Genomic DNA, 57,671 nt, shown 5'->3' with positions numbered 1-57,671 from the left:
GCGTCCTGATGGATCGTTCATGGATTTGAACGATTCATCCCATTCAATCGCTTTGGCAGAAGAGCAGGCGACGGAAGGGCCACCCGGTACGCACTCCGCAGCACTCGGCACCGGGAACAATTCTTCAAAAATTTCACGGTAGAGATACGCTTCTTTCGAGCCCGGCGTGTTGTACGGGAAGCGGAAGCTTGCGGTTTCCAGCTGTTGATCAGAAACCTGTTTCGCCGCGACCTCTTTCAGGGTGTCGATCCAGCTATAGCCTACACCATCGGAGAACTGCTCTTTCTGACGCCATGCGACGCTCGCCGGCAGGTAGGATTCAAAACATTCGCGCAGGATATGTTTTTCCATTTTGCCGTTGCCGCACATCTTGTCCTGCGGGTTGATGCGCATTGCCACGTCGAGGAATTTCTTATCCAGGAACGGCACGCGTGCTTCTACGCCCCACGCCGACATTGCTTTGTTGGCACGCGCGCAGTCGAACATGTGCAACGCCTGCAGCTTACGCACGGTCTCTTCATGCAGCTCTTTAGCGTTTGGCGCTTTGTGGAAGTACAGGTAGCCGCCAAACACTTCGTCAGAACCTTCACCGGAGAGCACCATCTTGATGCCCATCGCCTTGATCTTACGCGACATCAGGTACATCGGCGTTGAGGCGCGGATGGTGGTCACGTCATAGGTTTCAATGTGATAGATCACATCGCGGATCGCATCCAGACCTTCCTGCACGGTGAAATGAATTTCGTGGTGCACGGTGCCGAGGTGGTTTGCCACTTCCTGCGCGGCTTTAAGGTCAGGAGCACCTTCCAGGCCCACGGCAAAAGAGTGCAGCTGTGGCCACCAGGCTTCTGAGCGCTCCTGATCCTCCACGCGACGAGCCGCAAATTTCTTGGTGATTGCCGAGATCACGGAGGAGTCCAGGCCGCCTGAGAGCAGCACGCCGTAAGGTACGTCTGACATCAGGTGGCTTTTCACGGAATCTTCCAGGGCCTGACGCAGCTCGGCTTTGTCCGTGACGTTGTCTTTTACCGCGTCGTAGTCGAACCAGTCACGCTGGTAATACTGACGGATCTCGCCGTCTTTGCTCCACAGATAGCTGCCTGCCGGGAACTCTTTAATGGTGCGGCAGACCGGTACCAGGGCTTTCATTTCAGAGGCAACGTAGAAGTTGCCGTGCTCATCGTGACCCATGTACAGCGGGATAATACCGATATGGTCACGGCCAATCAGGTAAGCGTCTTTTTCGCTGTCGTACAGGGCAAAGGCAAACATGCCCTGCAGGTCGTCCAGGAACTCGGGACCTTTCTCCTGATACAGCGCCAGGATCACTTCACAGTCAGAGCCGGTCTGGAATGCGTAGCGGTCGCCGTATTCGGCGCGCAGTGCCTGGTGGTTATAGATCTCACCGTTGACAGCCAGCGCGTGCGTTTTTTTCTCGTTATACAGCGGCTGTGCACCGGCGTTGACGTCAACAATAGACAGACGTTCGTGAGCCAGAATTGCTTTGTCACTGGCGTAAACGCCTGACCAGTCCGGGCCGCGATGGCGCATCAGGCGGGACAGTTCGAGTGCCTTTTTACGCAGTTCGCCCGCGTCAGTTTTAATATCCAGTACGCCAAAAATTGAACACATAACCTTCTCCGTTAACCCTGTTGCTTTGTAATGTTGCTTGCTTATGAAAATGCCGCAAAGGGGCAGGGCGCGCAAGCGTTTTACGGGTGAAAACGGAAATAGTGCAATAGTGATTGCGGAATAGTGAAAAAAGAGTACGCCATGAGTTCTTTTATTGATGATTATGCAATGAAATGTGCTTTTTGTTAGATGGAGTTTTATTTGTGTAGGCCATAAATGAAAAACCACGCCCTGAGGCGTGGTTCGGTATCAGATGATGTCAATTTCATCGACGGAGGGGTAAATCCAGCTCGGCCGGAACGGCATCGAATCAATGTCATCAAGTTGAGAGACGCCGGACAGGACCAGAATCGTCTCCAGACCCGCCTGGAAACCGGCCAGAATATCGGTGCGCAGGTTGTCGCCGACAATAACGGTTTCTTCAGAGTGGGCCTGCATCTTGTTGAGCGCGGCACGAATGATCCACGGGCTCGGTTTACCGACTACGAACGGCTGACGCCCTGAGATTTTCTCGATACCGGCGCAGAGCGCGCCGCAGGCCGGATAAAAACCACGGCCATGCGTATCCGGGTTGGTGGCGATAAAGCGTGCACCGCTGGCGACAAAGTATGCTGCTTTATGCATCATCTCCCAGTTAAAGGAACGCGTCTCGCCGACAATCACAAAGTCCGGGTTCACGTCAGTGATGGTAAAGCCTGCTTTGTAGAGCTCGTGTATCAGCGCACCTTCACCCACCACGTAGGCTTTCTTTCCTTCCTGACGCTTCAGAAAATCCGCCGTGGCCATCGCCGAGGTATAAAACACGCTGTCCGGGACGTCGACGCCTGCGGTGGCAAAGCGGTTTGCCAGATCCTGACCGGTTTGAGAAGGGTAGTTCGTGAGCAGAACCAGTGGCATTCCTTTGTCGATGATACGGTGAAGAAACTCCGCAGCACCCGGCACGGCAACGTTGTCGTGCATCAGCACGCCGTCGATATCACAAATTACGTTCTTAATGGTCATGGATATTCCGACATCAAAAAAAGAAGGCGTTACTATAAGGTTCGATCAGCTTTCCAGCAAATGCTGGAGCAGAATTCCGTTGAGCATGGCGCGTTTGACCAGCGCGAACGCGCCAATCGCCGAGCGATGGTCAAGCTTTGAACGAACCACCGGAAGATTCTGGCGGAATGCTTTCAGCGCCTGGGTGTTAATACAGCCTTCAATCGCAGGGAGCAGAACCTTCTCCGCTTCCACAATTTCACCGGCGATCACCACTTTTTGTGGGTTAAACAGGTTAATGGCGATGGCGATGGTTTTCCCCAGATGACGTCCAACCTGCTCGATCACTTCGCAGGCCAGCGCGTCGCCTTTATTAGCGGCTTTGCAGATGGTGCCTATCTTGCAGTCGTCCAGCGTGACGCGGCTTTGATAACCCTGTTCAAGCAGATGGCGAACGCGCTGCTCGATGGCCGTGTTGGCGGCGATGGTTTCAAGGCAGCCAAAGTTGCCGCAGTGGCAGCGCTCCCCGAGAGGTTCAACCTGAATGTGGCCGATCTCTCCGACGTTACCGTTGCGCCCAATAAAAATCCGGCCGTTAGAGATAATGCCTGCACCCGTACCGCGGTGGACGCGCACCAGAATAGAGTCTTCACAGTCCTGGCTCGCACCAAAGTAGTGCTCTGCCAGCGCCAGAGAGCGGATGTCGTGACCCACAAAGCAGGTCACTTTAAAACGCTTTTCCAGCGCGTCGACCAGCCCCCAGTTTTCAACCTGAATGTGCGGCATATAGCGGATCACGCCGCTTTCCGGGTCGACCAGGCCGGGCAGGATCACGGAGATGGCAATGAGTTCGCGGATCTTGCGCTGACAGCTCTCAATAAACTGCGCGATGGTATTGAGCAACGCATGTTCCAGCGTCTCCTGGGTGCGTTCCGGAAGAGGGTAGTGTTCTTCCGCAATGGCTTTACTGCTCAGATCGTACAGCGTGAGGGTGGTATCATGGCGCCCCAGACGGACGCCAATTGCCTGAAAATTGCGGGTTTCGGTAATAATAGAGATGGCGCGGCGGCCCCCGGTGGAGGCCTGCTGATCGACTTCTTTGATCAGACCGCGCTCAATGAGCTGGCGGGTAATTTTTGTCACGCTGGCGGGAGCAAGCTGGCTTTGTTCGGCTATCTGAATCCGCGAGATGGGGCCGTGCTGGTCAATCAGGCGGTATACCGCCGCACTGTTAAGTTGTTTAACGAGATCGACATTACCGATTTGAGCTTGTCCGCCAGGTGTCATACTTTTACTTACTCAGTGACGACCTCGTTACCATTAACGATGGTCTTAATAATTTTATAATCGTGTGTGAATGCCGTCAGGTTTGCAACCATACCTGGTGCAATTCCGCCGAGCTGTTTATCCACGCCCATTGCGCGAGCCGGATACAGGGTTGCCATGCGCAGGACTTCATCAAGCGCAATCCCGCAATGTTCTACCAGGTTACGCACCCCTTCAATCATGGTCAAAGAGGAACCGCTCAGCGTACCGTTTTCATCCACACACAGTCCATTGCGGTAGTATATTGTTTTACCGGCAAAAATGAACTGCTCAATATTTGCACCTGCCGGTGCGGTGGCATCCGTCACCAGACAAAGCTTGTCACCTTTCAGCCGCTTAGCGTTGCGAATGTTGGTGTAATCGACGTGTAAGCCGTCAGCAATAATGCCGCAGTAGACGTCTGGCTCATCCAGAATCGCCCCGACCAGACCCGGTTCACGGCCTGTGATATACGGCATGGCGTTGTAAAGGTGAGTTGCGAAAGTAATTCCCGCGCGGAAACCGGCTTTCGCTTCTTTCAGCGTTGCGTTTGAGTGGCCTGCTGAAACGATAATCCCGGCGGCGGCCAGCTTGCTGATGACATCCGTACCCGTCATTTCAGGCGCCAGCGTCACTTTGGTGATCACATCGGCGTTGGCACACATGTAGTCAACCAGCTCTGCATCAGGTTTACGCACGTAGTCCGGGTTATGCGTTCCTTTCTTGACCATATTCAGCCATGGCCCTTCAAGGTGCAGACCCAGCGCCTGGTTAGGATGTTTGGCCAGGTATTCTCGCATCACGCGGATACCCTGCTTCATAAGGTCATCACTGCTGGTGATGAGCGTTGGCAGATAGCTGGTGCAGCCCGATTTCTCGTTGGCTTTCTGCATGATCTCCAGCGTTTCTACCGTCACCGCATCCGCGGTGTCATTGAATTGCACACCGCCGCAGCCGTTGAGCTGCACGTCGATGAAACCGGGGGAGATTACTGCTCCATTGAGTGAGCGCTGTTCAATCTCCGGCGGCAGTTCTGCCAGCGGGCAAACACGTTCAATCAGGCCATTAGCGATAACAATCGCATGGTCATCCAGAATTTCATGGCCGGTATAAATCCGACCGTGGGTTAAAGCGTACATAACTACCCCCGGTTAAAAAAAGCGGCCGCCTCTTGATGAAGAGGCGGTTATTCAATTACAGACCTTTGATGTTCTCAGCTTCTAACTCGTTGAAGTACTTCAGCGTTTTAACCTTCAGCTCCATCGTGGACGGCTCGTCGCAGACGATGACTGATTTCGGATGCAGCTGCAGGCAGCTTATGGTCCACATATGGTTTACGTTGCCTTCAACGGCAGCCTGGAGCGCCTGGGCTTTCACGCTGCCCAGCACCAGAATCATCACTTCTTCAGCATCCAGCAGGGTGCCTACGCCTACGGTCAGGGCGTATTTTGGAACCTGGTTAACATCGCCGTCAAAGAAGCGGGAGTTTGCCACGCGCGTGTCATGGGTCAGCGTTTTAATACGGGTGCGGGAAGCCAGAGATGACGCCGGTTCGTTAAACGCGATGTGACCATCATTACCTACACCACCCATAAACAGGTGGATCTTACCGTAAGAACGGATTTTTTCTTCATACTGACGGCATTCTGCGTCAATATCAGGCGCGTTTCCATTCAGCAGGTTAATATTTTCAGCTGGAATATCAACGTGATCAAAGAAATTACGGTGCATAAAGCTATGGTAGCTTTCCGGGTGATCTTTCGGTAAGCCAACGTATTCATCCATGTTGAATGTCACAACATGCTTGAAGCTAACCTGGCCTGCTTTATGCATCTCAACCAGCGCCTTGTAGGCAGTCAGCGGTGTGCCGCCTGTCGGAAGTCCAAGAACGAAAGGACGATCGGCAGTTGGTTTAAAGGCGTTGATACGGTTAACGATATGGCGAGCGGCCCATTTACCAACTTGTTCAGCAGTTGCCAGGGGAATCAGTCTCATTGTTCACCTCAAGAGTTAAAGTAGAAGAGTGGGCGGATAGCTATCGGAACCTGATACTTAAGCGTAACCTGGAAACTTTCAGGCCGGATCAATCCGTCTTGATTTTTTGAATGATAAAATAAGTTTTCACTGTTAGCCAGTGTAAGGGAGGGTTAATAACGATATTTGGTGACAAAAATCACAAAAAGTACGCGTTTAATTTGCGATACGAATTAATTTTTCACACACTCACAATGCCAGTGAAGCATCAACTGTATCTATAGTTCGTGACACAATAAAAAACAGAGCTGAGAACATGCCTTAAACGGGGTCTCATAGGGGGAAGAAAGTGAGTATTCTAGGTTATTTACAAAAGGTTGGCCGCGCACTTATGGTGCCGGTCGCCACGCTGCCTGCCGCAGCCATCCTGATGGGTGTCGGCTACTGGATCGACCCCAACGGCTGGGGTAATACCAGCGCGCTGGCGGCGTTCTTTATCAAGTCAGGTTCCGCCATTATCGACAATATGTCCGTGTTGTTCGCGATTGGTGTGGCTTACGGTATGTCCAAAGACAAAGACGGTGCCGCTGCGCTGACCGGTTTTGTCGGTTTCCTCGTCTTAACCACTCTCTGCTCACCTGCAGCAGTGGCCATGATCCAAAAAATTCCGGCGGACCAGGTTCCGGCGGCATTCGGTAAGATCAGCAACCAGTTTGTCGGTATCCTTGTGGGTATCATCTCTGCCGAACTGTATAACCGCTTCAGCAGCGTAGAGCTGCCAAAAGCGCTCTCCTTCTTTAGCGGCCGCCGTCTGGTCCCTATCCTGACCTCGTTTGTGATGATCGTTGTCGCGTTCATCATGATGTACGTCTGGCCGATGATTTTCGACGGTCTGGTGAACTTCGGTGAGCACATCCAGAAACTGGGTTCTGTCGGTGCGGGCGTGTACGCGTTCTTCAACCGTCTGCTGATCCCGGTTGGTCTGCACCACGCGCTGAACTCCGTGTTCTGGTTCGACGTTGCCGGTATTAACGATATCCCTAACTTCCTGGGTGGTGCACAGTCCATCGAAGCAGGTAAAGCGGTTGTCGGTATCACCGGTCGTTACCAGGCGGGCTTCTTCCCGATCATGATGTTTGGTCTGCCGGGTGCTGCGCTGGCTATCTACCACTGCGCGCGTCCAGAGAATAAAGCGAAAGTGCTGGGTATCATGATGGCGGGCGCGTTCGCGGCCTTCTTCACCGGTATCACCGAGCCGCTGGAGTTCTCCTTCATGTTCGTGGCGCCGGTTCTGTATGTGATCCACGCCGTGCTGACCGGTATCTCCGTGTTCATCGCTGCCAGCATGCAGTGGATTGCCGGTTTCGGCTTCAGCGCCGGTCTGGTGGATATGGTGCTTTCGTCCCGTAACCCGCTGGCGACCCACTGGTGGATGCTGATCCCGCAAGGTCTGGTGTTCTTCGCGATCTACTACGTAGTGTTCCGTTTCACTATCACCAAATTTAACCTCATGACACCGGGTCGTGAACTGGCCGTGGCCGGTAGCGAAGCGGATGGTCAGGATGTGAACGTGAGCGGTGCTCAGGACCAGGACGTTTCAGGTCTGGCGCGTCAGTACATCGCCGCAGTAGGCGGTTCTGACAACCTGACCGGTATCGATGCCTGTATCACTCGCCTGCGTCTGAACGTCAAAGACTCTTCCCTGGTGAACGAAGCGCTGGCCAAACGTCTGGGCGCGTCCGGTGTTATCCGCCTGAACAAAACCAGCGTGCAGATTATCGTTGGCTTTGTGGCAGAGAAAATTGCTAATGCCATGAAAACTACCGGCCCGGTAGCCGCAGCAGAAGCTTCTGTCGCACCTGCCGCCGCGCCAGCGGCTGCAAAACCGCAGGCGGTACCCAACGCCAAAACGATAGCCGCGCTGGTTTCACCGGTAACCGGTGAAGTCGTTGCGATTGAGCAGGTGCCTGACGAAGCCTTCGCCAGCAAAGCGGTCGGTGACGGTGTGGCGGTGAAACCAACGGACAAAACCGTTGTGTCTCCGGCTGCCGGTACCATCGTGAAAATCTTCAACACCAACCATGCGTTCTGCCTCGAAACCGAAAATGGCGCGGAGATCGTTGTCCATATGGGTATCGATACCGTTGCGCTGAACGGCCAGGGCTTTACTCGTCTGGTGGAAGAGGGCGCTGAAGTGGTGGCTGGGCAGCCGATTCTGGAAATGGATCTGGACTTCCTGAACGCCAACGCGCGCTCCATGATAAGTCCGGTCGTTTGCAGCAACATCGACGACTTCAGCGGCCTGGTCATTCAGGCGAAAGGTCAGGTTGTTGCGGGTCAAACACCGCTGTACGAGATTAAAGGCAAGTAATCGCTCCTGAGTAGAGTCATGCCTTAAGCGGCGGGGGAGATCCTCCGCCGCTTTTTTTTGCAGCAAATGCCCCCATTATTTTCTTCAGAGACGTTTTAAGGGTTGTCACTACGTCCGGCTTATAAGATCATATGCCGTTATACGTTGTTTACGCTTTGAGGAATCCACGATGAGTGAGGCTGAAGCCCGCCCGAGTAACTTTATTCGTCAGATCATCGATGAAGATCTGGCCAGTGGTAAGCACACCACAATTCATACCCGCTTTCCGCCGGAGCCGAACGGCTACCTGCATATCGGGCATGCGAAGTCCATCTGCCTGAACTTTGGCATTGCGCAAGACTACCAGGGACAGTGCAACCTGCGTTTCGATGACACCAACCCAGTAAAAGAAGACATCGAATACGTTGAGTCCATTAAGAACGACGTGCAATGGCTGGGCTTCAACTGGTCTGGCGATATCTGCTACTCCTCTGACTATTTTGATCAGCTGTACGCCTATGCGGTAGAGCTTATCAACAAGGGTCTGGCGTATGTCGACGAGCTGTCTGCTGACGAGATCCGTGAGTATCGCGGTACGCTGACCGCACCGGGCAAAAACAGCCCGTTCCGCGACCGCAGCGTGGAAGAGAACCTGGCGCTGTTTGAAAAAATGCGTGCCGGTGGCTTCGAAGAAGGCAAAGCGTGCCTGCGTGCCAAAATCGACATGGCGTCTCCGTTCATCGTGATGCGCGATCCGGTGCTGTACCGCATTAAGTTTGCGGAACACCACCAGACCGGCAACAAGTGGTGCATCTACCCGATGTACGACTTTACCCACTGCATCAGCGATGCGCTGGAAGGCATTACGCACTCCCTGTGTACGCTGGAGTTCCAGGACAACCGTCGTCTGTACGACTGGGTTCTGGATAACATCACCATTCCTGTGCATCCGCGCCAGTACGAGTTCTCTCGCCTGAACCTGGAATACACCGTGATGTCCAAGCGTAAGCTGAACCTGCTGGTGACCGACAAGCACGTTGAGGGCTGGGATGATCCACGTATGCCTACCATTTCTGGTCTGCGTCGTCGTGGTTACACTGCCGCCTCTATTCGTGAGTTCTGCAAACGTATCGGCGTGACCAAGCAGGACAACACCATCGAGATGGCGTCCCTTGAATCATGCATTCGCGAAGATCTCAACGAAAACGCTCCGCGCGCGATGGCGGTTATCGATCCGGTGAAACTGGTTATCGAAAATTATCCGCAGGGTGAAAGCGAGCTGGTCGCCATGCCTAACCATCCGAACAAACCGGAAATGGGAAGCCGTGACGTGCCGTTCAGCGGCGAGATCTGGATTGACCGCGCTGACTTCCGCGAAGAAGCCAACAAACAGTACAAGCGTCTGGTGCTGGGTAAAGAAGTGCGTCTGCGTAATGCCTACGTCATCAAAGCCGAGCGCGTAGAGAAAGATGCAGAAGGGAATATCACCACCATCTTCTGTTCTTATGATGCTGAAACGCTGAGCAAAGATCCTGCGGATGGCCGCAAGGTGAAAGGCGTTATCCACTGGGTGAGCGCATCCCACGCGCTGCCGGTAGAAATTCGTCTGTACGATCGTCTGTTCAGCGTGCCTAACCCTGGTGCTGCGGAAGACTTCCTGGCGACCATCAACCCGGAATCTCTGGTGATCAAGCAGGGTTATGCGGAGCCTTCTCTGAAAAACGCTGAAGCAGGCAAAGCGTTCCAGTTCGAACGTGAAGGTTACTTCTGCCTGGACAGCCGTCACAGCACGGCAGAAAAACCGGTATTTAACCGTACCGTAGGTCTGCGTGATACCTGGACGAAGATCGGCGAATAATATTGCTGGTCTGGTCAATGAGAGACAAACGCCGCACTATGCGGCGTTTTTTTATTTAACGATCAGGGTATTAAGCCAGGGCCTAAAAAGGTGTGATAAAAATATCAGGTCAATGAGGCGCTACTTATTTTTCAAAAAAAAGTTTGTGTCATTAGGAAAAACAAAAAGGTTATAAGAAAGGGAAGATGTTTCTCGTCTAGCCACTGAAATACTTGAAAATTCCCCGCCATTCCTCGCCTCCCTGCAAATGTTACAAAGCACTACTAATTATGTGCACTTCGTCATAATCCTGACTTTTGTCCGCTAAAAAGCATTGATAATTCGCGTCGCGAAAAATAACCTAACGACGGTAGTTAATTCGAGGGTATTTAAAACTACCCCTGACCATTTGGTCTTTTTTATTTACGCCGTTTCAGGCGTTTTAATTCGTCAAAGAGGAATAATCTATGCGTACGTTCAGTGGCAAACGTAGTGCGCTGGCGCTGGCTATTGCCGGTGTGACAGCAATGTCGGGCCTGGTGGTGACACCAGAGGCGAAAGCGGCGGGCTTCATCGACGATTCTACCCTCACGGGCGGTATCTATTACTGGCAGCGTGAACGTGACCGTAAAGACGTCACCGAAGACAAATACAAAACCAACCTTTCTCATTCCACCTGGAACGCCAACCTGGACTTCCAGTCAGGCTATGCCGCGGATATGTTCGGTCTGGATATTGCTGCGTTTACCGCGATTGAAATGGCGGAAAACGGCGACAGCGCCCACCCGAACGAAATTGCCTTCTCCTCCAGCAATAAAGCGTATAAAGAAGACTGGTCCGGGGATAAGAGCGGCATCAGCCTTTACAAAGCCGCTGCAAAATTTAAATACGGTCCGGTATGGGCGCGCGGTGGTTATATTCAGCCAACTGGCCAGACCCTGTTAGCACCGCACTGGAGTTTTATGCCGGGTACCTATCAGGGTGCGGAAGCCGGGGCGAACTTTGACTACGGTGATGCGGGTGCGTTGAGCTTCTCCTATATGTGGACCAACGAGTACAAAGCACCCTGGCACATCGAGATGGACAAGTTCTACCAGAACGATAAGAAAACCAAAGTCGATTATCTCCACTCGCTGGGGGCGAAATACGACTTCAAAAACGATCTGGTTCTCGAAGCAGCATTTGGCCAGGCGCAAGGGTATATCGATCAGTACTTTGCCAAGGCCAGCTATAAGTTTGATGTCGCGGGTAGCCCGCTGAGTACCAGCTATCAGTTCTACGGTACGCGCGACAAAGTCAGCAACGGTGGCGTCAATGACATTTATGATGGCACCGCGTGGCTGCAGGCGCTAACCTTCGGCTATAAGGTCGGTCAGGTTGATTTACGTCTGGAAGGAACATGGGTGAAGGCGGAAGGGCAGCAGGGCTACTTCCTGCAGCGTATGACCCCGACCTATGCCTCATCCAACGGTCGTCTTGATATCTGGTGGGATAACCGCTCAGACTTCAACGCCGACGGCGAGAAAGCGGTCTTCTTCGGCGCAATGTACGACCTGAAAAACTGGAACCTGCCTGGCTGGGCGGTGGGCGCTTCTTACGCTTACGCCTGGGATGCAAAACCAGCCGATATGGCAACTCCGGACGCATACTACGATCCCAACTATCGCCTGAAAGAGTCTTCCTACAGCCTCGATGCTATCTATACCCTGCAGGATGGCCGCGCGAAAGGCACAATGTTCAAACTGCACTTCACTCAGTATGACAACCACTCCGATATCCCGAGCTACGCGGGCGGTTACGGCAACATCTTCCAGGATGAACGTGACGTGAAATTCATGGTTATCGCACCGTTCACTATCTTCTGATGAATCTTCCGGCGGGTTAGATCCCGCCGGACCGGAGACTGCATATGATGAAAAAAATCGTAATCGTCGCGTTGCTGGCATCAGGGCTGGTGGCGTGTGCTCAGAGTGAGGCACCGAAAGAAGATTCCCGGCTGAAGGAGGCCTATAGCGCCTGTATTAATACAGCAGAAGGATCGCCGGAGAAAATTGAAGCCTGTCAGAGCGTTTTGAACGTGCTGAAGAAAGAGAAAGCGCATGAGCAGTTTGCGACGCGGGAGAATGTCCGCGTGATGGATTACCAGGCCTGTATCCAGGCGCGTAAAACCGGTAACGATCAGGAAGTGACCAAGCGTTGCGATAAGATCTGGAACGAGATACGCAACAATAATAAATAAGTTGCTTTACGCCCGGTGGCGCTGCGCTTACCGGGCTTTTTTCTGGCAAAAAAAAGCCAACCTTTCGGCTGGCTCAGAGTATGAACACTTGATTATTTTGCGTCGTGCGCGTGGTCATCTTCGCGGCAGTCGCCTTCAGCACAGTGACCGTAAAGATACAGGCTGTGGTTGGTCAGGCGGATACCGTGACGCGCGGCGATTTCACGCTGGCGCGCTTCGATGGAATCATCGCTGAATTCAATGACCTTGCCGCAGTCGAGGCAGATCAGATGATCGTGGTGCTGCTGCTGGGTCAGTTCGAAAACAGATTTACCGCCTTCGAAATTATGACGGGTGACAATGCCCGCGTCATCAAACTGGTTCAGCACGCGATAGACGGTAGCCAGCCCAATCTCTTCACCCATGTCGATAAGACGTTTATAAAGGTCTTCCGCACTGACATGGTGATTGTCTGGACCCTGAAGCACTTCGAGGATTTTTAACCGAGGAAGCGTAACTTTCAGGCCAGCCTTCTTTAATGCGGTATTGTTGTCAGTCATGCGGAATCTGTCCTGTTGCTAAACGATTCACTTCTGTAGGAAGTGACAGAAAATGCACCTGGGATAATGCGTCTCATTATAGAACTGCCATGGCTAAATGAAAACTGCAAGTCTCAGGCAAAATATGCTTATAAAAATGGGGTATCACCAACAAACTTGCTCTATGGAAAACCACATTTTATCAGGGAGACATTGTACAGGTCTGGGCGAAAAAGTTAAAAGATTGTAGCGATTAATTTAATCGGTTTGACCTGGGGCATGGGCGCAACCGCAGTTGCGCCGCGATAAAATCAGGCGTTCAGAATATCATCAAGGTGCAGTTCTTCACGGATCTGCTTCACCCACTTCTCAACGCGCTCGGCGGTCAGTTCTGGCTGACGGTCTTCGTCGATGGCCAGACCCACGAAATGATCGTCATCGGCCAGGCCTTTAGACGCTTCGAAGTGGTAACCAGCGGTCGGCCAGTGGCCTACGATAACCGCGCCATTCGGCTCAATGATGTCGCGGATGGTACCCAGCGCGTCACAGAAATACTCAGCGTAGTCTTCCTGGTCACCGCAGCCAAACAGGGCAACCAGCTTACCGTTGAAGTCCACTTCTTCCAGCGTCGGGAAGAAATCATCCCAGTCGCATTGGGCTTCACCGTAGTACCAGGTTGGGATACCCAGCAGCAGAATGTCATAGCCTTCCAGATCTTCTTTGCTGCTCTTGGCAATGTCATGCACATCAGCAACGTCTTTACCGAGCTGTTTTTGAATGTTTTTTGCGATATTTTCGGTATTGCCGGTATCACTGCCAAAGAAAATGCCGATGATTGCCATGAGTAAAATAACCTCTTGAAACTTAATAGTATGGTGGCGCAATTCGGCCACGGATAAGGGCAATAATAGCAGAACTGGCAACCCTGCGGAAACAGCTATCGCGCAGGACTGCACTCTGTGCTACATGAAAAGGGTAATAAAGGGGATTTTCAGACTTATGCCTGGCTGCGTAACGCCTCAAGCTGGGCGATTAACATCTCTTCAATGAGCTCGCTTCGGCTGATATTTCGCGCGTCAGCCAGCTCGTTCAGCGCATCGACGGCGTCGGCGTTAAGCTTCAGTTCGACACGCTTAAGCCCGCGATTTTTATCGCGTTTAAGCTGATTGCGTTTATTGATACGCAGCTGTTCATCGCGCGAAAGCGGATTCGTCTTCGGTCGTCCCGGGCGACGCTCATTCGCGAACAGATCTAGTGTCGTACGGTCCGTTTGTTCTTTGGCCATGATTCTGAGACTTCGGGGGAAACACGCCGCCCTGCTAATGCCCGGGCGATAAGCGCGCCATCATACATCACCAAAAACGGCACGCCAACGACTGGAAGCCCGCAGCCTTCCAGTCGCTTTCTTTTTAATCAATTTGTCGTATCAGCGAGATAGCGGCGAATGGCGCGCAGCACGGCATCGGGTTTTTCTGCGTGCACCCAGTGTCCGGCACCGGCAATCACGTGGGCGCGAGCCTGCGGGAATTGGGCCAGCAGCGTGTCGCGGTACGCGTCGGTAACGTAAGGAGAGTTACCGCCGCGAATAAAGAGGGTAGGGTGCGGCCAGGCGGGGACGGTTTCCCAGCCCACGATGTTGTTGTACTGGTTCCATAGCACCGGCACGTTAAAACGCCATTGGCCGTCAACAAACGACTTCAGCAGGAACTGGACTACGCCTTCTTCATCAAGATGCTCACGCATGACGGCAGCCGCCTGTTGGCGAGTCGCGACGCCCGCTTCGGTGACCGCATTGATGGCGGCAAAAATTTCGTCGTGGCGGCGGACGTCGTAATCCACGGGCGCAACATCAATTACAACCAGGCCGTTAATACGCTCCGGGGCCAGTGCCGTCAGGGCCATCACCGCTTTGCCACCCATTGAATGCCCGATGAGGGTCACCTTTTGCAGGTCGTTGGCATCCAGCGTATCCAGCAGATCCTGCGCCATTGCCGCGTAGGTCATCTCGTCGGAACGGCCGGAAAGACCGTGATTGCGCATATCGACCTGTAAAACATCTTGGTCGGTAACCAGATCGCGCGCCAGCACGCCCAGGTTATCCAGGCTGCCAAAAAGCCCGTGAACCAGTACGATGGGAGAATTATTGTTCGGCGATTGTGCAGTTTGCGCTCGGGTATTCAATTTCATGGCAAAGTTCTTTTTTTACGTATGTCAGGTTAGGGTATCATGTTGACCATTCTGCCGCCCGGCTGCAAGGTTCCAGTTTAATCTGACTTTTGCCGCCAACCTGGTTTGACGCTATCCGCTGTTGGGATTTGACCTTATAATCCCAATGACTTGTATTCAGATAAGATATCGCACTGGATTAAGATGAAAACAATCGAAGTTGATGACGAACTCTATCAGTATATTGCCAGCCAGACGCGGCATATCGGGGAGAGCGCGTCCGACATTTTACGGCGCATGCTTAAAATTTCCGCCGCTTCACAGCCTGCTACCCCAGTCACCAAAGATGTCGTGTCTCAGCCAAGCGTTGTTGCACAAGCAAAACCTGCCGTGACGCCGGCAAAAGATAAAGTGCGTGCGATGCGCGAGCTGCTGCTCTCCGATGAATACGCGGAGCAGAAAAAGGCGGTTAACCGCTTTATGCTGGTGCTGTCTACACTTTACTCACTGGATAACAAAGCGTTTGCTGAAGCGACCGAGTCGCTGCACGGTCGTACTCGCGTCTATTTCGCGGGCGACGAGCAAACGCTGCTGCAAAATGGCAATCAAACCAAACCCAAACATGTTCCTGGCACCCCATACTGGGTGATCACCAATACCAATACGGGCCGTAAGTGCAGCATGATTGAACACATCATGCAGTCCATGCAGTTCCCGGCGGAATTGATTGAAAAGGTTTGCGGTACAATTTAACCCTTGCATCAGAAGGACCCGGTAATGGCAAATCACAGCCGTGCAGGCCAACCTGCACAACAAAGCGATTTGATTAACGTCGCTCAGCTGACCGCGCAGTATTACGTGCTGAAGCCGGTCGTGGGCAACGCAGAACACGCAGTGAAGTTTGGTACATCTGGTCACCGCGGCAGCGCGGCGCGCCACAGCTTTAACGAACCGCACATTCTGGCCATTGCTCAGGCCATTGCGGAAGAGCGCGCTAAAAACGGCGTTACCGGTCCGTGCTACGTGGGGAAAGATACCCATGCCCTGTCTGAACCGGCGTTCATCTCTGTTGTGGAAGTGCTGGCGGCAAACGGCGTTGATGTGATTGTTCAGGAGAACAACGGCTTCACCCCAACGCCTGCGGTCTCTAACGCCATCCTGGTGCACAACAAAAAAGGTGGTGCGCTGGCTGACGGTATCGTCATCACGCCATCCCACAACCCGCCGGAAGACGGTGGTATCAAATATAACCCGCCTAACGGTGGCCCGGCAGATACCAACGTCACCAAAGTGGTGGAGGATCGCGCGAACGCGCTGCTGGCTGATGACCTGAAAGGCGTGAAGCGTATCTCTCTGGATGCGGCCATGGCGTCCGGTCACGTGAAAGAGCTGGATCTGGTTCAGCCGTTCGTGGAAGGCCTGGCGGATATCGTCGATATGGCGGCCATCCAGAAAGCCGGCCTCAAGCTGGGCGTGGATCCGCTGGGCGGCTCCGGTATCGAATACTGGAAACGTATCGCCGAGCACTACAAGCTGGATCTGACCATCGTGAACGATCACGTCGATCAGACCTTCCGCTTTATGCACCTGGACAAAGACGGCGCGATCCGCATGGACTGCTCCTCCGAGTGCGCGATGGCGGGCCTGCTGGCGCTGCGTGATAAATTTGATCTGGCGTTTGCTAACGACCCGGATTACGACCGCCACGGTATCGTCACCCCTGCCGGGCTGATGAACCCGAACCACTATCTGGCAGTCGCGATTAACTACCTGTTCCAGCACCGTCCGCAGTGGGGCAAAGAGGTGGCCGTCGGTAAAACGCTGGTTTCCTCCGCGATGATCGACCGCGTGGTTGAGGCGCTGGGCCGCAAGCTGGTGGAAGTGCCGGTGGGCTTCAAATGGTTTGTTGACGGTCTGCACGACGGCAGCTTCGGCTTCGGCGGTGAAGAGAGTGCGGGCGCATCTTTCCTGCGTTTCGACGGCACGCCATGGTCAACCGATAAAGACGGCATCATCATGTGCCTGCTGGCGGCGGAAATCACCGCGGTCACCGGTAAGAACCCGCAGGAACATTACAACGAGCTGGCGGCACGCTTTGGTGCACCAAGCTATAACCGTATTCAGGCCAGCGCGACGTCAGCCCAGAAAGCGGCCCTCTCCAAACTCTCACCGGAGATGGTCAGCGCAAGCACCCTGGCGGGCGACCCGATCACCGCACGTCTGACGGCGGCACCGGGTAACGGCGCCTCCATTGGTGGACTGAAAGTGATGACTGAAAACGGCTGGTTCGCCGCTCGCCCATCCGGCACGGAAGATGCGTATAAAATCTATTGCGAAAGCTTCCTCGGCGCTGAGCATCGTCAGCAGATTGAGAAAGAAGCGGTAGAGATTGTCAGCGAAGTGCTGAAAAACGCGTAAGTGCGGTTTGGGTGCGGACTGATGCCCTCATCCTGACCCTCTCCCTTCGGGAGAGGGAGAAAACAATAAAACGGCAACCCTTGGGTTGCCGTTTTGCTTTGACCTAACTGTGCTTGTTCTTCAATTCAAACCGTGGTGATACCAGACCGTACAGCGTCCAGCCCATAAAGGTTACCATTGCCCCGTAGAGCATCGCTTCCTGGCCGGATGAGTAAAGCGCATAGAAGCTGTAAATCGCGCCAATCAGCGCCACGATATTGGCCGCGCGCGCTTTGCGCGGATCCACCTTCGCCACCTTCTGAATGATCACCAGCGCCGCCATCGACAGAATATACGGAATGATGTTCGTCACGACCGCCAGGTTGACCAGCACGTTGAACTGGCTGTTCAGCGACGGGCTAATGGTCATCAGCGACAATCCGCTCTGGAAGATGACAATCGCCAGCATGCCCTGCACCGGCGCATCCGCTTTGGTCACGCGAGAGAAGATTTTTGGGAAATAACCTTCATCAGCCGAAGATTTAAACACCTGTGCGATGGTGAACTGCCAGCCAAGGAGTGAACCGCAGCACGACATGACCATCAAACCCATAATCACTTTCCCGACTTCCGGCGTGAACATCTGCGCGAAGGCCAGTCCGAACGGCGCCGTAGAGTTAGCAAGATCCATGTTTGGCACAATCCCGGCAATCACGTTAGTCGAGACGATATAGATCACCGCCGCGCCCAGCGTACCGCCGAGGACCGCAATCGGCACGTTCTTTTCAGGGTTATCAACCACTTCTGCGTTGGCGCAGGCGGATTCCAGACCGAGGAAGGCCCAGAGCGTCATGGCGATAGAAGAGCCGACTGCGCTGAAGAACGGCACATGGTGCGGGTTCCAGGAGTTGGCGTACAGGGTCGGGCTGAACCAGAACCAGCCGATGATGCACAGGCCGACAACGGGAATAATTACCCCCCAGACGGTGATGCTGGAGAGCTGTCCGGTGATACGCGCCCCGCCAAAGTTAGCCACGGTGCAGATCCACAGCACGCCGATGGTGGCCAGGCCAATCTGTACCGGGCTGAGCGTCGCGCCAAACAGCTCCGTACCGTAGCCCACGGCGGAGATGGCAATCGCCACGTTGGCGATCAGCAGCGACACCCCGTAGGTATAGTTGGCCATAAAGTTGCCAGACTTACCAAAGGCATACTCGGCGTAGCCCCCCATGCCGCCTGACTTGCGGCTGAACATCCCGCACTTGGCAAACGCCCACGCCAGCGCCATTGAGCCTACGGCGGTCACCAGCCAGGAGATAATTGAAATGGTTCCTACTTCGGCAAGCTTGGTGGGCAGCATAATGATCCCGGAGCCCATCATGTTCACCATGGTGAGGATAGTTAGCTGCACCACGCCCATCTTATTGGACTTACTCATAATTTCTCTCCTTTCAGCAGCGCGGGCTGAGCGGCGGGTTGTTTGATGACGTTACAGCGAACCTGTTTGCGGCCCTCGCACTCTTCGACGTACACACCCTGCAGCTCCGGCGCGAAGCCCGGCAGCAGGTTGATGCCTTCTTCCAGCGCGGCGAAGTAGCGCAGCACGGAGCCGCCCCAGACCTCCCCTGGAACCACGCACAATACCCCCGGTGGATAAGGTAGGGCGCCTTCCGCGGCGATGCGGCCTTCCGCGTCGCGCAGGGAGACCAGTTCTACTTCTCCGCGCAGATAGGCGTAGTTCGCGTCCTGCGGGTTCATCATCACGCGCGGGAAGTGAGACTTGCGGAACATCTCTTTCTGCAGCTGCTTCACGTTGTGACGGGCGTACAGGTCATGCATTTCCTGGCAGATCTGGCGCAGGGTGTAATCCGCGTAACGTTCCGGATGCTGTTTGTAGAGAGAAGGCAGGACGTCTTTCAGCGGAACATCGCTCTCGAGCAGTTTTTCGAAACGCACCAGCTGCGCCACCAGCTGCTGCAGTTTGCCCATATCTTCCGCAGGCGTGAGCAGGAACAGGATCGAGTTGAGATCGCATTTTTCCGGCACGATGCCGTTTTCACGCAGGAAGTTAGCGAGGATAGTGGCGGGCACGCCGAAGTCGTCATACTCCCCGGTGCGGGCGTTAATGCCCGGCGTGGTTAGCAGGAGCTTGCACGGGTCGATAAAATACTGATGCTCGGCGTAGCCTTCAAAGGCGTGCCAGTTTTCACCCGGTACGAAGTGGAAGAAGCGCAGATCGGTCGCAATTTCCGCCGTGTCCCAGCTTTCCCACGGACGGCCATCCACCGTCTCCGGCACGAAGGGGCGCAGATACCGGCAGTTCTCCAGGATTAGCTTACGCGCTTCAATACCGTTCACCACGCAGTCCATCCACATGTTGCGGCCGCTCTGGCCTTCATGCATACGGGCGTTGATGTCCAGCGCGGCAAACAGCGGATAAAACGGGCTGGTGGAGGCGTGCATCATAAAGGCATTATTCAGCCGCTTGTGCGGGACATAGCGCTGCTGTCCTTTGATGTGGCTGTCTTTTTTATGGATTTGCGAGGTCTGGGAGAAGCCTGCCTGCTGTTTATGCACGGACTGGGTAACCAAAATCCCCGGGTCGTTTTCGTTCAGCTCCAGCAGCAGCGGAGAGCAGTCGGCCATCATCGGGATAAACTGCTCGTAACCCACCCAGGCGGAGTCAAACAGGATGTAATCACACAGATGCCCAATCTTATCCACCACCTGACGGGCGTTGTAGATGGTGCCATCGTAAGTACCGAGCTGGATCACCGCCAGACGGAACGGACGCGCATCGCGCGCACGGCCCGGTGCAACTTCGGCCACCAGCTCGCGCAGGTACTGTTCTTCAAAACAGTGGGCGTCAATGCCGCCGATAAAGCCGTACGGGTTGCGCGCGGTTTCCAGATAGACTGGCGTTGCGCCTGCCTGGAGTAGGGCACCGTGATGGTTGGATTTGTGGTTGTTGCGGTCGAACAGCACCAGGTCGCCCGGCGTGAGCAGGGCGTTAAGTACCACTTTGTTGGATGACGAGGTGCCGTTCAGCACGAAGTAGGTCTTATCGGCATTAAAGACCTTCGCCGCATGTTGCTGCGCAATGCACGGCGCGCCTTCGTGAATCAGCAGATCGCCCATCGCCACGTCGGCGTTACACAGGTCGGAGCGGAAAAGCGTCTCGCCAAAGAAATCCACAAACTGATTGCCGGCAGGATGGCGGCGGAAGAACTGGCCGCCCTGATGGCCCGGGCAGTCGAACGCACTGTTGCCCTGCTTCACGTAGTCGACCAGGGCGCGGAAAAACGGCGGGCGCAGCTGGGTTTCATACTTTTGGGCTGCCGCTTCCAGCTGGCGTCCATAAAAGTCGTTGCTGGTGTCTGAATACTCAAATACGCCATGAATGCGCGATAAATAGTCTGCCGGAATGAACTCTTCTTTCTGCGTCGCGACAAATACGGGAATGCCAAAACCGGTGGCTTCTATTTCGTCCAGTATCCCGCCGGTAATATCACTGACCGCCAGAACAATAGCGGCGACATCGATATAATCAGAGGCTCTGACATCCACCAGTTCACGCTGGGTGGTAAAGCAATCAGGACAAGCGCGGCTGGCTGCGATTTTTAAACTTTTCATCTTTCTCTCTTTATTTTAGGTAATAAGCGTCCCTCGATTTCTTGCAAGAAAGAAATCGATAATTTTCCGGAAAAAAAGCAAAGGGTGGCCGCTGATTAAAATCAGTACATTGCTTTTTTGAAGATTGAAATTCAGTCCGCCCGGTGCGGATGAGTCTGAATCAAGATGAATGAGCGCACGAGTTCACAGGCAAAGACCTGTAAAATAAGATGTTTCAGGATAACCTGTAAGCGAGTGCGCCAGAAGTCGAAGGACTACCGGGCATTAAAGAGATGAAAGTCAAAGCAGTTTCGGTGGGCAAACATCATGATATGCGTTGTCCGCCTTATATGGGGCATTAAGCGATTGTTGTTTTCCATGTTTCATTTTCCTTTCAGTAATTGAAAGCATGGTCATTTTATCCAGGAAAAAGCGATTAACTGTGAACAAGATCACCGTTAACCGATCAAATCAGAAATAAATATTCGTTTTGGATGAATATCGCAGATCAAAATTCTGATTTGTTGGTGTTGCGTTAACAGGTTGTATTATCAATGTTTTAAATGAGCAAAAATAGCCCGTAAAAATAACGTATGGGTTATTTATGAAATATTGCCTGAGGTATTTCGGTTTTATTTAAAAATAAAATGAATAGTTATTCAAAGCATAAACCGATAACCGATACCGGTTTCAGTTAATAAATGGCGAGGGCGAGCGGGGTCGACTTCGAGTTTCTGACGAAGATGTCCCATATATATGCGTAAATAGTGACTATGCTCCACGGCGTTGGGTCCCCACACCTGACTTAACAGCTGGCGCTGGGTGAGAACCTTGCCGTGGTTGTTGAGCAGCACGGCGAGCAGGCGAAACTCAATGGGCGTAAGATGAATTTCCTCTTCGCCGCGCAAAATGCGCCGCGCGGCCAGGTCAACCCGGATATCCCCAAACGCGTAGGTTGGATCGGCAGGCGTGGTGGCGCTGTGGCGACGCAGCGCCACGCGAAGGCGAGCCTGAAGCTCGCCGATACCAAACGGTTTAATCAGATAGTCATCCGCCCCGGCATCCAGCGCGGCGATTTTATCCGTCTCTTCAGTACGGGCGGAGAGCACGAGGATCGGCATCTGGCTCCACTGGCGGACTTCACGAATAAAATCGATGCCGTCGCCGTCCGGGAGTCCAAGATCGAGGATCACCAGGTCCGGCTTGCGGGTGGCGGCCTCAATTAAACCCCGCTGAAGCGTACCCGCATCATGAACGCGCAGACCGTCTCCTTCCAGCGCAGCGCGCAGAAAACGGTTAATGGCGATCTCATCTTCAACAATCAGAACGTTAATCACAAATCCTCTGGTAATTCATTAAGTTCTGGCGGGGTTTCCAGAGGAAGTGTAACACAAAAACGCGCACCGCCTTCCGGACGATTCTCCGCGGAAATGGAGCCGCCATGCACGTCAATGATCGCCTGGCAAATCGCCAGCCCCAGCCCCACGCCCGGAATGGCCGACTCCTTATTGCCGCGTGCAAATTTCTCGAAAATAGCCAACTCCTGCCCGGCTGGAATGCCGGGGCCGGTATCCCAGACGTTAAGGCGAAGGGTGTTATCTTCCACTGTCGCATCCACCCCAATCTGAGCACTGGCGCCCGCATATTTGGCGGCATTTTCCAGCAGGTTGATCAGCACCCGCTCGAACAAGGGCCCATCAACGTGAATTAACGTCAGGGGCTCGGGCATGTTCAGCGCGATATGTCGCCCGCCCAGACCGGGTTCGAGCATTTTCAGCGCGCTGCCCACCACCTCTTCAAGCGTGAGCCACTCTTTTTTGAGGTTAAAACCGCCCGACTGGATACGCGCCATGTCGAGCAGGTTATTCACCAGACGCGTGGTATTCAGCACGTGCTGGCGGATCTCGCTGGCCTGAAGGGCATGTTTAGAGCCTTCCGCCGCCAGGTCCAGCGTCAGAATTTCTGACTGACCGAACAGGACGGTGAGCGGGGTACGCAGATCGTGAGACAGCGCTGCCAGCAGCGAGTTACGAATGCTTTCACGCTCGCTCGCCAGACGGGCCTGTTCCTCGCTGGCGGTGAGGGCCAGTCGTTCCAGCGCGCTGGCAACCAGCAGCGTAAACGTCTCCAGTAAACGCTGCTGTTCGGGGATCATCAGCTGGCGCAGGTTGGAAGGCTCCACGATGACCAGCCCCTGATTTTTATCGGCACTGCGCAGGGGCAGAATTTGATATGGCACGCCGGGCAGGGTATCTGTCCCTGCGCCCGCCGGTAAGCCTTTGTCAAAGCTCCAGCGCGCGATGGCTTCGTCCCAGGGCGTCATGCCTGAGGCCGACGTCAGCGGGCGCAGCTTGCCGTGTTCGTCCGGAAGTAAAATCAGGTTGCTGGCATGAAACGTCGAGCGGATAAACTGCTCGCTGGTCTGTACGATATCCAGCGGCGTGCGGCCCACCGCCAGCGATTTCGACATCTCATAGAGATGGCGCGTGCGCTGTTCGCGATAGCGGGCGATACGCGCCTGATAGCGCACGCCCGCCGTCAGATTGCCGATCACCAGCCCGACGGTGAGCATCACGGCAAAGGTGAGGATGTACTGCACGTCCGAGACGGCGAGCGTCCCGCGGGGAGCAATAAAGAACAGATCGAAGCTGATGACGTTAATTACCGTCGCCAGGACCGACGGCCAGCGCCCGTAAAAGAGCGCCACCACCACCACGCCGAGAAGGTAGATCATCACCAGGTTGGCGGCATCAAACGCAATCAGCCACTGGCTGGCAATCACGGTAATCAGGGCACAGAGCACGACGGCGACAAGACAGCCGCGAAGCTGAATGCGCCATTTATCGCTGAAGGTGCGGCTGTCTGGCGCACGATTGGGTAAGGGGGTAGGTTTGTCGTCCAGCGCCACGATCACCAGATCCAGATCCGGCGCGCGACGGGCCAGCTTGTCGGCAAAGGATTCGCGGCTAAACCAGCGGCGATGCTGACGACGGCCAATGACGATTTTCCCCAGGTTGTGCTCGCGCGCGTAGCGCAGAATGGCTTTATCTTCCTGAGGATCGGAAAGGGTGGCGGTTTCCGCACCCAGTTCCTGCGCCAGGCGCAGCGAACTCAGGATCGCGCGGCGCTGGTTTTCGGGCAGCGCGTGCAGCTGCGGCGTTTCGACATACACCGCATGCCAGACGCTGCCAAATTTGGCCGCCAGGCGCGCGGCGGTGCGGACAAGCTTTTCATTGCCGCTGCCGTGACCCACGCACAGCAGGATGGCGTCCCGCGTGTGCCAGACGCGTTCCTGGCCCTGCAGGTCGCGCCAGGCGCGCATCTGATCGTCCACCCGGTCGGCGGTTCGGCGCAGGGCCAGCTCGCGCAGGGCTATCAGGTTGCCTTTACGGAAGAAATGTTCGATGGCGCGCTCGGCCTGGCCGGCGATATAGACTTTGCCTTCGTGCAGGCGCTGGCGCAAATCATCGGGCGGCAGGTCGACCAGCACCACCTCATCTGCGGAATCGAAGAAGGGATCGGGCACCGTTTCGCGCACCTGAATGCCGGTCACGCCGCTGACCACGTCGTTCAGGCTTTCGAGATGCTGAACGTTAACCGTCGTGAACACATCGATACCGGCTTCAAGTAACTCTTCAACATCCTGCCAGCGTTTGGGGTGGCGCGAGCCTGGCGCATTGCTGTGCGCCAGCTCGTCCATCAGGATAAGCGCGGGGCGGCGGGCGAGGGCGGCATCGAGATCGAATTCGGTGACTAACCGACCGCGATGGCTGATGCGGCGGGGCGGCTGAGTTGCCAGCCCCTTCAGCAGTGATGCCGTCTCTTTACGTCCGTGGGTTTCAACCACTCCGATCAGAATATCGAGCCCCTGCGCCCGAAGCCGCTGGGCTTCCGTCAGCATGGCGAAGGTTTTCCCGACGCCCGCGCAGGCGCCGAAGAAAATTTTCAGTTTGCCGCGATGGGCTTCAGCTGTTTGTTCGAGCAGCCTGTCCGGATCCGGGCGCATGGGCTCGTCGGTCATTTAGTTTTTCCTTAGCGCGTCCAGCGCCAGATTCAGCTCAACAATATTTACCACGGGCATGCCGATGAAGCTGACCAGCGGCTTTTGCGTGTGCTCGGCAACCAGCTGGCTCACCTGTTCGACGGTCAGCTGACGGGCGGCGGCGACGCGCGGGATCTGCCATGCCACGGCTGCCGGCGTCAGGCTGTAGTCCAGCCCGCTGGCCGAGGCGGTCACCAGCTCCACGGGAACGTCACGGCTGGCCTGTGGATTCGCGGCACGCAGGGCAGCCACGCGCTCAGTAACGGCTTTATCCAGCTCGGGGTTGCTGCCCGCCAGGTTACTGCCGCCGGATGCCATCGGATTATACGGGCTTTCGGCAGTGGCGGAAGGGCGTCCCTGGAAGTAGCGGGCATCCGTAAAGTTCTGACCAATCAGGCGAGACCCGCGGTTTTCACCGTTTTGCATAATCAGCGAGCCGTTAGCCTGATCCTTAAACCACCACTGGCCCAGCGCGGTGGTCACCAGCGGGTACAGCCCGCCGGTAATGAGAGACAGCAGAATAAACAGAAGTATAGCGGGGCGTAACATCGTCATTTGATTCACCTTTTAAACCAGGCCGAACAGCGTCAACAGCAGGTCGATAACCTTGATACCGACGAAGGGCACCACCAGCCCGCCCAGGCCGTAAATCCACAGGTTGCGGCGCAGCATGGCCGCCGCCGTGAGCGGCTTATAGCTCACGCCCTTCAGCGCCAGCGGGATCAGGAAGACAATAATCAGGGCGTTAAAGATCACTGCGCTCAGAATGGCCGAGGCCGGAGAATGCAGGTGCATTACGTTCAGGGCGTTTAATTGCGGATAGGTCGCAGCAAACGCGGCCGGAATGATGGCGAAATACTTCGCCACGTCGTTAGCGATACTGAACGTGGTCAGCGAGCCGCGCGTCATCAGCATCTGCTTGCCGATGTGCACCACTTCAATCAGCTTGGTCGGGTTAGAGTCGAGGTCGACCATGTTGCCCGCCTCTTTGGCTGCCTGCGTACCGGAGTTCATCGCCACCGCCACGTCGGCCTGCGCGAGGGCAGGGGCATCGTTGGTTCCGTCGCCCGTCATCGCCACCAGACGGCCTTCCGCCTGATACTGACGAATCAGTGCCAGCTTGGCTTCCGGTGTGGCTTCGGAAAGGAAATCATCCACGCCCGCTTCGGCGGCAATCGCCGCGGCGGTAAGACGGTTATCCCCGGTGATCATCACCGTTTTGATCCCCATCTTACGCAGCTGGGCAAAGCGCTCCTTGATGCCGCCTTTGACGATATCCTTCAGCGCAATCACCCCGAGTACGCGCGCGCCTTCGGCCACCACCAGCGGCGTTGCCCCCTGACGGGCCACGCTTTCAACCAGGTTGTCCACTTCCGGTGGGAAGTGACCGTTGTTGGCCTCGATGTGGCGGCGGATCGCGTCAACCGAGCCTTTACGGATCATGCGATCCTGGATGTTGATGCCGCTCATGCGGGTTTGCGCCGTGAAGGGTACGAACGTGGCGTGCAGGCTCTGAACGTCGCGCTGGCGCAGGTTAAAGCGCTGCTTGGCGAGGATCACAATGCTGCGGCCTTCCGGGGTTTCATCAGCAAGCGAGGAGAGCTGCGCGGCATCCGCCAGCGTTTTTTCACCCACGCCCGGGGCGGGTAGGAAATCTGACGCCTGACGGTTACCAAGGGTAATGGTGCCGGTTTTATCCAGCAGCAACACATCCACGTCACCGGCGGCTTCTACAGCACGCCCGCTGGTGGCGATGACGTTGGCACCGAGCATACGGCTCATGCCGGCCACGCCGATGGCCGACAGCAGGCCGCCGATGGTGGTGGGGATCAGACAAACCAGCAGCGCCACCAGTACCGTGACGGTGACCGCGGTACCGCCATACGCAGAGAACGGCCACAGCGTCGCGGTTGCCAGCAGGAAGACAATGGTCAAGGCCACCAGCAGGATGGTCAGGGCAATCTCGTTTGGCGTTTTACGGCGCTGTGCGCCTTCCACCATGGCGATCATCCGGTCGAGAAAGGTTTCACCCGGGTTAACGCTGCACTGGATCACCAGCCAGTCGGAGAGAATGCGCGTCCCGCCCGTCACGGAGGCGAAATCGCCGCCGGACTCACGGATCACCGGCGCGGATTCCCCGGTGATGGCGCTTTCATCCACCGATGCGCCCCCTTCAATGACTTCGCCGTCGCAAGGGATGATGTCACCGGCTTCAACCAGCACCACATCGCCTTTACGCAGTTCATCTGCCGGAACGTGGTCCATCTGAGCGCCGTATTTCGGTTCCCGTAGCTTGCGCGCGAAGGCGGTTTTTTTCACCCCTTTCAGGCTGTTGGCCTGGGCTTTACTCCGGCCTTCCGCCAGCGCTTCCGCAAAGTTGGCGAACAGCACGGTAAACCACAGCCACAGGCTGATGGCGCCGGTAAACATCGCATTTCCCGGCATATGGCCCGTTCCCATGGCAATCGCCAGGGCGGTGGTCAGGACGCTTCCCGCCCAGACGATAAACATCACCGGGTTGTGCCACTGCACGCGCGGGCTCAGCTTTTTCACCGCATCCATGAGCGCCTGGCGAACTAATGACGGTTCGAACAGGGCCAGTTGTTTACGACTCATGACAATTTCTCCGCAAAATCAGCGTAAAGAGAGGTATTCCGCGACCGGGCCTAACGCGAGGGCGGGGATAAAGGTCAGGGCGCCGACCAGCAACACGGTGCCCGTCAGCAGGCCGATAAACAGCGCGCCGTGGGTCGGTAACGTTCCGGTGGTGGTCGGTTGGATTTTTTTATTCACCAGCGATCCGGCAATCGCCATGACCGGCACAATGATCCCGAAGCGGCCCACAAACATGCAGAACGCCAGCAGGCAGTTCCAGAACGGTGAGTTGGCGCTTAGGCCCGCAAAGGCGCTGCCGTTGTTGTTGGCGGCCGAGGAGACGGCATACAGCACTTCACTAAAACCGTGAATGCCGGGGTTAAAGATGCCGCTGCGTCCGGCCTCGGTCATCAGCGCCAGCGCGGTGCCGAGCAGCACGAGAGCCGGGGTGACCAGAATCGCCAGCGCGGTTAATTTCATCTCGCGAACGTCGATTTTTTTACCCAGATATTCCGGCGTGCGGCCAATCATCAGACCGGCAATAAACACCGCCAGCAGCACGAACAGCAGCATGCCGTAAAGACCGGAGCCCACGCCGCCAAACACCACCTCGCCAATCTGCATCAGCCACATCGGGATCATGCCGCCCAGCGCCGTAAAGGAATCATGCATGGCATTGACGGCCCCGCACGAAGCTGCCGTGGTGACCACCGCATACAGGCTGCTGGCGAGAATGCCAAAGCGGCTCTCTTTACCTTCCATGTTGATCGCGCTATCGGCACCGAGTGAGAGGAAGTGCGGGTTACCCTGCCATTCGGCCCAGATCACCAGCGCAACACAGACCACAAAGATCAGCGACATGGTCCAGAGCAGGGTGCGGCCCTGACGGCGATCGTTAACCACGTCACCAAAAGCAAAGCAGAGCGCGGCGGGGATCAGGAAAATCGCCAGCATCTGCACAAAATTAGTCAGGGCGGTCGGGTTTTCAAACGGGTGCGAGGAGTTGGCGTTGAAGAAGCCCCCGCCGTTCGTCCCGAGCATTTTGATGGCTTCCTGCGACGCCACTGGCCCCATAGGCAGGAGCTGTTTTGCGCCTTCCAGCGAGGTATATGGCGCGTAAGGCAGCAGGTTTTGCAGGCTGCCCTGCTGAATGAAGAACAGCGCGATCAGCAGCGCAATCGGCAGCAGGATCCACAGCGTAATGCGCGTCAGGTCTACCCACGCGTTACCCAGCGTACTCACTTTCTGACGCGCAAACGCACGCGTCAGCGCGAAGATCACCGCAATTCCGCTGGCGGCAGAGAGGAAGTTCTGCACGGTTAGCCCGACCATCTGGCTGAAGTAGCTGAGCGTGGTTTCACCAGCATAGGACTGCCAGTTGGTGTTAGTGACAAAACTGACTGCCGTGTTAAGCGCGAGATGCCAGGACAGGCCCGGTAACTGTTGCGGATTCAAAGGCAGGATACCCTGCAGCATCAGCATGGCAAAAAGCGCAATGAGCCCGACGATGTTCAGCAGCAGAATGGCGATCAGATAGTCACGCCAGTTCATCTCCCGATCGTCTATACCCAGTACGCGCCAGATCCCTTTTTCAACGCCTCCCGTACCGGGCAGGGGAACGTTATTGATTAGCTGTGCCAGCCCCGAGCCCAGTGGCCTTGCCAGAACGAACAACACCACTAAGAAACTGGCAATAAGCAAAAACGCCTGAGCAGCCATCAGAATGCCTCCGCATTAATCAGGGCATAAACCAGATAACCCAATAACAGGAACACCAGCACGATGCCGGCAATAAGACCTGCACTCACAATCCACCTCCGGGTGACTTTTGTTGTTGTGCTAACGGTAGGATTTATGGCGCAAAGATTTCGCAAAAATGAGAAGGGCGGGTGTAAAAAAAGTATAAAAATGGCAAATCCCACAATTTAACTATTGATAAGTAAATCGTTAACTTTTTTGTAACTTAATTACGGCGTGAATGTAAATTTTCGCTAAACGGACGAAAATAAGTGGTCGGATGAGTAGTAAAATTACAAACAAAGCGATATTATTTTAGCCAGATCACAGATTTTGAATTTTCCGGATGACGTTTCCGGCCAACTATAGGGGAGAAAAATATGGATCTTTATAAAGAGTTTCCGGCTCATATCGTGTTCATGCGCCGCGCTTTCGCCGTAGTGGCTGGCGTGCTGGCTCTGCCGGTGATGCTGTTCTGGAAAGATCGTGCACGTTTTTATAGCTATCTGCACCGCGTCTGGGCGAAAACCAGCGAGAAGCCGGTGTGGATGGATCAGGCCGAGAAAGCGACCTGCGACTTTTACTAAGACTACACACAGCAATAAAAAAACCGCCAACAGCAATGTGGCGGTTTTTTTGTCCCTCCGGATTCGCGGTCCGTTGGGTGGTTTTCAAGCCCTCGTCAGAGACTTAAAAGAATATCTCGGGTCCTTAAGTAATCAAACTGCAACTCCCTAAATATATTCTTAAAAACCTTTTCAGTGGATTACGTTTTACGCCAGGGCCAACTACTATGCAGCGTCCCTTTCCGCCATCTCGCACATGGGCACCGGTCCCGGGAAAGGTGTGACCACAACCGTAAGTCAGGCTCTCGTCAGAGCTTGTGTCCACCGACTTATCACCGGTGGTGAACGGTGGAGCGGTTAGCAGCAGGGACCGCATAATGAAACGCTATTTTTGCATCGCGTTCATTGTCGCCAGCGTACTCGTTGTTAAAAGTGATGAACCGATCGGGTTTGTTGCATTTACCACGATAGCGCAGGACAAGTAGCGTTAAGGCCGCCTTGGGCGGCCTTTTTTATTTCATCCGGTCTACACTTCATGGCAAAGTACAGTAAAAGCGCGCCGCTTTTTCCTTTGGTGGCGTGCCCTTACGGACATAATGGATATTTGCCTGGAGTTTTATGCCCACCCATCTGGTTTGGTTTCGCGCGGACCTGCGCGTACATGACAACTTCGCACTCGCGGCAGCCTGCCGTTCCGATGACGCCAGCGTGCTGGCGCTATTTATCGCTACGCCTGAACAGTGGCAGCAGCATGATATGGCCCCGCGTCAGGCCGCTTACCTCAGATCGCATCTGAACGATCTGCAACACTCACTTGCTGAAAAAGGTATCCCCCTGATCTACAAAGAGGTCAGTGACTTTGCCGCGCAGCTTAAGATGTTGCGGGAGGTATGTCAGCAGAACGGCGTCACGCATCTTTTTTATAACTACCAGTACGAGCTGAACGAACGGCTGCGGGATCGCCAACTGGAGAACATTCTGGGCGAGGTGGTTTGTGAAGGATTTGATGACAGCGTAATGCTGGCACCGGGTAGCGTCATGACCGGCGGCCATGAAATGTATAAAGTGTTCACGCCGTTTAAAAATGCTTTTGTTAAACGTCTGAAAGAGGCGCTGCCGGAGTGCGTACCCGCACCCGCAGCCAGAGAGGAAGCCATAACCACGCTGCCTGAATTAACGTTTAACTATCCCCAACAGACATTCGATGAGCTTCTGTTCCCCGCAAACGAGAAGGCAGCAATTGCGAAGCTGCGCCAGTTTTGCAAACAGGGCGCGGGAGAGTACGAGGCGCGCAGGGATTTCCCGGCGATTGAAGGGACAAGCCGCTTATCGGCAAGCCTGGCGCTGGGCGTGCTCTCTCCTCGTCAGTGTCTACACCGTCTTCTGGCCGAGCAGCCGCAGGCGATGGACGGTGGGGCGGGTTCGGTGTGGCTGAACGAACTCATCTGGCGTGAATTTTATCGGCATCTGATGACGTATCATCCCGCTCTCTGTAAGCATCGTCCGTTCATTCCCTGGACCGACAACGTAAAATGGCAGCACGATGAGGCACTTTTACAGGCCTGGCAAAAAGGGGAGACGGGCTATCCGATTGTTGATGCTGCAATGCGCCAACTGAATGAAACCGGGTGGATGCACAACCGCCTGCGAATGATTACCGCCAGCTTTCTGGTGAAGGATCTGCTTATCGACTGGCGCAGCGGAGAGCGCTATTTTATCTCTCAGCTGATCGACGGCGATCTCGCTGCGAATAACGGCGGCTGGCAGTGGGCGGCCTCTACCGGCACCGATGCGGCTCCCTATTTCAGGATTTTTAATCCGACCACTCAGGGGCAAAAATTTGATGCCAACGGCGACTTTATCCGCCGCTGGTTGCCCGCGCTCAGGAACGTTCCTGCGAAAGCGATCCACGACCCGTGGGCATGGGCGGATAAACAGGGCGTAAAGCTCGATTATCCCCGCCCGATTGTTGACCATAAACAGGCGCGTGTCGCCACGCTGGCAGCGTACGAAGCCGCCAGAAAAGTTTGAGAGCATAAAGATGAAAAACAGCGAACTGGAACGCCTGATTAACGAAAAACTCAATACCGCCTCCTTTAGCGACTACGGTCCTAATGGCCTGCAGGTAGAAGGGCGCGAAACGGTGCAGAAAATTATCACCGGCGTCACGGCAAGCCAGGCGCTGCTGGACGAGGCCGTCCGTCAGGAGGCTGATGCGGTGATTGTCCATCACGGTTACTTCTGGAAAAACGAATCACCGATTATTCGCGGCATGAAGCGCAACCGCCTGAAAACGTTGCTGGCAAATGACATCAACCTGTACGGTTACCACCTGCCGCTGGACGCACATCCGGAGCTTGGTAACAACGTTCAGCTTGCCCGACTGTTGGGGATTACCGTAATGGGCGAAATCGAGCCGCTGGTGCCGTGGGGCGAGCTGGCGATGCCGGTTCCGGGGCTGGAACTGGCTTCATGGATTGAAGCGCGCCTGGGGCGTCGTCCGCTGTGGAGCGGCGATACCGGTCCGGATACGGTGAAGCGTGTTGCCTGGTGCACCGGAGGCGGGCAGGGCTTTATCGACAGCGCCGCGCGCTTCGGTGTCGATGCCTTTATCACCGGCGAGGTTTCCGAGCAGACCATTCACTCGGCGCGTGAACAGGGGCTGCATTTTTACGCGGCAGGCCATCATGCCACCGAGCGCGGCGGCATTCGCGCCCTCAGCGAGTGGCTGACGGAAAATACCGATCTGGATGTGACCTTTATTGATATTCCTAACCCGGCCTGATGAGAGGTGCCTGAGTGCAGCGAGCGCGTTGTTATCTTCTGGGAGAAACGGCAGTGGTTCTGGAGCTCGAGCCGCCGGTGACCCTTGCCACGCAAAAGCGTATCTGGCGGCTAACCCAGCGTCTGGTCGATCTGCCGGATGTGGTTGAAGCCATTCCGGGGATGAATAACATCACGGTGGTGCTGCGTAGTCCGCATACGCTGGCGCTGGATGCCATCGAACGTTTGCAGCGCTGGTGGGAAGAGAGCGAGGCGCTGGAGCCGGAATCGCGTGCCATTGAGATCCCGGTCGTTTATGGCGGTACGGGGGGACCGGATCTTGGTGTGGTCGCAGACCACTGCGGACTCACAGAAAAGCAGGTTGTTGAGTTGCACTGTTCGGTTGACTACGTCGTCTGGTTCCTGGGATTCCAGCCCGGATTCCCGTATCTGGGGGGATTATCTCCCCGTTTGCATACGCCGCGCCGCGCTGAGCCGCGCCTGAGCGTACCGGCGGGGACGGTGGCTATCGGTGGTGAGCAGACCGGCGTTTATCCGCTGACATCGCCCGGTGGATGGCAGCTTATCGGGCATACCGCCACCCCGTTATTTGAACCCGGGCTGGAGACGCCGATACTCCTGCGGCCCGGCGATACCCTTCGCTTTATCCCGCAGAAGGAGGGGGTATGTTAACGCTTATTCGCGCCGGGCTTTATACCTCCGTACAGGATGCCGGCCGCTTTGGTATGCGCCAGTCCGGCGTGAGCTATTGTGGCGCGCTGGACCGTCCAGCGCTGGAAATCGCTAACGTGCTGGTGGGCAACCCCGGCAGCACGGCGGCGCTCGAAATTACGCTCGGCCAGTGTGTCATTGAGTTTGGTCAGGAGACCTGGTTCGCGCTCACCGGCGCAGGCTGTGATGCCACGCTGGACGGCAAAGCGGTGTGGACCGGCTGGCGTCTGCGGGCTAAAGCCGGACAGCGTCTGACCTTAAAGCGCCCTTTACACGGCGTGCGTAGCTATCTTGCGGTGGCTGGCGGCATTGATGTGCCTGACGTGCTGGGCTCATCCAGTACCGATCAGAAAGCCGGGATTGGCGGTCACGAAGGACGGTTATTGCGCGACGGCGATCGCCTGGCGATTAAGCCCTCTTCGCGTCACTTCTCGACGGCTCAGGGGGTAAAACAACTCCTCTGGGGAAACCAGATCCGCGCCTTACCGGGGCCGGAATATCATGAGTTCGACGAGGCCTCAAAAGAGTCCTTCTGGCGCTCGCCGTGGAAGCTCAGTCCGCAGAGTAACCGTATGGGTTATCGTCTGCAGGGGCAGCCGCTGATCCGGACGACCGACAGAGAACTGCTCTCCCACGGTTTACTGCCAGGGGTTATTCAGGTTCCGGGCAACGGGCAACCGATCGTGTTAATGAACGACGCGCAGACGACGGGGGGCTATCCGCGAATTGCCTGCATCATTGAAGCCGATCGCTACCATCTGGCGCAAATTCCCCTCGGACAGCCGATTCACTTCGTTCAATGTTCGCTGGAGGAGGCGCTAAAGGCGCGGCAGGATCAGCAGCGCTATCTCGAACAGCTGGCGTGGAGGCTCGATGGTAAAGATTGATTTGAATGCCGATCTGGGCGAGGGCGGCAGCGCCGATGCGGCGCTGATGACGCTGGTCTCCTCGGTCAATATCGCCTGCGGCTTTCACGCGGGCGATGCGCAAACCATGCTGGAGAGCGTGCGTAACGCCATCAAAAACGGCGTCGCGATAGGCGCACATCCGAGCTTCCCTGACCGGGAAAACTTTGGCCGCACCGCGATGGACCTGCCGCCTGAAACGGTCTACGCACAGGTGCTCTACCAGATCGGCGCGCTGGAGGCGATGGTGCGCGCTGAGAACGGTGTGCTGCGCCACGTGAAGCCGCACGGCATGCTCTATAACCAGGCGGCAAAAGATCCGGCGCTGGCGGACGCTATAGCCCGTGCGGTGCGGGACTCTAATCCGCAGCTGATTCTGATCGGCCTGGCGGGCAGCGAGCTTATTCGTGCCGGAGAACGGCTGGGGCTGGCCACGCGGCAGGAGGTGTTTGCCGATCGGGGATACATGCCGGACGGCAGTCTGGTTCCGCGCACGCAAGCCGGTGCGCTGATTATCGATGAAGCGAAAGCGCTGGCCCAGACGCTGGAGATGGTGCGCTACGGGCGAGTGACCGCCGTGGATGGCACAACGGCGCACGTTCAGGCTGATACGGTATGTTTACACGGCGACGGCGAGCATGCGCTCCAGTTCGCGCGCCGCCTGCGGGCCGCGTTCGCTGAAGAGGGCATTCTTGTCAGCGCAGATTAATCATAAAAGGACAGAAAAATGCCAGAAGGCCCGGAGATCCGCCGCGCGGCGGATAGCCTCGAGGCGGCGATAAAGGGCAAACCGCTGACGGAGGCCTGGTTTGCTTTTCCTCAACTGAAACCGTTTGAATCACAGCTGGTGGGGCAGTCGGTAACGCATATTGAAACGCGCGGCAAAGCATTGCTCACGCATTTTTCCCATAACCTGACGTTATACAGCCATAACCAGCTTTACGGCGTCTGGCGCGTGGTGGAGGCGGGTGAACAGCCGCAAACGACCCGCGTGCTGCGCGTCAGGCTGCAAACGGCCGATAAGGCGATACTGCTCTTTAGCGCCTCTGATATCGAAATGTTAACGCCGGAGCAGTTGCTCACGCACCCGTTCTTACAGCGGGTTGGGCCGGACGTGCTGGATATGCGCCTGACGGCGAGCGATGTGAAGGCCCGGCTGTTATCGCCTGCATTCCGCAACCGGCAGTTTTCCGGCCTGTTTCTTGACCAGGCCTTTCTGGCCGGGCTTGGCAACTACCTGCGGGTGGAAATCCTCTGGGAAGTCGGGCTGGCGCCGCAGCATAAAGCCTCTCAGCTGAGCGATGAACAGCTGGAGGCGCTGTCCCACGCGCTGCTGGACATCCCGCGGCTGTCGTACAACACGCGTGGCGTAGTGGATGAAAACAAGCATCACGGGGCGCTGTTCCGCTTTAAGGTGTTTCATCGGGCGGGGAAAAAGTGCGAGCGGTGCGGAGGGATTATCGACAGGATGATGCTCTCTTCAAGACCCTTTTACTGGTGCCCGCACTGCCAAAAATAAAAGTAAAACGGTAACCCTTGGGTTACCGTTTTTAATGTTTTCACTCTCTCCCTGTGGGAGAGGGCCGGGGTGAGGGCATCAGGCCGCACCCAACGTCTTTTAGCGCTTCAGGTCAGACTTAAAATCACGCTGCTCGTAGCCGGTATACAACTGACGAGGACGCGCGATCTTCATGCCTTCGCTGTGCATTTCGTTCCAGTGCGCAATCCAGCCTACGGTACGCGCCATAGCGAAGATCACGGTGAACATGGAAGACGGAATGCCCATCGCTTTCAGAATAATGCCAGAGTAGAAATCAACGTTCGGGTAGAGTTTCTTCTCGATGAAGTACGGGTCGTTCAGCGCGATGTGTTCCAGCTCCATCGCCACTTCCAGCAGATCATCTTTGGTACCCAGCTCTTTCAGCACTTCGTGGCAGGTCTCACGCATCACAGTGGCGCGCGGGTCGTAGTTTTTGTAAACACGGTGACCGAAGCCCATCAGGCGGAAGGAATCATTCTTGTCTTTCGCGCGACGCACGAACTCAGGAATGTGCTCAACAGTGCTGATCTCTTCCAGCATCTTCAGTGCCGCTTCGTTCGCGCCGCCGTGCGCCGGTCCCCACAGGGAGGCGATGCCCGCAGCGATACAGGCGAACGGGTTCGCGCCTGAAGAGCCCGCGGTACGGACGGTAGAGGTAGAGGCGTTCTGTTCGTGGTCAGCGTGCAGGATCAGAATACGGTCCATCGCGCGTTCCAGAACCGGGTTCACTTCGTACTCTTCGCACGGCGTGGAGAACATCATGCGCAGGAAGTTACCCGCGTAGGAGAGGTCGTTGCGCGGATACACAAACGGCTGGCCGATGGAGTATTTGTAGCACATCGCCGCCATGGTAGGCATTTTGGACAGCAGACGGTAAGCGGCGATTTCACGGTGACGCGGGTTATTCACGTCAAGGGAGTCGTGGTAGAACGCTGCCAGCGCACCGGTAATACCGCACATCACCGCCATTGGGTGAGAGTCACGACGGAACGCATGGAACAGACGGGTAATCTGCTCATGGATCATGGTGTGACGGGTCACGGTGGTTTTAAATTCATCGAACTGGGCCTGCGTCGGTTTTTCGCCGTTCAGCAGGATATAGCACACTTCCAGGTAGTTGGATTCGGTGGCTAACTGATCGATAGGGAAGCCGCGATGGAGCAGGATACCTTCGTCACCGTCGATAAAGGTGATTTTGGATTCGCAAGATGCGGTAGAGGTAAATCCAGGGTCAAAGGTGAACATCCCTTTGGAACCCAGCGTACGGATATCAATAACATCCTGACCGAGCGTGCCTTTTAGCACATCCAGTTCAATAGCAGTGTCACCATTTAGGGTGAGCGTTGCCTTTGTATCAGCCATTTACGGTCTCCTTAGCGCCTTATGCTTAAGACTGCGCTTTACCGGATTTGCTTTCAGCTGTTAATCACCGTTACCAGATTGTTATTTGGCTTACCGCTCAGCTCACGAGGACAAACCAGGGTACAGAGCTATGGCGCCTTGCAGGTAAACGAATGAAATATCAGTGAAACAACAGCAAATCAGCGTTTTTGCAGTCCGAATTATTCAAACCTGTATATCACTAATAACTGTCCTGATAACTTCGGTCAATACCATCACACTGTTACATAACTATTTGTCAGGTGAAAGAGAGACCTCATAACTTTTGCGCATTATATGCCTTTTCTGATGACGTTTGTAACAATATTGTTTAACATTTGTCAAATCAGATGATTAAAAATTAAAAAGATGTTGTTATCGTGACCCTGATCACTGTTCCAGAGAAAACCCGACAAACTGTATGTAGGTTAATTGTAATGATTTTGTGAACGGCCTATACTGCCGCCAGGTCTCCGGAACACCCTGCAATCCCGAGCCACCCAGCGTTGTAACGTGTCGTTTAAGCATCTGGAAGCAGTGTTTTGCATGACGCGCAGTTATAGAAAAGGAACGCTGCTTGACCCGCATCGCAGTCCGGAGGAAGGAAACAATAAGAACAGCATGTGGGCGTTATTCATGATAAGAAATGTGAAAAAACAAAGACCTGTCAATCTGGATCTCAAAACGATCCGGTTCCCCGTAACAGCAATAGCGTCCATTCTGCACCGTGTTTCTGGTGTGATTACGTTTGTGGCGGTCGGTATTCTGCTGTGGTTACTGGGCACCAGCCTCTCTTCACCTGAAGGATTCCTCCAGGCCTCTGCCATCATGAACAGCTTCTTCGTGAAATTCATCATGTGGGGCATTCTGACCGCGCTGGCGTACCACGTCGTCGTGGGTGTTCGCCATATGCTGATGGACTTTGGCTACCTGGAAGAGACTTTCGAAGCCGGGAAACGCTCCGCTAACATTTCATTTGTGATTACTGTCGTGCTTTCACTTCTCGCAGGAGTTCTCGTATGGTAAGCAACGCCTCCGCATTAGGACGCAACGGCGTACATGACTTCATTCTGGTCCGTGCTACCGCCATCGTTCTCACTCTTTACATCATCTATATGATCGGTTTCTTCGCGACCAGCGGCACGCTGACGTGGGAAATCTGGAGTGGGTTCTTCGGATCCGCCTTCACCAAAGTGTTCACCCTGCTGGCCCTGTTCTCTATCCTTATTCATGCATGGATTGGCATGTGGCAGGTGTTGACCGATTACGTTAAACCGCTGGCGATTCGCCTCCCACTGCAGCTGGCCATTGTGGTTGCACTGGTGGTTTACGTTATTTATGGATTCGTTGTGGTGTGGGGTGTGTAATGAAACTGCCAGTCAGAGAATTTGATGCTGTTGTAATTGGTGCCGGTGGCGCAGGTATGCGTGCCGCACTGCAAATTTCCCAGAGCGGCCAAACCTGTGCGCTGCTCTCTAAAGTTTTCCCGACCCGTTCCCATACTGTGTCCGCGCAGGGCGGTATTACCGTTGCGCTGGGTAACTCCCATGAAGATAACTGGGAATGGCACATGTATGACACGGTAAAAGGTTCCGATTACATCGGCGACCAGGATGCCATCGAATATATGTGTAAAACCGGCCCGGAAGCGATTCTGGAGCTGGACCACATGGGTCTGCCGTTCTCCCGTCTGGAAAATGGCACTATCTATCAGCGTCCGTTTGGCGGCCAGTCGAAAAACTTCGGCGGCGAGCAGGCGGCACGCACCGCGGCGGCGGCTGACCGTACCGGTCACGCGCTGCTGCACACCCTGTATCAGCAGAACCTGAAAAACCACACCACCATCTTCTCCGAATGGTATGCGCTGGATCTGGTGAAAAACGCCGATGGCGCAATTGTTGGCTGTACCGCGCTGTGCATCGAAACTGGTGAAGTGGTTTACTTCAAAGCGCGCGCTACCGTGCTGGCGACCGGCGGTGCAGGCCGTATCTATCAGTCCACCACCAACGCCCACATCAACACCGGTGACGGTGTCGGTATGGCTATCCGCGCGGGCGTGCCGGTGCAGGATATGGAGATGTGGCAGTTCCACCCAACCGGTATCGCCGGTGCAGGCGTTCTGGTAACAGAAGGCTGCCGCGGTGAAGGTGGCTACCTGCTGAACAAACACGGTGAGCGCTTCATGGAGCGTTATGCCCCGAATGCGAAAGACCTGGCGGGTCGTGACGTGGTGGCGCGTTCCATCATGATCGAAATCCGTGAAGGCCGCGGCTGCGACGGCCCATGGGGTCCGCACGCGAAGCTGAAACTCGACCATCTGGGTAAAGAAGTTCTGGAGTCCCGTCTGCCGGGCATCCTGGAACTATCCCGCACCTTCGCACACGTCGACCCGGTGAAAGAGCCGATTCCGGTTATCCCAACCTGCCACTACATGATGGGCGGTATTCCGACCAAAGTGACCGGTCAGGCGCTGACCGTGAACGAGCAGGGCGAAGACGTGGTCATTCCTGGCCTGTTCGCGGTGGGCGAAATCGCCTGCGTATCCGTACACGGTGCAAACCGTCTGGGCGGCAACTCCCTGCTGGATCTGGTGGTGTTTGGTCGCGCAGTGGGTCTGCATCTGCAGGAATCCATTGCCGAGCAGGGTGCGCTGCGTGACGCAACCGACGACGAAATTGATGCCTCTCTTGAGCGCCTCAACCGCTGGAACGGCAACCGTAACGGCGAAGATCCGGTGGAAATCCGTAAAGCGCTGCAGGAATGTATGCAGCACAACTTCTCGGTATTCCGTGAAGGCGACGCGATGGCCAAAGGTCTTGAGCAGCTGAAAGCGATCCGCGAGCGTCTGAAAAATGCCCGTCTGGACGACACTTCCAGCGAGTTTAACACCCAGCGCGTTGAGTGCCTGGAGCTGGATAACCTGATGGAAACCGCGTTCGCGACCGCGATGTCGGCAAACTTCCGTACCGAAAGCCGTGGCGCCCATAGCCGCTTCGACTTCCCGGAGCGTGATGACGAAAACTGGCTGTGTCATTCCCTGTATCTGCCAGAGTCGGAAACCATGACGCGTCGTAGCGTCAACATGGAACCGAAACTGCGTCCGGCGTTCCCGCCGAAGATTCGTACTTACTAATGCGGAGACAGGATAATGAAACTCGAATTCTCAGTTTATCGTTATAACCCGGATGTTGATGACGCTCCGCGAATGCAGGACTACACCCTGGAAGCGGAAGAAGGTCGCGACATGATGCTGCTGGATGCCTTAATCCAGCTGAAAGAAAAAGATCCAACCCTGTCGTTCCGCCGCTCCTGCCGTGAAGGGGTTTGTGGCTCTGACGGTGTGAACATGAACGGCAAAAATGGCCTGGCCTGCATCACGCCAATATCAGCGTTGCAGCGTCCCGGTCAGAAAATTGTTATCCGTCCTCTGCCAGGCCTGCCGGTCGTGCGTGATTTGGTGGTAGACATGGGGCAATTCTATGCACAATATGAGAAGATTAAGCCTTACTTATTGAATAATGGGCAAAATCCACCGGCTCGTGAGCACTTACAGTCTCCTGAGCAGCGTGAAAAACTCGATGGTCTGTACGAGTGTATTCTCTGCGCATGCTGTTCTACGTCCTGCCCGTCGTTCTGGTGGAACCCGGACAAGTTTATCGGTCCGGCCGGTCTGCTGGCTGCCTATCGCTTCCTGATCGACAGCCGCGACACCGAAACCGACAGCCGTCTGGAAGGACTGAGTGACGCTTTCAGCGTATTCCGCTGCCATAGCATCATGAACTGCGTCAGTGTGTGTCCGAAGGGGCTGAACCCGACGCGCGCCATCGGCCATATTAAGTCGATGCTGCTGCAGCGCAGTGCGTAAGTAGTGAGAGGGGAGCGCTGTTCCCCTCACCTTAACCCTCTCCGACAGGGAGAGGGCATAGATTGCAGAAACCTTTAAAAACTGCCCTGAAGTCTAGACAGTTTCTAAAGGTTCCTTCGCGGGCCACAAAGAGCTCGCAGGTGAACCCCGGCACGTACACGTGGTGTGCGTGGTAGTTTCTACGGCGAAAGTAAGCATAAAAATGCTTAAGGGATCACGATGCAGAACGGCGCAATGAAAGCCTGGCTGGACTCTTCTTACCTCTCTGGTGCCAACCAGAGCTGGATAGAACAGCTCTATGAAGACTTCTTAACCGATCCTGACTCAGTGGACGCAAACTGGCGTTCCATGTTCCAGCAGTTGCCTGGTACAGGGGTCAAACCGGATCAATTCCATTCCAAAACACGTGATTATTTCCGTCGTCTGGCGAAGGATGCCTCACGTTACTCTTCTGCGATTTCCGACCCTGACACCAATGCGAAGCAGGTTAAAGTCCTGCAGCTTATCAACGCTTATCGCTTCCGTGGTCACCAGCATGCGAATCTCGATCCGCTGGGACTGTGGAAACAAGACCGTGTGGCCGATCTCGATCCGGCATATCACGATCTGACCGAGGCCGATTTCCAGGAAAGCTTTAACGTAGGTTCCTTTGCCATCGGCAAAGACACGATGAAGCTGGGCGATCTGATTGACGCGCTCAAGCAAACCTACTGCGGCTCCATCGGCGCGGAATACATGCACATTACCTCTACCGAAGAGAAGCGCTGGATCCAGCAGCGCATCGAATCCGTAGCGGGCCACGCGACCTTCTCGGCTGACGAGAAAAAACGCTTCCTCAGCGAACTGACCGCAGCGGAAGGCCTTGAGCGCTATCTGGGCGCGAAGTTCCCGGGCGCAAAACGCTTCTCGCTGGAAGGCGGTGACGCCCTGGTGCCGATGCTGAAAGAGCTGATTCGTCATGCAGGCAAGAGCGGCACCCGTGAAGTGGTGCTGGGCATGGCGCACCGTGGTCGTCTGAACGTGCTGGTCAACGTGCTGGGTAAAAAACCGCAGGACCTGTTCGACGAATTCGCGGGCAAACATAAAGAACACCTCGGCACCGGCGACGTGAAGTACCACATGGGCTTCTCGTCTGATATCGAAACCGAAGGCGGTCTGGTTCACCTGGCGCTGGCGTTTAACCCGTCACACCTGGAAATCGTCAGCCCGGTGGTTATCGGTTCCGTGCGCGCGCGTCTGGATCGTCTGGACGAGCCGAGCAGCAACAAAGTACTGCCAATCACCATCCACGGCGATGCGGCGGTAACAGGGCAGGGCGTGGTTCAGGAAACCCTGAACATGTCGAAAGCGCGTGGTTATGAAGTGGGCGGTACCGTTCGCATCGTGATCAACAACCAGGTGGGCTTCACCACCTCTAACCCGCTGGACGCGCGTTCTACCCCGTACTGCACCGACATCGGTAAGATGGTGCAGGCGCCGATCTTCCACGTTAACGCGGATGACCCGGAAGCCGTTGCTTTCGTTACCCGTCTGGCGCTGGACTTCCGTAATACCTTCAAACGCGATGTGTTCATTGACCTCTTCTGCTACCGCCGTCACGGCCACAACGAAGCGGATGAGCCAAGTGCAACCCAGCCGCTGATGTATCAGAAAATCAAAAAACACCCGACTCCGCGCAAAATCTATGCTGACAAGCTGGAAGGCGACAAAGTGGCGACGCTGGAAGATGCGACCGAAATGGTCAACCTCTACCGCGACGCGCTGGATGCGGGCGAATGCGTAGTGAAAGAACTGCGTCCGATGAACATGCACTCCTTTACCTGGTCGCCGTACCTCAACCACGAGTGGGATGAGAGCTACCCGAATAAGGTTGAGATGAAGCGCCTGCAGGAGCTGGCTAAACGCATCAGCACCGTGCCGGACGCTATCGAGATGCAGTCGCGCGTGGCGAAAATTTATGCTGACCGTCAGTCCATGGCGGCAGGCGAGAAGCTCTTCGACTGGGGCGGTGCGGAAACGCTGGCCTACGCAACGCTGGTTGACGAAGGCATTCCTGTTCGTCTGTCCGGTGAAGATGCGGGCCGTGGAACCTTCTTCCACCGTCACGCGGTTGTTCACAACCAGTCCAACGGTTCAACCTACACCCCGCTGCAGCACGTGCACAACGGTCAGGGCCAGTTCAAGGTCTGGGACTCCGTGCTGTCTGAAGAAGCGGTTCTGGCCTTCGAATACGGTTATGCCACCGCTGAACCACGCACCCTGACCATCTGGGAAGCGCAGTTCGGTGACTTCGCTAACGGTGCGCAGGTGGTTATCGACCAGTTCATCTCCTCCGGCGAGCAGAAGTGGGGCCGTATGTGTGGCTTGGTAATGCTGCTGCCGCACGGTTATGAAGGTCAGGGTCCGGAGCACTCTTCCGCGCGTCTGGAACGTTATCTGCAGCTCTGCGCCGAGCAGAACATGCAGGTCTGCGTGCCGTCCACCCCGGCGCAGGTCTACCACATGCTGCGTCGTCAGGCGCTGCGCGGTATGCGTCGTCCGCTGGTGGTGATGTCGCCGAAGTCCCTGCTGCGTCACCCGCTGGCGGTGTCGAGCCTGGATGAACTGGCAAATGGCACCTTCCTGCCGGCCATCGGTGAAATTGACGAGCTGGATCCGCAGGCCGTGAAGCGTGTGGTGATGTGTTCTGGTAAGGTTTATTACGACCTGCTGGAACAGCGCCGTAAGAACGATCAGAAAGATGTCGCCATCGTGCGTATCGAACAGCTTTATCCGTTCCCGCACCAGGCGGTGCAGGAAGCGCTGAAACCGTACGCTCACGTTCATGATTTTGTCTGGTGCCAGGAAGAGCCGCTTAACCAGGGCGCATGGTACTGCAGCCAGCATCATTTCCGTGAAGTGATTCCATTTGGGTCAGCCCTGCGCTATGCAGGTCGCCCGGCCTCCGCCTCTCCGGCGGTAGGGTATATGTCCGTTCACCAGAAGCAGCAACAAGATCTGGTCAATGACGCGCTGAACGTCGATTAATTAAAGGATACATAATGAGTAGCGTAGATATTCTTGTTCCCGACCTGCCTGAATCCGTAGCAGATGCGACCGTCGCTACCTGGCACAAAAAACCAGGCGATGCCGTTAAGCGCGATGAAGTGCTGGTAGAAATCGAAACTGACAAAGTGGTACTGGAAGTACCGGCTTCGGCGGATGGCGTTCTGGACGCGGTGCTGGAAGATGAAGGTACTACCGTCACCTCTCGTCAGATCCTGGGTCGCCTGCGTGAAGGCAACAGCGCGGGCAAAGAGTCCAGCGCTAAATCTGAAGAGAAAGCCTCTACGCCGGCGCAGCGCCAGCAGGCTTCTCTGGAAGAACAGTCTAACGATGCCCTCAGCCCGGCGATCCGTCGCCTGCTGGCGGAACACAGCCTTGACCCGGCAGCCATTAAAGGCACCGGTGTGGGCGGTCGTCTGACCCGTGAAGACATCGACAAGCATCTGGCGAAAGCGCCTGCTCAGGCCGAAGCGAAAGCTCCTGCGGCGGCGCCAGCAGCTCAGCCTGCGCTGGGTGCCCGCAGCGAAAAACGCGTGCCGATGACCCGCCTGCGTAAGCGCGTTGCCGAGCGTCTGCTGGAAGCGAAAAACTCTACCGCGATGCTGACCACCTTCAACGAAGTGAACATGAAGCCAATCATGGACCTGCGCAAGCAGTACGGTGACGCGTTTGAAAAACGTCACGGTATCCGTCTGGGCTTTATGTCCTTCTACGTGAAGGCGGTGGTTGAAGCGCTGAAACGCTATCCGGAAGTGAACGCGTCCATCGATGGCGATGACGTGGTTTACCACAACTATTTCGACGTCAGCATGGCGGTTTCTACTCCACGCGGCCTGGTAACGCCGGTTCTGCGTGATGTGGATACCCTGGGTATGGCTGACATCGAGAAGAACATTAAAGAGCTGGCCGTGAAAGGCCGCGACGGCAAGCTGACCGTAGACGACCTGACCGGCGGTAACTTCACCATTACCAACGGCGGCGTATTCGGCTCGCTGATGTCTACCCCGATCATTAACCCGCCGCAGAGCGCGATCCTGGGTATGCATGCCATCAAAGATCGCCCTATGGCGGTAGACGGTAAAGTTGAGATCCTGCCAATGATGTACCTGGCGCTCTCTTACGATCACCGCCTGATCGACGGCCGCGAGTCCGTGGGCTTCCTGGTCGCGATTAAAGAGCTACTGGAAGATCCAACCCGTCTGCTGCTGGACGTCTAGTTTTGCAGTCTTGCCCGGCGGCGTATGGCTGCCGGGCCAATAAAAGCACGACCTAACGATTACCTGAAGGATGGATAGAACACATGAACTTACATGAATATCAGGCCAAACAGCTGTTTGCCCGGTATGGCTTACCGGCTCCGGTGGGTTATGCCTGTACTACCCCGCGTGAAGCAGAAGAAGCCGCATCTAAAATCGGTTCCGGCCCTTGGGTAGTTAAGTGTCAGGTTCACGCTGGTGGCCGTGGTAAAGCGGGCGGTGTGAAGGTTGTTAAGAGCAAAGAAGAGATTCGTGCGTTTGCTGAACATTGGCTCGGCAAGCGTCTGGTAACGTACCAGACAGATGCGAACGGCCAGCCGGTTAACCAGATCCTGGTGGAAGCGGCGACCGACATCGCGAAAGAACTTTATCTGGGCGCGGTTGTTGACCGTAGCTCCCGTCGCGTGGTGTTCATGGCGTCTACCGAAGGCGGCGTGGAAATCGAAAAAGTGGCGGAAGAGACCCCGCACCTGATCCACAAAGTGGCTATCGATCCGCTGGCAGGCCCAATGCCTTACCAGGGTCGCGAGCTGGCGTTCAAGCTGGGCCTGGAAGGTAAACTGGTTCAGCAGTTCACCAAGATCTTCATGGGTCTGGCAACTATCTTCCTGGAGCGCGATCTGGCGCTGATCGAGATCAACCCACTGGTGATCACCACCCAAGGCGATCTGATCTGCCTCGACGGCAAGCTGGGCGCTGACGGCAACGCGCTGTTCCGCCAGCCGGATCTGCGCGAAATGCGCGACCAGTCTCAGGAAGACCCGCGTGAAGCACAGGCTGCGCAGTGGGAACTGAACTACGTGGCGCTGGACGGCAACATTGGCTGCATGGTTAACGGTGCGGGCCTGGCAATGGGCACCATGGACATCGTTAAGCTGCACGGCGGTGAGCCAGCAAACTTCCTCGACGTGGGCGGTGGCGCAACCAAAGAGCGCGTAACCGAAGCGTTCAAAATCATTCTCTCTGACGACAACGTGAAGGCCGTTCTGGTTAACATCTTCGGCGGTATCGTCCGTTGCGACCTGATCGCCGACGGTATCATCGGCGCGGTAGAAGAAGTAGGTGTTAACGTTCCCGTGGTTGTGCGTCTGGAAGGTAACAACGCTGAACTCGGCGCGAAAAAACTGGCTGACAGCGGCCTGAATATTATTGCAGCGAAAAGTCTGACGGATGCAGCTCAGCAGGTTGTTGCCGCAGTGGAGGGGAAATAATGTCAGTTTTAATTAATAAAGATACCAAGGTTATCTGCCAGGGCTTCACCGGTAGCCAGGGGACTTTCCACTCCGAACAGGCAATTGCCTACGGTACGCAGATGGTTGGCGGTGTTACGCCAGGTAAAGGCGGCACCACCCACCTGGGCCTGCCTGTGTTTAACACCGTGCGTGAAGCCGTAGAAGCGACGGGCGCCACCGCGACCGTGATCTACGTTCCGGCACCGTTCTGCAAAGACTCTATTCTGGAAGCGATCGACGCAGGCATCAAACTGATCATCACCATCACCGAAGGCATCCCGACGCTGGATATGCTGACCGTGAAGGTGAAGCTGGATGAAGCTGGCGTGCGTATGATTGGCCCGAACTGCCCAGGCGTTATCACCCCGGGCGAATGCAAAATCGGCATCATGCCGGGCCACATTCACAAACCGGGTAAAGTGGGCATCGTGTCCCGTTCCGGTACCCTGACCTATGAAGCGGTTAAGCAGACCACCGACTACGGTTTCGGCCAGTCCACCTGCGTGGGCATCGGCGGTGACCCGATCCCGGGCTCTAACTTCATCGACATCCTGAAGCTGTTCCAGGAAGATCCACAGACCGAAGCGATCGTGATGATCGGTGAGATCGGTGGTAGCGCGGAAGAAGAAGCGGCTGCTTACATCAAAGAACACGTGACCAAGCCAGTTGTGGGCTACATCGCGGGTGTGACTGCGCCGAAAGGCAAGCGTATGGGTCACGCAGGCGCGATCATCGCCGGTGGTAAGGGTACGGCTGATGAGAAATTCGCAGCGCTGGAAGCCGCAGGCGTGAAAACCGTTCGCAGCCTGGCGGATATCGGCGAAGCACTGAAATCCATCATTAAGTAAGTCCTCTCTGCTCCCCGAAAGGGGGGCGTTGCAGTATAAAAATGTCCGTTTCGACATGGTTGGCCGCTGTAAAGCGGCCTTTTTTATTGCCTGCCGGGCGTCATGCAATAGTCACAATTGGGTGTTAATTAGAGAGGATGTAAAAGTAAAATAATTGTTATTTATTTGCCTTTAAGAGAGCAGATGGAAAAAAATAAAAAACGCACTAAAATTTATGTCCTGAATAAATCAGTCATTAAGCGTAACTGAGTTAATAAAAATCACTTCTGTTTATATTCATCCGTCGATTCGATAACCTTAATTGTATTTCATATACATATCTTTAACATGGTTTTTACCATGTTCACCACATCAAAACACAATTAACATTAAGAATTGTTTTTGATTTAAATCAATGTTTAATCCTTGGAAAAAGGCGCTGAAAAGCGCTAAATTGTTCCCGATCAAAATGGCCGAAAAGTGGTAATTTTGCTATAAATTGATCGCCGTCGAAAAACGTAAATGTGATTCAATAAAAACCTGTTTATTGTAAGGGTTTTGCAGCGTATTATATTTGCGGGATCAATTTGAGTTTTTTATTAACGTATTTGTAACCTCACGTCATCGTTTTTATCCTCCCTCAGGGTAATAACGACGACAAGGATGCGAATAATTTGTATTGGGGCATGCGTGTGGATCTCTTTCTGACGGGGTCCACTCTCGGAGTCTTCATGCGATGAGCAAGGAGTCATGATGTTAGATATAGTCGAACTGTCGCGCTTACAGTTTGCCTTGACCGCGATGTACCACTTCCTGTTTGTGCCACTGACGCTCGGTATGGCGTTCCTGCTGGCCATTATGGAAACGGTATACGTTCTCTCCGGCAAACAGATTTATAAAGATATGACCAAGTTCTGGGGCAAGTTGTTTGGTATCAACTTCGCACTGGGCGTGGCAACCGGTTTGACCATGGAGTTCCAGTTCGGGACTAACTGGTCTTACTATTCCCACTATGTAGGGGATATCTTCGGTGCGCCGCTGGCCATTGAAGGTCTGATGGCATTCTTCCTCGAATCCACCTTTGTAGGTCTGTTCTTCTTCGGTTGGGACCGTCTGGGTAAAGTCCAGCATATGGCGGTGACCTGGCTTGTGGCATTAGGTTCGAACCTGTCCGCGCTGTGGATCCTGGTTGCGAACGGCTGGATGCAGAACCCTATCGCGTCTGATTTCAACTTCGAAACCATGCGTATGGAGATGGTCAGCTTTGCCGAGCTGGTCCTGAACCCGGTTGCTCAGGTTAAATTCGTTCACACCGTCGCTTCTGGCTACGTGTGCGGCGCGATGTTTGTGCTGGGCATCAGTTCTTACTATATGCTGCGTGGTCGTGACTTCGCGTTTGCTAAGCGCTCCTTTGCTATCGCTGCAAGCTTCGGTATGGCTGCCATCCTCTCTGTTATCGTTCTGGGTGATGAATCCGGTTACGAAATGGGTGACGTGCAAAAAACCAAACTGGCCGCCATCGAAGCCGAATGGGAAACCCAGCCGGCGCCTGCTGCCTTTACGCTGTTCGGTATTCCCGATCAGGACGCGCAGGAAAACCGCTTTGCCATTCAGATTCCTTACGCGCTGGGTATCATTGCCACTCGTTCTGTTGATAAGCAGGTGACGGGTCTGAAAGAGCTGATGGTTCAGCACGAAGAGCGTATTCGTAACGGTATGAAAGCCTACTCGCTGCTGGAACAGCTGCGTGCTGGCTCTACAGACCAGACCGTCCGCGACCAGTTTAACGACGTGAAGAAAGATCTGGGTTATGGCCTGCTGCTGAAGCGTTATACCCCGAACGTTTCTGATGCGACGGAAGCGCAGATCCAGATGGCAACCAAAGACTCGATTCCACGCGTTGCGCCTCTGTACTTCGCATTCCGTATCATGGTGGGCTGCGGCATCATCATGCTGCTGATCATTGCGGCGTCCTTCTGGTCTGTGATTCGCAACCGCATCGGCGAGAAAAAATGGCTGCTGCGCACCGCGCTTTACGGTATTCCACTGCCGTGGATCGCAATTGAATCCGGCTGGTTTGTTGCGGAGTATGGCCGTCAGCCATGGGCGATCGGTGAGGTCCTGCCAACGGCGGTGGCGAACTCGTCCCTGACCGCAGGCGACCTGATCTTCTCCATGCTGCTGATTTGTGGTCTGTACACCCTGTTCCTGGTGGCTGAACTGTTCCTGATGTTCAAGTTCGCGCGCCTTGGCCCAAGCAGCCTGAAAACCGGTCGCTATCACTACGAGCAGTCCACTGCGACTACTCAGCCGGCACGCTAAGACAGGAGTCATCAAATGATCGATTATGAAGTATTGCGTTTTATCTGGTGGCTGCTGGTCGGCGTTCTGCTGATCGGTTTCGCCGTCACGGATGGTTTCGACATGGGGGTGGGGATGCTCACCCGTTTCCTCGGTCGTAATGACACCGAGCGTCGAATCATGATCAACTCCATCGCTCCGCACTGGGACGGTAACCAGGTGTGGCTGATCACCGCAGGCGGCGCGCTGTTCGCTGCCTGGCCGATGGTCTACGCGGCTGCGTTCTCCGGTTTCTATGTGGCGATGATTCTGGTGCTGGCCTCTTTATTCTTCCGTCCGGTCGGTTTCGACTACCGTTCGAAGATTGAAGATACCCGCTGGCGCAACATGTGGGACTGGGGCATCTTCATCGGTAGCTTCGTTCCACCGCTGGTGATCGGCGTGGCGTTTGGTAACCTGCTGCAGGGCGTACCGTTCCACCTGGACGAATACATGCGTCTTTACTACACCGGTAACTTCTTCCAACTGCTGAATCCGTTTGGTCTGCTGGCCGGTGTCGTCAGCGTGGCGATGATCATCACTCAGGGCGCAACCTACCTGCAGATGCGTACTGTAGGCGAGCTGCATCTGCGCTCCCGCGCGACGGCTCAGGTTGCTGCGCTGGTTACGCTGGTTTGCTTCGCGCTGGCCGGCGTTTGGGTGGTGTACGGCATTGATGGCTACGTGGTGACGTCTGCCATTAACCACACCGCACCGTCTAACCCGCTGACCAAAGAAGTGGCGCGTCAGGCTGGCGCTTGGCTTGTGAACTTCAACAATACCCCTGTGCTGTGGGCGATCCCGGCGCTGGGCGTGCTGCTGCCGCTGCTGACCATGTTGACGTCTCGTCTGGAAAAAGGTGCGCTGGCGTTCGTGTTCTCTTCACTGACTCTGGCATGCATCATCCTGACGGCGGGTATTGCGATGTTCCCGTTCGTCATGCCATCCAGCACCATGCTGAATGCTAGCCTGACCATGTGGGATGCTACGTCCAGCCACATGACGCTGAACCTGATGACGTATGTTGCTTGCGTGTTCGTTCCGATCGTTCTGGCCTACACCATCTGGTGCTACTGGAAAATGTTCGGTCGCATCACGAAAGAACATATCGAAAGCAACACCCACTCTATGTACTAAGTAAGGAGCTGAATATGTGGTATTTCGCATGGATTTTAGGGACGCTTCTTGCCTGTGCATTTGGTGTCATCACTGCCCTGGCGCTTGAGCACGTTGAAGCGACCAAAGCGGGTGAAGAAAAACACTGATGAATATTATCGCGAAACTTTACGCGGTAATGGATAAGCGCCCGTTACGGGCGCTTTCTTTAGTGATGGCATTACTGCTGGCAGGCTGTATCTTCTGGGACCCTTCGCGCTTTGCAGCGAAAACCAGCGAGCTTGAAATCTGGCACGGCTTCCTTATTATGTGGGCGGTGTGCGCAGGTGTGATCCACGGCGTGGGCTTTCGTCCGAAAGCCGTTCACTGGCAGGGAATTTTCTGCCCGCTGATTGCCGATCTGGTGCTTCTCGCCGGTTTGATTTTCTTCTTCTTCTGAATAAGAAATGTCCGTTAACGTTATGGGCTTACCCGAGCCCATAAAAATTTACTCTCCGTTTACTTTCCCCCATTCCCAACCCTCTTTCCCGCGCGTATAGTAGCGAAGTTTAAAAGCTCTAACTTTTGTTGCATTACCGGGATGTAAAGTGAATACAACGCTGTTTCGATGGCCGGTTCGTGTCTATTACGAAGATACCGATGCCGGTGGTGTGGTTTACCACGCCAGCTACGTTGCTTTTTATGAACGGGCACGCACAGAGATGCTGCGCCATCATCACTTTAGTCAACAGGTTCTGTTGGCTGAGCGAGTTGCCTTCGTGGTACGCAAGATGACGCTTGAGTATTTTGCGCCTGCCAGACTCGACGATATGCTCGAAGTCCAAACTGAAATTACATCAATGCGTGGGACCTCACTGGTTTTCACGCAGCGGATAGTCAACGCAGAGAATACCGTACTGAACTCAGCTGAAGTACTGATTGTTTGTGTTGATCCAACCATAATGAAGCCTCGTGCGCTTCCTAAGTCTATTGTCGCGGAGTTTAAGCAGTGACTGACATGAATATCCTTGATTTGTTCCTGAAGGCAAGCCTTCTGGTTAAACTTATCATGTTGATTTTGATTGGTTTTTCAATCGCATCCTGGGCCATCATCATCCAGAGAACGCGTATCCTCAATGCCGCCGGCCGTGAAGCTGAAGCGTTTGAAGATAAGTTCTGGTCGGGTATTGAGCTTTCTCGTCTGTACCAGGAGAGCCAGGGACGCCGTGAAAACCTGACCGGCTCCGAGCAAATTTTCTACAGCGGTTTCAAAGAGTTTGCTCGTCTGCATCGTGCAAACAATCATGCGCCGGAAGCGGTGGTGGAAGGTGCCTCGCGTGCGATGCGTATCTCTATGAACCGTGAACTGGAAAACCTTGAAACGCACATTCCTTTCCTCGGCACTGTCGGCTCCATCAGCCCGTATATCGGTCTGTTTGGTACCGTGTGGGGGATCATGCACGCCTTTATCGCGCTGGGCGCGGTGAAGCAGGCGACGTTGCAGATGGTTGCACCGGGTATCGCTGAAGCACTGATTGCGACCGCTATCGGTCTGTTTGCGGCAATTCCTGCGGTTATGGCTTACAACCGTCTGAACCAGCGCGTGAACAAACTGGAACTGAACTACGACAACTTTATGGAAGAGTTCACTGCGATTCTGCACCGTCAGGCGTTTACCAGCACCGAGAGCAACAAGGGGTAAACCATGGCCAGATCGCGTGGACGAGGTCGTCGCGAGCTCAAGTCCGAAATCAATATCGTTCCACTGCTGGATGTCCTGCTGGTACTGCTGCTGATCTTCATGGCAACAGCGCCAATCATTACCCAGAGCGTGGAAGTGGATCTGCCGGATGCGACAGAATCACAGGCGGTGAGCACCAATGACGATCCTCCGGTTATCATTGAGGTTTCCGGCGTAGGGCAATACAGCGTCGTAGTAGAGAAAGATCGTATGGATCAGCTGCCGCCTGAGCAGGTTATTGCTGAAGCGCAGCGTCGTCTGGAGTCAAATCCGAAAACGGTCTTCTTAATCGGTGGCGCAAAAGACGTACCCTACGATGAAATTATTAAAGCGCTGAACTTGCTACATAGTGCGGGTGTTAAGTCAGTTGGCTTAATGACCCAACCAATTTGATCATCCGCGTAGTTTTTGGGAACCGATAGTGTCAAAGGCAACCGAACAGAACGACAAGCTTAAGCGAGCGATAATCGTCTCCGCAGTGCTGCACGTGATTCTCTTTGCAGCGCTGATCTGGAGTTCGTTCGACGAGCATATTGATGCATCAGCCGGCGGCGGTGGAGGGTCTTCCATTGACGCCGTGATGGTGGATCCCGGTGCGGTAGTACAGAACTATAATCGCGAACAACAGCAGAAGGCGAGTGCCAAACGGGCTGAAGAGCAGCGTGAAAAACAGGCGCAACAGCAGGCGGAAGAACTGCGTGAAAAGCAGGCCGCAGAGCAGGAGCGTCTGAAGCAGCTTGAGAAGGAACGTTTGCAGGCGCAGGAAGCCGCGAAAGCGCAGGCAGAGCAGCAGAAACAAGCCGAAGAGGCCGCGAAGAAAGCACAGGAACAGCAAAAGCAGGCGGAAGAGGCGGCAGCTAAAGCCGCAGCGGACGCGAAAGCACAGGCTGATGCCCAGGCAAAATTAGCGGCAGAAGCGGCGAAGAAAGCCGCTGCTGATGCTCAGAAGAAAGCTGAAGCGGAAGCCGCGAAGAAAGCCGCTGCTGATGCCCAGAAGAAAGCTGAAGCGGAAGCCGCGAAGAAAGCCGCTGCCGATGCTCAGAAGAAAGCCGAAGCGGAAGCCGCGAAGAAAGCCGCTCAGGAAGCAGAGAAGAAAGCTGCTGCCGAGGCTGCAAAGAAAGCCGCTGCTGCTGAGAAAGCGGCTGCAGAAAAAGCTGCCGCTGCTGAAAAAGCGGCTGCAGATAAAAAAGCTGCAGCTGAGAAGGCCGCTGCCGATAAGAAAGCGGCTGCTGAAAAAGCGGCAGCTAAAAAGGCTGCCGCCGCTGAAAAAGCCGCTGCTGCCGCAGGGGTTGACGATCTGCTGGGCGATTTGAGCTCAGGTAAGAATGCACCGAAAACGGGCGGTGGGGCGAAAGGAAACAACGCAGCGCCGACGGGAAGTGGTAACACTAAGAGTAACGGTGCGACAGGGGCTGAAATCAACGGTTATGCCGCGCAGATTAAATCCGCTATTGAAAGCCGATTCTATGATGCGTCTTCCTATACCGGTAAAACGTGTACGTTGCGTATAAAACTGGCTCCGGACGGCATGCTGCTGGATATCAAGTCTGAAGGTGGCGACCCGGCTTTATGTACTGCGGCCCTGGCTGCAGCGCGTCAGGCGAAGATGCCTAAACCGCCGTCTCAGGCTGTTTACGAAGTCTTCAAAAATGCGCCGCTGGACTTCAAACCTTAAGTTACATTTTCTCCGTGCAAACGGGGAAAAATAGACCAGGTTTAGTCACAGGGTTCTGGTAGTTTTGTCTATTTGAGTTTGTTAACATTCTGCTAAATTATCGTGGGTAAGGTTACCCGGATAAGGGAGATATGATGAAGCAGGCATTACGTGTAGCATTTAGTTTTTTAATGCTGTGGGCAGCAGTACTGCACGCAGAAGTACGTATCGAGATCACCCAGGGGGTGGACTCGGCACGCCCAATCGGGGTTGTTCCGTTCCAGTGGGCCGGTCCTGGCGCTGCACCTGAAGATGCCGGTGGCATCGTGGCGGCTGACCTGCGTAACAGCGGTAAATTCAACCCGTTAGATCGTTCTCGTCTGCCTCAGCAGCCGGGTAGCGCGCAGGAAGTACAGCCTGCAGCATGGTCTGCGCTGGGTATTGATGCCGTGGTTGTGGGGCAGGTTACGCCTAACCCGGACGGCTCTTACAACGTTGCCTGGCAGCTGGTGGATACCGGCGGTGCACCGGGTACCGTTCTGGCACAGAACTCTTACAAGGTCACTAAGCAATACCTGCGCTATGCTGCACATGCTGCCAGCGATGCGGTATTTGAAAAACTGACCGGCATTAAAGGTGCGTTCCGTACCCGTATCGCGTACGTGGTGCAGACCAACGGTGGTCAGTTCCCGTACGAACTGCGCGTATCTGACTACGACGGCTACAACCAGTTCCTGGTGAAACGTTCTTCACAGCCGCTGATGTCTCCAGCCTGGTCTCCGGACGGTTCTAAACTGGCCTATGTAACCTTCGAAAGCGGCCGCTCAGCGCTGGTTATCCAGACGCTGGCAAACGGTGCTGTTCGTCAGGTAGCGTCGTTCCCACGTCACAACGGTGCGCCTTCGTTCTCTCCGGACGGCTCTAAACTGGCCTTTGCGCTGTCAAAAACCGGTAGCCTGAACCTGTACGTGATGGATATTGGCTCTGGTCAGATCCGTCAGGTTACCGACGGTCGCAGCAACAACACTGAACCTTCATGGTTCCCGGACAGCCAAAACCTGGCGTTTACTTCTGACCAGGCCGGCCGTCCACAAATCTATAAAGTCAACATCAACGGCGGTGCTCCGCAGCGTATTACCTGGGAAGGTTCGCAGAACCAGAACTCAGACGTGAGCAGCGACGGTAAATTTATGGTAATGGTGAGCTCCAACGGTGGGCAGCAGCACATTGCCAAACAAGATCTGGTAGCGGGTGGCGTTCAAGTTCTGTCGTCAACGTTCCTGGATGAAACGCCAAGTCTGGCACCTAACGGCACGATGGTAATCTACAGCTCTTCTCAGGGGATGGGATCTGTGCTGAATCTGGTTTCTACAGATGGGCGTTTCAAAGCGCGTATTCCGGCAACTGATGGACAGGTAAAATCACCTGCCTGGTCGCCGTATCTGTAAATAATAATTAATTGATTACTAAAGGAATCATAGAAATGCAACTGAACAAAGTGCTGAAGGGGCTGATGATCGCTCTGCCTGTAATGGCAATCGCAGCGTGTTCTTCTAACAAGAACGCCAGCAATGACCAGAGCGGCGAAGGCATGATGGGTGCCGGCACCGGTATGGACGCGAACGGCAATGGCAACATGTCTTCTGAAGAGCAAGCGCGTCTTCAGATGCAGCAGCTGCAGCAGAACAACATCGTTTACTTCGATCTGGATAAATACGACATCCGTTCTGACTTCGCTGCGATGCTGGATGCGCACGCTAACTTCCTGCGTAGCAACCCATCTTACAAAGTCACCGTAGAAGGTCACGCGGACGAACGTGGTACCCCAGAGTACAACATCTCCCTGGGTGAACGTCGTGCTAACGCTGTTAAAATGTACCTGCAGGGTAAAGGCGTTTCTGCTGACCAGATCTCCATCGTTTCTTACGGTAAAGAAAAACCTGCAGTACTGGGTCACGACGAAGCGGCTTACTCCAAAAACCGTCGTGCCGTACTGGTTTACTAAGAGAATTGCATGAGCAGTAACTTCAGACATCATCTGTTGAGTCTGTCGTTACTGGTTGGAATAGCGGCCCCCTGGGCCGCTTTTGCTCAGGCACCAATCAGTAGTGTCGGCTCAGGCTCGGTAGAAGACCGGGTCACTCAACTCGAGCGTATTTCTAACGCTCATAGCCAGCTTTTAACCCAACTCCAGCAACAGCTTTCCGATAACCAGAATGATATTGACTCTCTCCGCGGTCAGATTCAGGAAAGCCAGTATCAGCTTAACCAGGTTGTGGAACGTCAGAAGCAAATCTTGTTGCAGATAGATAGCCTGAGCAGCGGTGGTGCAGCAGCACAGCCAGCCGCAGGCGATCAGAGCGGTGCTGCGACGTCTGCGCCAGCGCCATCTGCTGATGCTTCAGCCTCAACAGGCGCGCCTGTACAGAGCGGTGACGCGAATACTGACTACAATGCGGCTATTGCCCTGGTGCAGGATCAATCTCGTCAGGATGACGCGATTACTGCGTTTCAGAACTTTGTTAAGAAATACCCTGATTCCACTTATCAGCCAAATGCCAATTACTGGCTCGGTCAGTTGAATTACAACAAGGGTAAAAAGGACGATGCGGCGTTTTATTTTGCCTCCGTGGTAAAAAACTACCCGAAATCGCCAAAAGCGCCTGATGCGATGTACAAAGTGGGCGTCATCATGCAGGACAAAGGCGACACTACGAAAGCCAAAGCGGTTTATCAGCAGGTGGTCTCTAAATTCCCGGGCACCGAAGGTGCTAAGCAGGCGCAAAAACGTCTGAATTCGATGGGATGATTATCGCATGACCAGAAATCGCGTTATTTCTGGTCGTGCAGCATGATTACTAAGCAGTTAAGTGATCTTCATCGAAATTTTTGTTGCGCAGAATTCTTAAATCAGTAATATATGCCGCCGTTGCCACGGGATATCAAACAACGTGAAAACAGCATAAAAGTGGGTCGTTAGCTCAGTTGGTAGAGCAGTTGACTTTTAATCAATTGGTCGCAGGTTCGAATCCTGCACGACCCACCACTTAACGCAGTTCCGGCAGTACAGAGTGGGTGATTAGCTCAGTTGGTAGAGCATCTCCTTTACACGGAGGGGGTCGGCGGTTCGAGCCCGTCATCACCCACCACTCGGGTCGTTAGCTCAGTTGGTAGAGCAGTTGACTTTTAATCAATTGGTCGCAGGTTCGAATCCTGCACGACCCACCAATTTTATTGGTGCCGAGTGATAATTCAGGCAACACCCGAATGGGTCGTTAGCTCAGTTGGTAGAGCAGTTGACTTTTAATCAATTGGTCGCAGGTTCGAATCCTGCACGACCCACCA

At 54.9% G+C, this 57,671-nt stretch carries 51 protein-coding genes and 4 tRNA genes (1 of these 55 running past the window's edge); 36 read left to right on the top strand and 19 right to left on the bottom strand.

Annotated features, from left to right (window positions below):
* From asnB to nagB, 5 genes are all read right to left on the bottom strand, one after another.
* Positions 1 to 1,632, bottom strand: partial view of an asparagine synthase B gene (gene asnB, locus F0319_RS00275; RefSeq protein ID WP_010428626.1) — the 5' portion only. Its footprint begins 33 nt before the window's first position; 1,632 of the gene's 1,665 nt are visible here — the first part of the coding sequence; the start codon lies at positions 1,630 to 1,632; its stop codon lies beyond the left edge, outside the window.
* A 249-nt stretch (positions 1,633 to 1,881) separates the two neighbouring features.
* Positions 1,882 to 2,634, bottom strand: coding sequence for a ribonucleotide monophosphatase NagD (nagD, locus tag F0319_RS00270; RefSeq protein WP_023310763.1), 753 nt, complete (start codon positions 2,632 to 2,634; stop codon positions 1,882 to 1,884).
* A 45-nt stretch (positions 2,635 to 2,679) separates the two neighbouring features.
* Positions 2,680 to 3,900 carry a DNA-binding transcriptional regulator NagC gene (gene nagC / locus F0319_RS00265; RefSeq protein WP_021242995.1) on the bottom strand — a complete coding sequence of 407 codons (1,221 nt, stop codon included), beginning with the start codon at positions 3,898 to 3,900 and terminating at the stop codon, positions 2,680 to 2,682.
* Positions 3,901 to 3,908: 8 nt separating this feature from the next.
* A complete protein-coding gene (gene nagA / locus F0319_RS00260) occupies positions 3,909 to 5,057 on the bottom strand; it encodes an N-acetylglucosamine-6-phosphate deacetylase (RefSeq protein ID WP_149366027.1) in 1,149 nt (382 codons plus the stop codon).
* 55 nt (positions 5,058 to 5,112) lie between these two features.
* On the bottom strand, positions 5,113 to 5,913 hold the full coding sequence (gene nagB / locus F0319_RS00255) for a glucosamine-6-phosphate deaminase (protein ID WP_013097568.1): 801 nt from the start codon (positions 5,911 to 5,913) through the stop codon (positions 5,113 to 5,115).
* Between the two features lie 328 nt (positions 5,914 to 6,241).
* On the opposite strand from nagB, the gene nagE reads away from it, so the two are divergent.
* The 4 genes from nagE to chiQ all read left to right on the top strand — a co-directional run bounded on the left by nagE (position 6,242) and on the right by chiQ (position 12,318).
* Positions 6,242 to 8,263 carry an N-acetylglucosamine-specific PTS transporter subunit IIBC gene (gene nagE / locus F0319_RS00250; RefSeq protein ID WP_111964384.1) on the top strand — a complete coding sequence of 674 codons (2,022 nt, stop codon included), beginning with the start codon at positions 6,242 to 6,244 and terminating at the stop codon, positions 8,261 to 8,263.
* Positions 8,264 to 8,432: 169 nt separating this feature from the next.
* Complete coding sequence (glnS, locus tag F0319_RS00245; protein WP_111964383.1) at positions 8,433 to 10,100, top strand: glutamine--tRNA ligase; 1,668 nt, start codon at positions 8,433 to 8,435, stop codon at positions 10,098 to 10,100.
* Between the two features lie 446 nt (positions 10,101 to 10,546).
* Complete coding sequence (chiP, locus tag F0319_RS00240) at positions 10,547 to 11,944, top strand: chitoporin ChiP (RefSeq protein WP_032661118.1); 1,398 nt, start codon at positions 10,547 to 10,549, stop codon at positions 11,942 to 11,944.
* Positions 11,945 to 11,991: 47 nt separating this feature from the next.
* Positions 11,992 to 12,318, top strand: a complete 327-nt coding sequence (gene chiQ, locus F0319_RS00235) for a ChiQ/YbfN family lipoprotein (protein ID WP_111964473.1) — start codon at positions 11,992 to 11,994, stop codon at positions 12,316 to 12,318.
* 92 nt (positions 12,319 to 12,410) lie between these two features.
* Here the strand turns inward: chiQ and fur are convergent, their stop codons facing one another.
* The 4 genes from fur to ybfF form a co-directional block, all read right to left on the bottom strand.
* A complete protein-coding gene (fur, locus tag F0319_RS00230) occupies positions 12,411 to 12,857 on the bottom strand; it encodes a ferric iron uptake transcriptional regulator (protein WP_014169146.1) in 447 nt (148 codons plus the stop codon).
* A 290-nt stretch (positions 12,858 to 13,147) separates the two neighbouring features.
* Complete coding sequence (gene fldA, locus F0319_RS00225; RefSeq protein WP_008501067.1) at positions 13,148 to 13,678, bottom strand: flavodoxin FldA; 531 nt, start codon at positions 13,676 to 13,678, stop codon at positions 13,148 to 13,150.
* Positions 13,679 to 13,833: 155 nt separating this feature from the next.
* Positions 13,834 to 14,121: a LexA regulated protein gene (gene ybfE, locus F0319_RS00220; RefSeq protein ID WP_111964381.1), complete on the bottom strand. Its 288-nt coding sequence runs from the start codon at positions 14,119 to 14,121 to the stop codon at positions 13,834 to 13,836.
* 128 nt (positions 14,122 to 14,249) lie between these two features.
* The gene (gene ybfF / locus F0319_RS00215; protein ID WP_149366026.1) at positions 14,250 to 15,023 is read right to left on the bottom strand and encodes an esterase; all 774 of its coding nucleotides are present in this window, start codon (positions 15,021 to 15,023) and stop codon (positions 14,250 to 14,252) included.
* Between the two features lie 183 nt (positions 15,024 to 15,206).
* Here ybfF and seqA point away from each other — a divergent pair, with 183 nt between their 5' ends.
* Complete coding sequence (gene seqA, locus F0319_RS00210) at positions 15,207 to 15,755, top strand: replication initiation negative regulator SeqA (protein ID WP_008501070.1); 549 nt, start codon at positions 15,207 to 15,209, stop codon at positions 15,753 to 15,755.
* Between the two features lie 24 nt (positions 15,756 to 15,779).
* Positions 15,780 to 17,420, top strand: a complete 1,641-nt coding sequence (gene pgm / locus F0319_RS00205) for a phosphoglucomutase (alpha-D-glucose-1,6-bisphosphate-dependent) (RefSeq protein WP_111964379.1) — start codon at positions 15,780 to 15,782, stop codon at positions 17,418 to 17,420.
* Between the two features lie 103 nt (positions 17,421 to 17,523).
* On the opposite strand, the gene potE is transcribed toward pgm, so the two are convergent.
* The 9 genes from potE to kdpF form a co-directional block, all read right to left on the bottom strand.
* Complete coding sequence (gene potE, locus F0319_RS00200) at positions 17,524 to 18,837, bottom strand: putrescine-ornithine antiporter (protein WP_008501072.1); 1,314 nt, start codon at positions 18,835 to 18,837, stop codon at positions 17,524 to 17,526.
* Positions 18,834 to 21,032 (bottom strand): ornithine decarboxylase SpeF, encoded by a 2,199-nt coding sequence (gene speF / locus F0319_RS00195; RefSeq protein ID WP_149366025.1) that lies wholly within the window; start codon positions 21,030 to 21,032, stop codon positions 18,834 to 18,836. Before speF ends, potE begins: the two co-directional genes overlap by 4 nt.
* Before the next feature lie 254 nt (positions 21,033 to 21,286).
* A complete protein-coding gene (speFL, locus tag F0319_RS00190; RefSeq protein ID WP_003858645.1) occupies positions 21,287 to 21,391 on the bottom strand; it encodes a leader peptide SpeFL in 105 nt (34 codons plus the stop codon).
* A gap of 279 nt (positions 21,392 to 21,670) precedes the next feature.
* The gene (kdpE, locus tag F0319_RS00185) at positions 21,671 to 22,348 is read right to left on the bottom strand and encodes a two-component system response regulator KdpE (protein ID WP_149366024.1); all 678 of its coding nucleotides are present in this window, start codon (positions 22,346 to 22,348) and stop codon (positions 21,671 to 21,673) included.
* On the bottom strand, positions 22,345 to 25,032 hold the full coding sequence (kdpD, locus tag F0319_RS00180; RefSeq protein ID WP_149366023.1) for a two-component system sensor histidine kinase KdpD: 2,688 nt from the start codon (positions 25,030 to 25,032) through the stop codon (positions 22,345 to 22,347). Before kdpD ends, kdpE begins: the two co-directional genes overlap by 4 nt.
* Positions 25,033 to 25,608, bottom strand: a complete 576-nt coding sequence (gene kdpC / locus F0319_RS00175) for a potassium-transporting ATPase subunit KdpC (RefSeq protein WP_136195355.1) — start codon at positions 25,606 to 25,608, stop codon at positions 25,033 to 25,035. It abuts the gene before it with no gap.
* A 12-nt stretch (positions 25,609 to 25,620) separates the two neighbouring features.
* On the bottom strand, positions 25,621 to 27,669 hold the full coding sequence (gene kdpB, locus F0319_RS00170; RefSeq protein WP_149366022.1) for a potassium-transporting ATPase subunit KdpB: 2,049 nt from the start codon (positions 27,667 to 27,669) through the stop codon (positions 25,621 to 25,623).
* An 18-nt stretch (positions 27,670 to 27,687) separates the two neighbouring features.
* Positions 27,688 to 29,367: a potassium-transporting ATPase subunit KdpA gene (gene kdpA, locus F0319_RS00165; RefSeq protein ID WP_149366021.1), complete on the bottom strand. Its 1,680-nt coding sequence runs from the start codon at positions 29,365 to 29,367 to the stop codon at positions 27,688 to 27,690.
* A complete protein-coding gene (gene kdpF, locus F0319_RS00160) occupies positions 29,367 to 29,456 on the bottom strand; it encodes a K(+)-transporting ATPase subunit F (RefSeq protein ID WP_014069365.1) in 90 nt (29 codons plus the stop codon). The genes kdpA and kdpF overlap by 1 nt, the downstream gene beginning before the upstream one ends.
* Positions 29,457 to 29,765: 309 nt before the next feature.
* Between kdpF and F0319_RS00155 the strand changes: the two genes are divergently transcribed.
* The 7 genes from F0319_RS00155 (at position 29,766) to nei (ending at position 35,870) form a co-directional block, all read left to right on the top strand.
* On the top strand, positions 29,766 to 29,972 hold the full coding sequence (locus tag F0319_RS00155; protein ID WP_008501079.1) for a YbfA family protein: 207 nt from the start codon (positions 29,766 to 29,768) through the stop codon (positions 29,970 to 29,972).
* A gap of 597 nt (positions 29,973 to 30,569) precedes the next feature.
* Positions 30,570 to 31,982, top strand: a complete 1,413-nt coding sequence (gene phrB / locus F0319_RS00150) for a deoxyribodipyrimidine photo-lyase (protein WP_149366020.1) — start codon at positions 30,570 to 30,572, stop codon at positions 31,980 to 31,982.
* Between the two features lie 10 nt (positions 31,983 to 31,992).
* Positions 31,993 to 32,736: a type 2 GTP cyclohydrolase I gene (locus tag F0319_RS00145; protein ID WP_045909572.1), complete on the top strand. Its 744-nt coding sequence runs from the start codon at positions 31,993 to 31,995 to the stop codon at positions 32,734 to 32,736.
* A 14-nt stretch (positions 32,737 to 32,750) separates the two neighbouring features.
* Positions 32,751 to 33,407, top strand: coding sequence for a 5-oxoprolinase subunit PxpB (pxpB, locus tag F0319_RS00140; protein ID WP_149366019.1), 657 nt, complete (start codon positions 32,751 to 32,753; stop codon positions 33,405 to 33,407).
* Positions 33,401 to 34,333 carry a 5-oxoprolinase subunit PxpC gene (gene pxpC, locus F0319_RS00135; protein WP_111964371.1) on the top strand — a complete coding sequence of 311 codons (933 nt, stop codon included), beginning with the start codon at positions 33,401 to 33,403 and terminating at the stop codon, positions 34,331 to 34,333. Before pxpB ends, pxpC begins: the two co-directional genes overlap by 7 nt.
* Positions 34,320 to 35,060, top strand: coding sequence for a 5-oxoprolinase subunit PxpA (pxpA, locus tag F0319_RS00130; protein WP_149366018.1), 741 nt, complete (start codon positions 34,320 to 34,322; stop codon positions 35,058 to 35,060). Before pxpC ends, pxpA begins: the two co-directional genes overlap by 14 nt.
* Before the next feature lie 18 nt (positions 35,061 to 35,078).
* Positions 35,079 to 35,870, top strand: coding sequence for an endonuclease VIII (gene nei / locus F0319_RS00125; RefSeq protein ID WP_149366017.1), 792 nt, complete (start codon positions 35,079 to 35,081; stop codon positions 35,868 to 35,870).
* Between the two features lie 99 nt (positions 35,871 to 35,969).
* Here the strand turns inward: nei and F0319_RS00120 are convergent, their stop codons facing one another.
* Positions 35,970 to 37,253 (bottom strand): citrate synthase, encoded by a 1,284-nt coding sequence (locus tag F0319_RS00120; protein ID WP_045909567.1) that lies wholly within the window; start codon positions 37,251 to 37,253, stop codon positions 35,970 to 35,972.
* 639 nt (positions 37,254 to 37,892) lie between these two features.
* Between F0319_RS00120 and sdhC the strand changes: the two genes are divergently transcribed.
* The 23 genes from sdhC (at position 37,893) to F0319_RS00005 (ending at position 57,671) form a co-directional block, all read left to right on the top strand.
* Positions 37,893 to 38,297, top strand: a complete 405-nt coding sequence (sdhC, locus tag F0319_RS00115; RefSeq protein ID WP_020684965.1) for a succinate dehydrogenase cytochrome b556 subunit — start codon at positions 37,893 to 37,895, stop codon at positions 38,295 to 38,297.
* Positions 38,291 to 38,638: a succinate dehydrogenase membrane anchor subunit gene (sdhD, locus tag F0319_RS00110; protein ID WP_008501088.1), complete on the top strand. Its 348-nt coding sequence runs from the start codon at positions 38,291 to 38,293 to the stop codon at positions 38,636 to 38,638. Before sdhC ends, sdhD begins: the two co-directional genes overlap by 7 nt.
* The gene (gene sdhA / locus F0319_RS00105; RefSeq protein WP_024908800.1) at positions 38,638 to 40,404 is read left to right on the top strand and encodes a succinate dehydrogenase flavoprotein subunit; all 1,767 of its coding nucleotides are present in this window, start codon (positions 38,638 to 38,640) and stop codon (positions 40,402 to 40,404) included. The genes sdhD and sdhA overlap by 1 nt, the downstream gene beginning before the upstream one ends.
* 15 nt (positions 40,405 to 40,419) lie before the next feature.
* Complete coding sequence (gene sdhB / locus F0319_RS00100) at positions 40,420 to 41,136, top strand: succinate dehydrogenase iron-sulfur subunit SdhB (protein ID WP_008501090.1); 717 nt, start codon at positions 40,420 to 40,422, stop codon at positions 41,134 to 41,136.
* A 219-nt stretch (positions 41,137 to 41,355) separates the two neighbouring features.
* Positions 41,356 to 44,163 carry a 2-oxoglutarate dehydrogenase E1 component gene (gene sucA, locus F0319_RS00095; protein ID WP_115874512.1) on the top strand — a complete coding sequence of 936 codons (2,808 nt, stop codon included), beginning with the start codon at positions 41,356 to 41,358 and terminating at the stop codon, positions 44,161 to 44,163.
* 14 nt (positions 44,164 to 44,177) lie between these two features.
* Positions 44,178 to 45,398: a 2-oxoglutarate dehydrogenase complex dihydrolipoyllysine-residue succinyltransferase gene (gene odhB / locus F0319_RS00090; protein WP_008501093.1), complete on the top strand. Its 1,221-nt coding sequence runs from the start codon at positions 44,178 to 44,180 to the stop codon at positions 45,396 to 45,398.
* Between the two features lie 83 nt (positions 45,399 to 45,481).
* A complete protein-coding gene (gene sucC, locus F0319_RS00085; RefSeq protein ID WP_006809579.1) occupies positions 45,482 to 46,648 on the top strand; it encodes an ADP-forming succinate--CoA ligase subunit beta in 1,167 nt (388 codons plus the stop codon).
* Positions 46,648 to 47,517, top strand: coding sequence for a succinate--CoA ligase subunit alpha (gene sucD, locus F0319_RS00080; RefSeq protein WP_008501094.1), 870 nt, complete (start codon positions 46,648 to 46,650; stop codon positions 47,515 to 47,517). The genes sucC and sucD overlap by 1 nt, the downstream gene beginning before the upstream one ends.
* A 732-nt stretch (positions 47,518 to 48,249) precedes the next feature.
* Positions 48,250 to 49,818: a cytochrome ubiquinol oxidase subunit I gene (gene cydA, locus F0319_RS00075; protein ID WP_032638923.1), complete on the top strand. Its 1,569-nt coding sequence runs from the start codon at positions 48,250 to 48,252 to the stop codon at positions 49,816 to 49,818.
* Positions 49,819 to 49,833: 15 nt separating this feature from the next.
* Positions 49,834 to 50,973, top strand: a complete 1,140-nt coding sequence (gene cydB / locus F0319_RS00070; protein WP_023293006.1) for a cytochrome d ubiquinol oxidase subunit II — start codon at positions 49,834 to 49,836, stop codon at positions 50,971 to 50,973.
* 14 nt (positions 50,974 to 50,987) lie between these two features.
* Positions 50,988 to 51,101 (top strand): cytochrome bd-I oxidase subunit CydX, encoded by a 114-nt coding sequence (cydX, locus tag F0319_RS00065; protein ID WP_003858598.1) that lies wholly within the window; start codon positions 50,988 to 50,990, stop codon positions 51,099 to 51,101.
* Positions 51,101 to 51,391 carry a cyd operon protein YbgE gene (ybgE, locus tag F0319_RS00060; protein WP_008501100.1) on the top strand — a complete coding sequence of 97 codons (291 nt, stop codon included), beginning with the start codon at positions 51,101 to 51,103 and terminating at the stop codon, positions 51,389 to 51,391. The genes cydX and ybgE overlap by 1 nt, the downstream gene beginning before the upstream one ends.
* Before the next feature lie 148 nt (positions 51,392 to 51,539).
* Positions 51,540 to 51,944 carry a tol-pal system-associated acyl-CoA thioesterase gene (gene ybgC, locus F0319_RS00055; RefSeq protein WP_003858593.1) on the top strand — a complete coding sequence of 135 codons (405 nt, stop codon included), beginning with the start codon at positions 51,540 to 51,542 and terminating at the stop codon, positions 51,942 to 51,944.
* Positions 51,941 to 52,633, top strand: coding sequence for a Tol-Pal system protein TolQ (tolQ, locus tag F0319_RS00050; protein WP_008501101.1), 693 nt, complete (start codon positions 51,941 to 51,943; stop codon positions 52,631 to 52,633). The genes ybgC and tolQ overlap by 4 nt, the downstream gene beginning before the upstream one ends.
* A gap of 3 nt (positions 52,634 to 52,636) precedes the next feature.
* Positions 52,637 to 53,065: a colicin uptake protein TolR gene (tolR, locus tag F0319_RS00045; protein WP_003858589.1), complete on the top strand. Its 429-nt coding sequence runs from the start codon at positions 52,637 to 52,639 to the stop codon at positions 53,063 to 53,065.
* Between the two features lie 28 nt (positions 53,066 to 53,093).
* Complete coding sequence (gene tolA / locus F0319_RS00040; protein WP_116343915.1) at positions 53,094 to 54,347, top strand: cell envelope integrity protein TolA; 1,254 nt, start codon at positions 53,094 to 53,096, stop codon at positions 54,345 to 54,347.
* Positions 54,348 to 54,481: 134 nt separating this feature from the next.
* Positions 54,482 to 55,774: a Tol-Pal system beta propeller repeat protein TolB gene (tolB, locus tag F0319_RS00035; protein WP_008501103.1), complete on the top strand. Its 1,293-nt coding sequence runs from the start codon at positions 54,482 to 54,484 to the stop codon at positions 55,772 to 55,774.
* Positions 55,775 to 55,809: 35 nt separating this feature from the next.
* Positions 55,810 to 56,331, top strand: coding sequence for a peptidoglycan-associated lipoprotein Pal (gene pal, locus F0319_RS00030; RefSeq protein ID WP_003858578.1), 522 nt, complete (start codon positions 55,810 to 55,812; stop codon positions 56,329 to 56,331).
* A gap of 9 nt (positions 56,332 to 56,340) precedes the next feature.
* On the top strand, positions 56,341 to 57,135 hold the full coding sequence (gene cpoB, locus F0319_RS00025; RefSeq protein ID WP_149366016.1) for a cell division protein CpoB: 795 nt from the start codon (positions 56,341 to 56,343) through the stop codon (positions 57,133 to 57,135).
* Between the two features lie 161 nt (positions 57,136 to 57,296).
* Positions 57,297 to 57,372 (top strand) — tRNA-Lys (locus F0319_RS00020).
* A gap of 27 nt (positions 57,373 to 57,399) precedes the next feature.
* A tRNA-Val gene (locus F0319_RS00015) sits at positions 57,400 to 57,475 on the top strand.
* Positions 57,476 to 57,478: 3 nt separating this feature from the next.
* A tRNA-Lys gene (locus F0319_RS00010) sits at positions 57,479 to 57,554 on the top strand.
* Positions 57,555 to 57,595: 41 nt separating this feature from the next.
* Positions 57,596 to 57,671 (top strand) — tRNA-Lys (locus F0319_RS00005).

Origin of the sequence: Enterobacter vonholyi (assembly GCF_008364555.1) — a bacterium.
GTDB lineage: Bacteria > Pseudomonadota > Gammaproteobacteria > Enterobacterales > Enterobacteriaceae > Enterobacter > Enterobacter vonholyi.
This window is presented reverse-complemented; position numbering and strand designations above follow the sequence as displayed.

What these genes read in the sequence shown, in the direction of transcription:
- ybfF (WP_149366026.1), bottom strand. Translation starts at nt 15,023, where the DNA reads ATGAAATTGAATACCCGAGCGCAAACTGCACAATCGCCGAACAATAAT.
- sucA (WP_115874512.1), top strand. Translation starts at nt 41,356, where the DNA reads ATGCAGAACGGCGCAATGAAAGCCTGGCTGGACTCTTCTTACCTCTCT.
- F0319_RS00155 (WP_008501079.1), top strand. Translation starts at nt 29,766, where the DNA reads ATGGATCTTTATAAAGAGTTTCCGGCTCATATCGTGTTCATGCGCCGC.
- pgm (WP_111964379.1), top strand. Translation starts at nt 15,780, where the DNA reads ATGGCAAATCACAGCCGTGCAGGCCAACCTGCACAACAAAGCGATTTG.
- sdhC (WP_020684965.1), top strand. Translation starts at nt 37,893, where the DNA reads ATGTGGGCGTTATTCATGATAAGAAATGTGAAAAAACAAAGACCTGTC.
- kdpD (WP_149366023.1), bottom strand. Translation starts at nt 25,032, where the DNA reads ATGACCGACGAGCCCATGCGCCCGGATCCGGACAGGCTGCTCGAACAA.
- potE (WP_008501072.1), bottom strand. Translation starts at nt 18,837, where the DNA reads ATGAGTAAGTCCAATAAGATGGGCGTGGTGCAGCTAACTATCCTCACC.
- sucC (WP_006809579.1), top strand. Translation starts at nt 45,482, where the DNA reads ATGAACTTACATGAATATCAGGCCAAACAGCTGTTTGCCCGGTATGGC.
- fur (WP_014169146.1), bottom strand. Translation starts at nt 12,857, where the DNA reads ATGACTGACAACAATACCGCATTAAAGAAGGCTGGCCTGAAAGTTACG.
- nei (WP_149366017.1), top strand. Translation starts at nt 35,079, where the DNA reads ATGCCAGAAGGCCCGGAGATCCGCCGCGCGGCGGATAGCCTCGAGGCG.
- sucD (WP_008501094.1), top strand. Translation starts at nt 46,648, where the DNA reads ATGTCAGTTTTAATTAATAAAGATACCAAGGTTATCTGCCAGGGCTTC.
- cydA (WP_032638923.1), top strand. Translation starts at nt 48,250, where the DNA reads ATGTTAGATATAGTCGAACTGTCGCGCTTACAGTTTGCCTTGACCGCG.
- cydX (WP_003858598.1), top strand. Translation starts at nt 50,988, where the DNA reads ATGTGGTATTTCGCATGGATTTTAGGGACGCTTCTTGCCTGTGCATTT.
- ybfE (WP_111964381.1), bottom strand. Translation starts at nt 14,121, where the DNA reads ATGGCCAAAGAACAAACGGACCGTACGACACTAGATCTGTTCGCGAAT.
- cpoB (WP_149366016.1), top strand. Translation starts at nt 56,341, where the DNA reads ATGAGCAGTAACTTCAGACATCATCTGTTGAGTCTGTCGTTACTGGTT.
- fldA (WP_008501067.1), bottom strand. Translation starts at nt 13,678, where the DNA reads ATGGCAATCATCGGCATTTTCTTTGGCAGTGATACCGGCAATACCGAA.
- phrB (WP_149366020.1), top strand. Translation starts at nt 30,570, where the DNA reads ATGCCCACCCATCTGGTTTGGTTTCGCGCGGACCTGCGCGTACATGAC.
- nagC (WP_021242995.1), bottom strand. Translation starts at nt 3,900, where the DNA reads ATGACACCTGGCGGACAAGCTCAAATCGGTAATGTCGATCTCGTTAAA.
- ybgE (WP_008501100.1), top strand. Translation starts at nt 51,101, where the DNA reads ATGAATATTATCGCGAAACTTTACGCGGTAATGGATAAGCGCCCGTTA.
- nagB (WP_013097568.1), bottom strand. Translation starts at nt 5,913, where the DNA reads ATGAGACTGATTCCCCTGGCAACTGCTGAACAAGTTGGTAAATGGGCC.
- nagD (WP_023310763.1), bottom strand. Translation starts at nt 2,634, where the DNA reads ATGACCATTAAGAACGTAATTTGTGATATCGACGGCGTGCTGATGCAC.
- tolR (WP_003858589.1), top strand. Translation starts at nt 52,637, where the DNA reads ATGGCCAGATCGCGTGGACGAGGTCGTCGCGAGCTCAAGTCCGAAATC.
- F0319_RS00145 (WP_045909572.1), top strand. Translation starts at nt 31,993, where the DNA reads ATGAAAAACAGCGAACTGGAACGCCTGATTAACGAAAAACTCAATACC.
- chiQ (WP_111964473.1), top strand. Translation starts at nt 11,992, where the DNA reads ATGAAAAAAATCGTAATCGTCGCGTTGCTGGCATCAGGGCTGGTGGCG.
- pxpA (WP_149366018.1), top strand. Translation starts at nt 34,320, where the DNA reads ATGGTAAAGATTGATTTGAATGCCGATCTGGGCGAGGGCGGCAGCGCC.
- pxpC (WP_111964371.1), top strand. Translation starts at nt 33,401, where the DNA reads ATGTTAACGCTTATTCGCGCCGGGCTTTATACCTCCGTACAGGATGCC.
- speFL (WP_003858645.1), bottom strand. Translation starts at nt 21,391, where the DNA reads ATGGAAAACAACAATCGCTTAATGCCCCATATAAGGCGGACAACGCAT.
- cydB (WP_023293006.1), top strand. Translation starts at nt 49,834, where the DNA reads ATGATCGATTATGAAGTATTGCGTTTTATCTGGTGGCTGCTGGTCGGC.
- sdhD (WP_008501088.1), top strand. Translation starts at nt 38,291, where the DNA reads ATGGTAAGCAACGCCTCCGCATTAGGACGCAACGGCGTACATGACTTC.
- speF (WP_149366025.1), bottom strand. Translation starts at nt 21,032, where the DNA reads ATGAAAAGTTTAAAAATCGCAGCCAGCCGCGCTTGTCCTGATTGCTTT.
- sdhB (WP_008501090.1), top strand. Translation starts at nt 40,420, where the DNA reads ATGAAACTCGAATTCTCAGTTTATCGTTATAACCCGGATGTTGATGAC.
- nagA (WP_149366027.1), bottom strand. Translation starts at nt 5,057, where the DNA reads ATGTACGCTTTAACCCACGGTCGGATTTATACCGGCCATGAAATTCTG.
- pal (WP_003858578.1), top strand. Translation starts at nt 55,810, where the DNA reads ATGCAACTGAACAAAGTGCTGAAGGGGCTGATGATCGCTCTGCCTGTA.
- kdpC (WP_136195355.1), bottom strand. Translation starts at nt 25,608, where the DNA reads ATGACGATGTTACGCCCCGCTATACTTCTGTTTATTCTGCTGTCTCTC.
- chiP (WP_032661118.1), top strand. Translation starts at nt 10,547, where the DNA reads ATGCGTACGTTCAGTGGCAAACGTAGTGCGCTGGCGCTGGCTATTGCC.
- tolB (WP_008501103.1), top strand. Translation starts at nt 54,482, where the DNA reads ATGAAGCAGGCATTACGTGTAGCATTTAGTTTTTTAATGCTGTGGGCA.
- seqA (WP_008501070.1), top strand. Translation starts at nt 15,207, where the DNA reads ATGAAAACAATCGAAGTTGATGACGAACTCTATCAGTATATTGCCAGC.
- sdhA (WP_024908800.1), top strand. Translation starts at nt 38,638, where the DNA reads ATGAAACTGCCAGTCAGAGAATTTGATGCTGTTGTAATTGGTGCCGGT.
- kdpA (WP_149366021.1), bottom strand. Translation starts at nt 29,367, where the DNA reads ATGGCTGCTCAGGCGTTTTTGCTTATTGCCAGTTTCTTAGTGGTGTTG.
- odhB (WP_008501093.1), top strand. Translation starts at nt 44,178, where the DNA reads ATGAGTAGCGTAGATATTCTTGTTCCCGACCTGCCTGAATCCGTAGCA.
- F0319_RS00120 (WP_045909567.1), bottom strand. Translation starts at nt 37,253, where the DNA reads ATGGCTGATACAAAGGCAACGCTCACCCTAAATGGTGACACTGCTATT.
- kdpB (WP_149366022.1), bottom strand. Translation starts at nt 27,669, where the DNA reads ATGAGTCGTAAACAACTGGCCCTGTTCGAACCGTCATTAGTTCGCCAG.
- glnS (WP_111964383.1), top strand. Translation starts at nt 8,433, where the DNA reads ATGAGTGAGGCTGAAGCCCGCCCGAGTAACTTTATTCGTCAGATCATC.